The following is a 51,580-nucleotide window of genomic DNA, read 5'->3' on the forward strand; positions in this document are numbered from 1 at the left end:
TCCTCCACACCTACAACCACCACCGCTGCCACACCGCACTCGGCGGCCAGCCACCGATCAGCCGCGTGAACAACGCTGCGGGTCAATACACCTAGGGAGTGGGCCGCTGTCGCGGTGGGCCCCAGGTGTCGCCGCCCGGGGAGCCGTCCTCCCCCAGGCGCAGCTCCAGGCGGCTGATCGCCGCCCGTACGCCGTTGCCGTAGCCGTCGTCGGTCAGGGAGCCGGCGGCCCGGCGGGCCCGGCGCAGATGGCTGCGGGCGGCCTCGGCGCGGCCCAGCTTGACGTAGTCGGCGGCCAGGTTGACGTGGAGCGAGGGGAAGAAGGCGCGGACGCTCAGCGGGTCACCGGCGCCGCGGCCGTCCGCCAGCTCCTCCGCCGCCGACAACGCCCTGAGGTCCCAGGCCAGTTCGTCGCCGGGGTCGTCCTGGGTGTCGGCCAGGTAGTGGGCCAGGGTGCAGCGGTGCAGCGGGGCGCCGTCCTCGCCGATCTCCGCCCACAGCTGGAGGAAGCGGTGCCGGGCCTCCTCGCGGTCGCCGCCGTGATGCAGCATCACGACCTGCCCGATCCGCGTCAGCACGGCATCCGGCGCCGCCTGCTCCTGTCTGTCCGCCACCACGTCCTCCGGGGCCGTCGTCGGCTGTCTGGCCGGCTGTCCGGTCATCTGTCCGTCCCGACGCTAACCGGCGGGCACGACAATCCCGGGCAGGCGGCCCCGTACGACACGGGGCCGCCCGCGGGGCGGGTTAGAGGGTGTCTTCTGGATCACGCCGGCGACGCGGGGCCTGGCACGCACATCTGCCGCGTTGTCGTCACTCGCCGACTCCCCCACGCCCGGCTGCGCTGGCGCGGGGGACCCCCATCGCGTCGACTCCCTCCTCCGCCTTGCAGCTGCACGCACCAGACCCCGCTCGGGTCGGCCTCAGCCCAGGTTCGGAATGGTCCAGTCGATCGCCTCGTGGCCCTGTGCGGCGATCGCCTCGTTGATCTGTGTGAACGGGCGGGAGCCGAAGAACTTCTTCGCGGACAGGGGCGAGGGGTGCGCGCCCTTGACCACCACGTGCCGGGTCTCGTCGATCAGCGGGAGCTTCTTCTGCGCGTAGTTGCCCCACAGCACGAAGACCGCCGGGTCGGGCCGGGAGGCGACCGCGCGGATGACGGCGTCGGTGAACTTCTCCCAGCCCTTGCCCTTGTGCGAGTTGGCCTCGCCGGCCCGGACGGTGAGCACCGCGTTGAGCAGCAGCACGCCCTGCTCGGCCCACGGCATCAGATAGCCGTTGTCCGGGACGGGCAGGCCCAGCTCCTCCTTCATCTCCTTGTAGATGTTCCGGAGGGAGGGCGGGGTCTTCACCCCCGGGCGAACCGAGAAGCACAGGCCGTGGCCCTGGCCCTCGCCGTGGTACGGGTCCTGGCCGAGGACGAGGACCTTGACCTTCTCGTACGGCGTCGCCGCCAGCGCGGCGAAGACCTCGTCGCGCGGCGGGTAGACGGGACCGTTCGCCCGCTCCTCCTCGACGAACTCGATCAGCTCCTTGAAGTAGGGCTGCTGCAGCTCGTCGCCCAGAACCCCGCGCCAGGACTCGGGCAGCATGGCGATGTCGGTCACGTCAACGTCCTCACGATGTGCGGTCACTTGCCGGCTCAAGAACCTACAGGCGACCACTGACAACCGCTGCCGTGAGCCGGAATCACCAGCTGGTCTTGCGGTGCAGCTCCCACATCATCATGATCGTCGACGGGTCGAGGGCGCGCTCGCCGCCGGACATGTCGTCGGTGGCCGCCACGTACTGCCGCCCCTGCCACAGCGGGATCAGCCGGGCGTCGTCCACCAGGATCTGCTGGGCCTCCTTGAGGTCCTTGACCACCTTGGCGCGGTCGCTCTGGGCGCGCGAGCGGGGCAGCAGCTCCGAGGTGATCTGCTTGGCGTCGTACGGCGTACCGAGGGCGTTCTTCTCGCCGACGAACGGCGCGATGAAGTTGTCCGCGTCGGGGAAGTCCGGGAACCAGCCGCGGCCGAACACCGGGTACTCGCCCTTCTGGTAGCCGACCACGTAGGTCTTCCAGGGGCGGCTCTTGAGGGTGATCGAGAACAGGCCGGAGGCGTCCAGCTGCCGCTTGATCTCCTGGAACATCAGGGCCGTCTCGGAGCCATAGCGGTCGGTGGTGTACCAGAGGGTGAGCGGGACGGGCTGGGTGATGCCCGCGCTCTGGAGGGTCTTGCGGGCCTTGGACACGCTCGGGTCGCCGAAGTCGTCGAAGAAGGCCGTGGTGTGGCCGGTGAGACCCTTGGGGACCATGGAGTACAGCGGGTCCACGGTGTCCTTGTAGACCTTGTGCGCGATGGCGCCCCGGTCGACGACCTGGGCGACGGCCTTGCGGACGGCGGGCTGCTTGGCCATCGGGTCCTTGGGGTTGAACACCAGGTAGCTGATGTCCATGCCGGCGCCGTCGACCAGCTGGAGGTCGGTGTTGCCGTGCCGCTGCAGGGAGATGATGTCGTTGGCGGCCAGACCGCGGTAGGTGACGTCGATCTGCTTGTCGTGCAGGGCCTTGACCATGGTGGCCGAGTCCTGGAAGTAGCGGATGGTCACCGCGTCGTTCTGCCGCTTGGCGAAGCCGTCGTAGTGGTCGTTGCGGACCAGGACGGCCTGCTTGCCCTCCTCGTAGGACTGCAGCTCGTACGGCCCGGAGCCGAAGACCTTGGTGTCCTTGCGCAGGGAGTTCGTGGGGTAGTCGTCGGGGTCGACGATCGACATGGCCGGGGTGGCCAGCACGAACGGGAAGGTGGCGTCGGACTGGTTGAGGTGGAAGACCACCTCGCGGTCGCCGACCGTGTCCACGCTCTCCAGGCTGCCGAGGAGTCCGGCGGGGCCTGCGGGGGCGTTGATGGTGCGGATGCGGTCGATGGAGTGCTGGACCGCCTTGGCGTCCAGCGGGTCTCCGTCGGCGAATCTCATGCCCTCGCGCAGCTTGCAGCGGTAGGTCCGGCTGCTGGAGTCGGTGAAGGAGCAGCTCTCGGCGGCGTCGGGCTGGGGCGTCGTGGCGCCGTTCGGGTAGGCGAGAAGCGTCTGGAAGATGTTCCGGTACAGCTCCCAGGAGCCGTCCCAGGCACCGGCCGGGTCGAGCGTGCTGGGGGCACTGGTGGTGCCCACGACGATGGGGCCCTTGCTGTCGGGATCGCCGTCGGACAACAGACTGCAGCCGGCAACCAGGGATATGGACGCGATCGCCGCGACTCTCCGCAGGAATCGGTTCCGGTTGAACACGCGCACGCTCCTCGATCTGCCATACCAAGGGTCGGCAGACCATACCGCAGCGTCCGGGCCTCTGAACCACCCCGGTGGCGGTCGTTCTTGATCGATTGTGCTATGACGACGTTGTCATTGCGCTGTGCGTACCGTGTGACGCGTTTCGGGCGCCGTTCCGCTGGGAAACGGCGCCCGAACGAGACGACCGGACAGAGCAGGTCAGGCGCCCACGCCGGCGTTGAGGAAGATGCCGCCGTCCACGACGAGCGTCTGGCCGGTGACCCAGTCGGACTGGGCGGAGGTCAGGAACGCGGCCGCCCCACCGATGTCGGAGGGCACGCCGAGCCGGCCGAGCGGGTAGGCGGCGGCCGCCTCCGCTTCCCGGCCCTCGTACAGGGCCTGGGCGAACTTGGTCTTCACGACGGCCGGGGCGATCGCGTTGACCCGCACCTTCGGCGCGAACTCGTGCGCCAGCTGCTGGGTCAGGTTGATCATCGCGGCCTTGCTGACGCCGTAGGCGCCGATGAACGGCGAGGGCGCGAGGCCCGCGATCGAGGCGATGTTGACGATCGCGCCGCCGTTGTCCTTCTGCCAGGCGTGCCAGGTCTTCTGGGCGAAGCCGAGCGCCGAGATCACGTTGGTCTCGAACACCTTGCGGGCGACGTCCAGGTCGAGGTCGGCGATGGGTCCGAAGACCGGGTTGGTGCCGGCGTTGTTGACCAGGAAGTCGACGCGGCCGAAGGCCTCCATGGTGCGCTCGACGGCCTCGGCCTGGTGGGCGAGGTCGTGGGCCTTGCCGGCGACGGCGATGACCCGCTCGGCGCCGAGCTGCTCGACGGCCTCCTTCAGGGCGTCCTCGTTGCGACCGGTGATGCAGACGCGGTCACCGCGGGCGATCAGCGCCTCGGCGACGCCGTAGCCGATGCCGCGGCTCGCGCCGGTGACCAGCGCGACCTTGCCGGAAAGCTCCGGGAGTTCAGTCATGTCCGTGTACCCCTGTGTCCCGAGTTCCCTAGTTGAGCGGTCCGCCGGCCACGTACAGGACCTGGCCGGAGACGAAGCCGGCCGCCTCGCCGGTGAAGAAGGCGATGGCGTTGGCGATGTCCTCGGGCTCGCCGACGCGCTGCACGGGGATCTGGGTGGCGGCGGCCTTCTTGAAGTCGTCGAAGCCCATGCCGACCCGGTCGGCGGTGGCCTTGGTCATCTCGGTGGCGATGAAGCCGGGGGCGACGGCGTTGGCGGTGATGCCGAACTTGCCCAGCTCGATGGCGAGGGTCTTGGTGAAGCCCTGCAGACCGGCCTTGGCGGCCGAGTAGTTCGCCTGGCCGCGGTTGCCGAGCGCCGAGGACGAGGACAGGTTGACGACCCGGCCGAATCCCGCGTCGACCATGTGCTTCTGGACGGCCTTGGTCATCAGGAACGAGCCGCGCAGGTGGACGCTCAGGACGGTGTCCCAGTCGGAGACGCTCATCTTGAACAGCAGGTTGTCGCGCAGCACACCCGCGTTGTTGACCAGGATCGTCGGCGCGCCCAGCTCCGCCGCGACCCGGGCGACGGCGGCCTCCACCTGCGCCTCGTCGGAGACGTCCGCGCCGACCGCGATGGCCTTGCCGCCGGCCGCGGTGATCTTCTCCACGGTGTCCTTGCAGGCGGCCTCGTCGAGGTCGATCACGGCGACCGCGCGACCCTCGGCGGCCAGTCGTACGGCGGTGGCGGCGCCGATGCCGCGCGCCGCGCCGGTGACGATCGCGACCCGCTGTTCAGTGGTGGACATTCCTGCTTCTCCTCGCCCTTGAGAGAACCTGTCTGGCTCTTGAGGGAGCCTGTGTGGTGCGGTGAGCGACCGCTTAGTACCTTCAGCACGAGTGACGCTAGAAGTCCTGGCACCCGGTGTCAACGGGACACCGGGTGGTGTGATCCATTACCTCACCAGGAGATCCAGCAGACGCTCGGTTTCGGCCGCCGGGTCGGTGGTCAGTCCGGTGTGCACGGGTCCGGGCTGGACGATGGTGGAGCGGGGTGCGATCAGCCAGCGGTAGCGGCGTCCCGGGTCGTCGCCGGCCGCCTGCCCGGCCTCCTCGCCGCCCGCGCAGTGACGCTCGATCGCGGCGAGCGCGGCCCGCACCCCGGCCACGTCGGCCTCGGGGTCGAGGGCGAGCAGCCGGGCCTCGTCCAGGTGGCTGCGGGCGCCGACGTAGGCCTGGGCGCGGCAGTAGACGACCACGCCCGCGTTGATGCACTCGCCGCGCTCGACGCGGGGGACGACCCGCAGCAGGGCGTACTCGAACACGTCCCGGTCGCCGCCCTGGCCCGCCCGGGTGATGTGGCGCTCGACCACATGGCCGGCCATGTGGATGCGGGTCTCGCTCACTTGCCCTCCTCGATACCGGTGATGCGCTCGGCGACGACGGCCGCCCGGGCGAGCAGCGGCCGCATGTAGGCCCGCCGCAGGTCGTCCGGGGTGTCGAAGCCGGGCTCGCCGGCCAGCCAGGCGTCGGGGATCTCGGCGGTGACCTCGGCCAGGAGGTCCTCGGTGACCTTGGGGGCCAGCTCCGCCGCGGCGGCGGTCACGTCCGGGGCGAACCGGGCGAGGGCGTGGTCGGAGGCGTCGTAGGGGCGGGCCGCCGAGGCCTCGACGGAGGGCCAGTTGTGGTGCCAGATCATCGTGGCGCCGTGGTCGATGAGCCACAGCTCGCCGCGGTGCACGAGGAGGTTTGGGTTGCGCCAGGAGCGGTCAACGTTATTGATCAGCGCGTCGAACCAGACGATCCGCCCGGCCTCCTCGGGGCTCACCGGGAAGGCGAGCGGGTCGTAGCCGAGGGCGCCGGAGAGGAAGTCCATGCCGAGGTTGGTGCCGCCGCTGGACCGGAGCAGCTCCTGCACCTGCTGCTCGGGCTCGCCGAGCCCCAGGACGGAGTCCAGCTCCAGGGTGACGAGGCGGGGCATCCGGAATCCGAGCCGGCGGGCGAGTTCGCCGCAGACGACCTCGGCGACCAGTGTCTTGCGGCCCTGTCCGGCGCCGGTGAACTTCATGACGTACGTCCCGAAGTCGTCGGCCTCGACGAGCCCCGGCAAGGAGCCGCCCTCACGCAGCGGCGTGATGTAGCGGGTCACGGTGACTTCCTTGAGCATCGCCCCAGGTTACTGGCGCGGGCGCCGCGCTCCGCCGACAGCGTGTCGACAGCTGTGGTTTACGGCCGCCTCATGCCCGCCGGGCAAGGATCTGGTTGCCCGTCTGAACAGGTGGTGCCCGTGGACCGTACCCCTGGACGGATCACGAGAAGCTTCGCGGAAGGGAACGCCCACATGACCAGCGCATCGATCAAGCCCGAAGCGGGACCGGCCCGTCGTACCGTCATGGCGGCGGCCGGAGCGGCCGGGCTCGCCGCCGCGCTGACCGCCTGCGGTTCGGACGACTCGTCGGACACCGTCGACACCGGGTCCGGTTCGTCCGGCACGACCGGGGCCACCGGCTCCACGGGATCCACCGGGGCCTCGCAGGACAGCGGTTCCTCGGCCGCGGGGGGTTCGGCCGGCGGCACGACGCTCGCCAAGACCACGGACATCCCGGAGGGCGGCGGCAAGATCTTCAAGGACCAGGGCGTGGTGGTCACCCAGCCCGCGGCGGGCACCTACAAGGCGTTCTCCTCGAAGTGCACCCATCAGGGCTGCGCGGTGGGCAGTGTGGCCGACGGAGTGATCGTCTGCCCGTGCCACAACAGCCACTTCTCCGCCGAGGACGGCAGTGTGAAGAAGGGTCCCGCGACCCAGGCGCTGGCCGCCGCGAAGATCACCGTCTCCGGCGACGAGATCAAGCTGGCCTGAGTCGCTTCACGGCCGCCGTCGCGGCCGTTTGAAGCAGCCGAGCACCTCGTCCGTGGACGTGATCGTGGCGACCAGGGCGAGGGTGTTGCGGATCAACGCGGGGGTGTAGTCGGCGGGCACACCCGCGATGGCGTCGGCCGGGACGACGGCGGTGTAGCCACGGTTGACCGCGTCGAACACCGCGTTGGGCACGGCCACGTTGGCAGAGACGCCGGTGACGATCAGGGCGCGGCAGCCGAGGTTGCGCAGCAGCGCGTCGACCTCGGTGCCCTGGATCGGGGACAGGCCGTGCAGCCTTCGTACGACGAAGTCCTCCTCGGTGACCTCGATCGGGGGCGCGACCCGCACCGCGGTGGTGCCGGTCAGCTGCTGGACGGGGAGCCGTTCGGCGGCGCGGAAGAGGCGGGCGTTGCGGTTCGCGCCACGGCCGTCCGGGCGGCGCTCGGCGAGGGCGTGGATCACCTGCACCCCGGTCTCGTGCGCGGCGGCGACCAGCCGGGCCACGTTGCGCAGGGCGCCGGAGGAGCGGGCCTCGCTGGCGAGTTCGGGCAGCGCGCTGTCCGGGCCGACCACCCCCTGCTGGCACTCCACGGTCAGCAGGACCGTGCTCGCCGGATCGAGCAGTTCGCCGAGTTCTTCGTACGACGGCATGGCGCCTCCGTTCGCCGAGGTGCGGGGCGGTGAGAGTAACCACAACGAGGCAACAGCGGAAGTCGACCCATTCCCTTTTCTGACGTGATGTCAGAGGATCAACAGCACGCGCAAGTCCTCTGGCACGACGTGGGAGAAGAGGGGGCCGTATGACCGTCACTCAGCAGCGCCGGGGCCGGAAGATCATGATGACGCCCGGTGAGCTGGACACGTTCCTGACCAGCCAGCGCACCTGCCGGGTCGCCACGGTCTCGGCGGACGGCGCGCCGCACGTCAGCGCGCTCTGGTTCGCCTGGGACGGCACCTCGCTGTGGCTGTACTCGGTGGTGCGCAGCCGGCGCTGGACCCAGCTGTGCCGCGATCCGCGCGTGGCGGTCGTGGTCGACTCGGGCGAGGAGTACGACCAGTTGCGCGGGGTCGAGCTGTCCGGGCGGGTGGAGTTCGTCGGCGAGGCGCCGCGCATCGGCGAGCTGTGCGCCGAACTCGACACGGCGGAGACGCTGTTCGCCCGCAAGAACTTCGGCCTGGACGAGATGCCGCACGACGGCCGGCACGCCTGGGTGCGGCTGACCCCGGAGAAGATCGTGTCCTGGGACTTCCGCAAGCTCGGGGCGTAGCGCTCAGCCGGACTGCCGGGCCGACGTGCGCAGGGCCTCGACCGCCGCCCGGATCGAGGGGCGGCGGTCGGCGTCCGCGCGCCAGACGACGTACACATGCCTGCGTACGCGCTGCTTGAGCGGGACCATGACGATGCCCGGCGGCACCGGGTCGCGACCCAGCAGCGGTGCGATGCACACGCCCAACCCGGCGGCGACCAGGCCGAGTTGGGTGTGGGTCTCGCCGGCCCGGTGGCCGACGATCGGCTCGATGCCCTTCGAGCGCAGCGTGAACATCAGCCACTCGTGACAGAACTCGCCCTCGCCCCAGGTGATCCACTCGTCCTCGGCGAACTCGGCGAGGTCCACCTCGTCCCGGTCCGCGAGCCGGTGCCCGACGGGCAGGGCGACGTCGGCCGCGTCGTCCAGCAGCGGAGCCTTGACGAGGCCGTCCGGCACGGGCATCGGCTTGTTGTACCAGTCGAGGACGACCGCGAGATCGAGGTCGCCGCGCACGACACCGGCGATGCCCTGCTCCGGTTCCAGTTCGCTGGAGCGCACCCGCAGCCCCGGATGCTGGGCGCGCAGGGCGCCGAGCGCGGTCGGGAACAGGCCGCGGGCGGCGGTCGGGAACGCCGAGAGCCGCAGTTCGCCGACGACCTGGCCGCGGTGCGCCTCCAGGTCGGACTGGGCCAGCTCGACCTGCGAGAGGATGCGGTCCGCGTGCTCGGACAGCAGCCGCCCGGCATCCGTGAGCCGCACACCCCGCCCGTTCTTGGCCAGCAGCTGCTGGCCGACCTCCCGCTCCAGCTTGCCCAGCTGCTGCGAGACCGCGGACGTGGTGACGTGCAGCGCCTCGGCGGCGGCACTGACCGAGCCGTGCCGGGCGAGGGCGTCCAGGGTGCGCAGGCGCTCCAGGTTCAACATGTAAGCAATCCTAAGAGATACCGAGTGGGAAATCTCGATTGTGCTACGAGGTTGCCTCCAGCATCGTTGATGCCATGAGCACGGTCACCGCACCCCGAACCCAGTCCCCCGCCCCTGCCCGCCCCCGCCCCCGCCTCGACTGGCGGCTGCGCTTCGGCGCCCTCTCCCTGATCTGGGGCTTCAGCTTCCTGTTGATCAAGGTGGGTACGGAGGGCTACGCGCCCTTCCAGGTCACCCTGGGCCGGCTGGTCTTCGGTACGGCGGTGCTGGCGGCGACGATGGCCGTGAAGCGGGAGCGGCTGCCGCGGGGGGCGCGGGTCTGGGGGCACATGGCGGTCGCCGCGCTCTTCCTGAACGCGCTGCCGTTCTCCCTCTTCGCCTACTCGGAGCTGACGATCCCCTCCACGCTGGCGGGCATCTGCAACGCCACTTCGCCGCTGTGGGGCATGGCACTGTCCCTGGTCGCGCTCTCGGAGGACCGGCCCACGCGGGTTCGCTTCGCCGGCCTCGGCCTGGGCTTCCTGGGGGTGCTGACAGTGCTCGGTGCATGGCAGGGGTTCCACGGGCTTGATGCCACGGGTACCGCCATGGCCCTGCTGGCCTCGCTGAGCTATCCGATCGGGTGGATCTATGTGCGGCGGACGCTGGCGGGGACGGGGAACTCGCATCTGGCAATGACGGGGGCGCAGTTGCTGTTGGCGACCGTTCAACTGGCCGTGGTGACACCTCTGTTCACCAGCCTTCCGGCGCACTTCTCGTTCGTTCCGCTGCTGGCGATCGCCGCGCTGGGGGCCTTGGGGACGGGGCTGGCGGTTCTCATTCAGTACGGGTTGGTCGCGGAAGTCGGGCCCACCACAGCCCAGATGGTCACGTACTTCATCCCGGTCATCGCTACGGCTGCAGGGGTGGCGATCCTTGGGGAGTCGCTCCGCTGGACCACGCCGGTGGGGGCAGTGATCGTTCTTGCGGGGGCTGCGCTCACTCAGGTGAAGCGGAAGACCTGAGGGGGCGAGGGGCTTGCGCGGGTGCGGGTGCGGGTGTTCGGCCTTCGCTACACATACGTCCTGGCCGGTGTCGGGCCCACCGCCGCCGCCACCGCATCCGCCAGCTCACCGGTCTCCTCCGTCTTCAGCGCCGAGATCGTGATGCGGATCCCCGGTGGTGCGTTCAGGCGGAAGCGGGCGCCCGGGGAGACGGCCCAGCCCGCGTGCAGCAGACGGGCCACCACGCCCGTCTCGTCGGGGACCGGGACCCAGACGTTCATGCCGCTGCGGCCGTGCGCCGGCACGCCACGTTCGGTCAGGGCCTCGATCAGGGCATCCCTGCGACCGCCGTACGAGGCCGCCACCTCGCGCGTGTCCACCGCGCCGTCGTTCCACAGCCGCACGACGGCCCGCTGGACGAGCAGGCTCACCCACCCGGCGCCCAGCCGCTGCCGCCCGCGCACCCGGTCCACGGTGACCGCGTCCCCGGTGAAGACGGCCAGGCGCAGATCCGGACCCCAGGCCTTGGCGACGGAGCGGACGAAGACCCAGTGGCGGGTGACCCCGGCGAGCGGGGACAGGGGCACATCGACGATGCCGTGACCGTGGTCGTCCTCGATCAACAGGGTCTCGGGGTACTCCCGGAGCACCGACCGAAGCGCACGCGCGCGCGTGGCGGTCAGTGCGGCGCCGGTCGGGTTCTGCGCCCGGTCCGTGACGATCAGGGCGCGCACCCCGGACTCCAGTGCCCGCCTGACGTCCTCGGGGCGTGGCCCTTCGTCGTCGACGTCGACGGACACCGTGCGCAACCCGAGCGCCGGGACGAGGTCCAGCACCCTGCCCCAGCCGGGGTCCTCCACCGCCACCTGGTCGCCCGGTTTGAGATGCGCGGCGAGGACCCGTTCAACGGCGTCCAGGGATCCGGAGGCCACGCCGATGGGGCCGTCGGGCACTCCGTCGGCGTCCAGGGCGGCGCGGGCGAGACGCGCCAGCTCCGGCTCCACCGGGTCGTGCCCGTACAGCACGGGTTCCCGGTCGCCCTGCGCGGCGGCCGCCGCGAACGCCTGAGCCAGGTGGGGCAGCAGCGCGGGGTCCGGGTTGCCGTCGGCCATGTCCCGCACGCCCTCCGGTACGGCCACCCGGATCTGCTCGCGGCCCGTCGTCGCCGGCTTCGGCCGGACCCTGCTGCCCCGGCGGCCGGCGGTCTCGATCACCCCGCGCTCCCGCAGGGTGCGGTAGGCGGCCGCGACCGTGTTCGGGTTCACCCCGAGCCGGGTCGCCAACTCCCGCATGGGAGGCAGCGGTTGGCCCGGCTCCAGCTCACCGGTGCCGACCGCGCGCTCGACACTGGCCGCAATCTCAGCTGCGCCGTGCCCCTGAATCGGATACTCTCCTAGCACAAAACCAATTATGCACTAGTACAATGGAGAACGCCATGCAGGGGACCCAGGAGACTCCGCCGAAGCCCGTCGCGTACACCCCGACCGACCGCACCGTGCCAACGCGATCCGCGCAGAAGGCGTCGTACGACAAGGACGTGGTGCACGCGATACTCGACGAGGGCTACGTCTGCCATCTCGGCTTCGTCCGCGACGGTGCCCCGGTGGTGCTGCCGACGCTGTACGGCCGGGTCGGCGAGCGGCTCTACGTACACGGGTCCACGGGTTCGCGCCCGCTGCGCATGACCGGTGAGGCGGACCCGGGCCTCGCGGTGTGCCTGACGGTCACCCATGTCGACGGGCTGGTGCTCGCCCGCTCCGCCTTCCACCACTCGATCAACTACCGCTCCGTGGTGGTGCACGGCATCGCGCACGAGGTCACCGACCCCGAGGAGCGGCGGCTGGCCCTGGACGCGCTGGTGGACCAGGTCGTGCCGGGCCGGGCCGCCGACTCCCGGCCCGCGAACAAGAAGGAGCTGGCCGCCACCGCGGTCATCCGCCTCGACCTGGACGAGGTCTCCGCCAAGATCCGCACCGGCGGCGCGAACGACGAGCCCGAGGACCTCGACCTGCCGCACTGGGCCGGGGTGGTCCCGCTCCACAAGGGCTACGGCACGCCCCTCGACAACGCCGACCTGGCGCCCGGCATCGACGTCCCGGAGTACGTGGCCGCGCTCTGAGCGGAGGTCAAGAGGGGACCGGCGCACGGCGGTCGCCGGCCCTCGGCGAAGGCCGGGCCCGCGATCCCGCGTCGAGCAACAGGAGGGTGCCGGTCGCCGTGGCGGGGCGCGCTGACTTCGTCTGTGGGCAGCGCCGTTCCACCCGGCACCCCATGCCGGGCGCCTTCTTCCCGGAGGCCCGCCTCAGGCGGCCCGGGCCGGAAGGGCGAGTGCGTTCAGCGGTATGCCCAGCGCCCTAGACAGCCGCACCCGGGGTGGACAGCTCCCGCTCCGCACCGCCCTGGGCCACCGGCTCGCTCGAACCCTTGCCCGGCGTGGAGGACTGGGCGATGAACGCGCCGAGGAGGACGACGGCACCGCCCACGATCTGCGGCGCCGACAGGTGCTCGCCGAGCAGCACCCAGGCCAGGACGGTCGCCACCACCGCCTCCAGGCAGGCGACGACGCCCGCGACCTGCGGGGACAGCCGTCGTACGGACAGCACGCCGGTGATGTACGCGACGACCGTGGCGACCAGGACGATCCAGCCGAGCAGGGCGAAGGCCGGGACGGCGGTGCCGTTCATGTCCGCGGAGCTGGCCAGCACCGACCAGTCCATGCTCCACGGGCGGGCCACGACGGTCAGGACGCCGGCCCCCACGAGCAGGCCGTAGGCGATGACGCCGAGCGGGTCCGGCGCCTGGTCGCCGGCCTCGCTGCCCTGGTCGGACAGGACGAAGTAGCCGACCTGGCAGCAGGCGGCGCCGAGCGCGAAGAGCAAGCCGATCGCATCGAAGCTCAGCCCCGACCACACCTCCACCACGCAGGCGAGACCGCCGGCCGCGAGCACCACGCCGAGGGCGGCGGCACGCGAGACGGGCCGGCGCTGCACGAACCGCACCCAGCCGAGCACCAGCGCAGGAGCCAGGTACTCGACGAGCAGAGCCACGCCGACCGGGATGCGGGAGAGCGCGGCGAAGTAGCAGGCCTGGACACCGGCGACGGCGAGCAGTCCGAACCCGGCGAGCAGCGCGGGGCGGCGGCGCACCAGGGCGCGGTGCCGCACGGCGAGCGGCAGCATCACCAGGGCGGCGCCGGCCACCCGTAGCCACACCACGTGGAGCGGGTCGAGACCTGCCTCTATCAGAGGTTTGGCCGCCACTCCGGATCCGCCGAAGGCCAGCGCGGAAACGAGCGCGAGACCGAGCCCGACACCCTTGCCGCGGCTGCCCTGACTGCTCTCAGACGTATGCACCGGCACATGATGACAGGCGCTGACATGAGCGTCACCCCCGGTGACACCTGTCTCAGGGGATGGACCTTTCCGGGCCGACAGGGGCGCCGGTGCGACGGTTCAGCAGGCCGCCTCGCCCTCGCCGGCGTACTCCCCCGCGCGGGCCTCGATCCGGGCCCGCAGGTCGCTTGCGGGGATGCCGGCGCGCTCCAGGACCGCGACGGCGCGGGACTCCGGGTCCACCACCAGTGCGGCCAGCAGATCGGTGCCGCCCGCGCGGGTCTCGCCGCGCTGCCGGGCGCGCCGGCGGGCGGCCTCCATGGCGGCGGCCGCGACGGGCGACCAGCCCCCGGCCTCCTTCGGTTCACCGCCGTACAGGGCGGGGTCTGGTACGACCGCGATCGCGCCGGAGTCCTCCACGCCGCTCTGCCAGCGCAGCCCGTAGCCGATGCTGCGCTGCACGAGGTAGCCGAACAGCCGGGCGAGCTGCGGGGCATCCCCGATGGCGGCGCGGGCCTCGGGGTCGGACTCCAGAAGGGAGTGGAGCAGATGGGCGGTGTCGATCTGCCGGTCGCCGTCCCGCAGAGCCCTGCGGCGGGCACCGGCGACCACGGCCGTCAGCTCGGCACTGAGCCCGGCGTCGTCGTCCATGGGCAGTCCGCCCTGGCCATGGGCGGGCTGACGGGCTATACGGTGTTGCACACCCTTACCCCATCAGCCCCAGCGGGCCGAGTCATCCTCGAGGGGAACCATTTTCGCGTCCCGCACAGAGTGGACGTCACCGGTCGGAATCTCATCCTTACGGAGGAGATCAGGCCACTCTTGGCCGCAGGCCCGGCCCGGAGAACACAATTTCTGACGATTCATCAGTATTGAATGTTCGAGGCCCTGAGGCTACGTTCCGCGACACCGAAGCCCGAAACGAAGGGGTGGTCGCATGGCCGAAGTCAGCGCCGAGGCACGCATCCAGGCACCGGCCGAGAAGGTGTGGACCCAGCTGACCGACTGGTCGGCGTACGGCGAGTGGAACGCGACCCACACCAGCTTCCCCAAGGGCGGGCCCGAGACCCTGGCGGTGGGCGGGACGTTCCAGGAGAACATGAAGCTGATGGGCTTCCCGGCGGAGGTCGACTGGACCATCGAGGAGCTGGAGCCGGCCCGGGTGTTCGCCATCCGCGGCAAGGGCCCGATGGCCGTGACCGTGGCCACCCGCTACACGCTCACCCCCGACGGCGACGCCACGACGGTCCGCATCGACGGCGAGTTCACCGGCGCCGCGGTGTCGCTGATGGCGGGCAAGCTCAAGGACTCGGCGACGGCCGCCCTGAACGAGTCGCTGCGCAAGCTGGGCGGACTGGTGGCCTGAGCCCGGGCACAGACACAGCAGACGGGCACAGAGACGGGCACGGGAAGGCGCCCCGCGGAGTCTCCACGGGGCGCCTTCCGTCGCCGTAGACCTCAGTCCTCGTCGGCGAGGATGAGGTACAGCTTCTTGCGGGCGTCGTTGATGACGGCCAGCGCCTTCTCGCGCTGTTCCTTGGTGCCGGTGTTCCAGACCTGCCCGAAGGCCTGCATCAGACCGAAGCCGGCCTGCCGGATCTCACCGAGGGCCTCGAAGTCGACCCCGCGCGAGGCCTCCTCCCAGGGGGCCTCCGGACCTTCCTCGGCAGCGCTGCGGCCGCTCTCGGTCAGGGCGAACAGCTTCTTGCCGCCCTCGCTCTCGCTGGCGATCAGACCCTCGTCCTCCAGCAGCTGGAGGGTGGGATAGACCGAGCCGGGGCTGGGCTTCCACGCGCCGCCGCTGCGCTCGGCGATCTCCTGGATCATCTCGTAGCCGTGCATGGGCCGTTCCTTGAGCAGGGCCAGGATCGAGGCGCGCACGTCACCGCGCCGCGCCCTTCCCCTCGGACCGCCCCGTCCTCGCGGCCCCCAGGGTCCCGGTCCGAAGCCGGGCCCGAACCCGGGACCACCCGGACCGAAGGGCCCGAAGGCACCCCGGCGCCCTTCGGATCCACCGAACCCGCCCCAGCCGTGCCGGCCCGGGCCGTCCTGACGATGTCCACGCTCAAAACCGTGGGTACGCATCACGATCACTCCATTCCATCGCTGATCAGTCACGTATCGATCGCGTTCCTTACGCGATGCCTCAACGATATATCGGTACCGATAGCGTGGCAAGCCCCTTCTCGGGGATGGCTCCCGGGTCGTCCCGGTGGGTCTCAGGCGTCCGCCCCGGCCGCCCGCAGCGGGCAGCCCGTTCCGACGCGGGACGTGAGATCGGCTCGCAGGGCCGCGAGTTCGGACATGCGGGTGTCGATGATGCGGATCTTGTCGGCGAGGAGTGCGGACAGCGCCTCGGCGCTGTCCGGGGCGTCGCGCAGGTCCGCGCCGTGCCGGGCGATCTCCGCGAGCGTGAAGCCGAGGGTCTGTGCGGTGCGGACGTAGTGCAGCCAGGTCAGCGTCTCGGGCGGGAAGTCGCGGTAGCCGTTGGACAGGCGGCGGCCCTCGATCAGCCCGATCCGCTCGTAGAAGCGGACGGTGTCCTTGGACAGGCCCGCCTGTGCGGCCAGTTCTCCGATGCGCATGGCTCCCCCGCCGCTCCCCGGACTTGACCTTGGAGCGTACTCCGCTGTTTAGCGTGAGCCGCGTCAGAGACGGACCCGCCCGAGGAGTTCTTCGTGAGCCTTTTCCCCGTCCCCCACCGCCCCGTCCCCCACCGCCCCGCCTATCTCCGCCTCGTACGGGCCAGCGGCTGGTACGACCTGCTCGTCACCGCCGGCTTCGCGACACCGTGGACGTACACACTGGTGCACGGCCTGCTGGCTCAGGCGGGTGACGCGGCCGGGCTGGGTGCCTTCCCAGCGCTCGACCCGATGCAGGTCCTGTACGCCAACCTGATGGGCTCGGTCGTGGTCGTCTGGTCCGTCCTGCGGGTCGTACGACCGCTGCCGCTGCACGGGCTCCTGGACGGGGTCGCGCGCACGCTCTTCGCCCTGTGGCAGGCGTACGCACTGGCGCACGGCGGTCCGCGGGTGCTGTGGCCGTTCCTGGTCGTGGAGGTGGCGTTCGGCGTCGCCCAACTCGCCCCATGGGTCACGGCCGGCCGTGCCGCCGGAGCGAAATCGGTCCAGGGCTCGTGAATTGGCCTTGGTCCCGCGGTTCCCGCGCCCCTAGCGTCGGGGCCATGCGCATCCGAATCGTCGACGCCTTCACCGACCGCCCCTTCGCCGGCAACCCGGCCGGAGTCCTGATCCTGGACGACGCCTTCCCGGGCGACGACTGGCTCCAGAAGATCGCTGTGGAGGTCAACCACGCCGAGACGGCGTTCGCGCACCGGCTGCCCGAGGGCGGAGCGGCGGACTGGGCGCTGCGCTGGTTCACGCCCGTCACCGAGGTCGCGATGTGCGGGCACGCCACCCTCGCCACCGCCCATGTCCTGTACACCACCGGTGCCCACGAGGGACCGGTGCGGTTCGACACCCGCAGCGGGGTTCTCATCGCCACGCCCGGTGCGGACGGCTCGATCACCCTGGACTTCCCGGCCGCCCCGCTCACCCCGGTCGAGATCCCGGCCGGGCTCGGCAAGGCGCTGGGCGCCGAACCGGTCGGCGCCCAGGACACCGGCCCCGACGTCGGCGACCTGCTGGTGGAACTGGCCGACGAGCGTACGGTCCGCGGGCTCGCCCCCGACTTCAAGGCCCTCGCGGCTCACTCCTCGCGCGGCATCATCGCCACCGCGCTCGCCGACGACCCGTCCCTCGGCTACGACTACGTGTCCCGCTGCTTCTTCCCGAACCTCGGCATCGACGAGGACCCGGTCACCGGCAGCGCGCACACCGCCCTCGCCCCGCACTGGTCCGCCCGCCTGGGCCGAAGCGACCTCACCGGTCTGCAGGCCTCCCGTCGCACCGGCCTGGTCCGCACCGGCCTGCGCGGCGACCGCACCCTGCTCACCGGCGGCGCGGTCACGGTCATCGAGGGCGAACTGCTCGCGTCCTAGGCCGTGGGCAGCCAGCCCACCTTGCCGGCGAGCAGGGCGTAGCCGACGAAGGCGCCGATGTCGAGCAGGGAGTGTGCGACGACCAGCGGACCGACCCGGCCCCAGCGGCGGTAGAGCCAGACGAAGACCACGCCCATGACCATGTTGCCGATGAAGCCGCCGATGCCCTGGTAGAGGTGGTACGAGCCGCGCAGGACCGCGCTGGCCACCAGTGCGGTCCCCGGGGTCCAGCCCAACTGCCCCAGTCTGCGCAGCAGATAGCCGACGACGATGACCTCTTCGAGGATCGCGTTCTGCAGTGCGGACAGGATCAGCACCGGGTACTTCCACCACACGTCGGGCAGCGCCTCGGGCACCACGGTGAGGTTGAAGCCGAGGCCGCGGGCGGCCAGGTAGAAGGCGATGCCGGTGCTTCCGATCACGGCCGCGACGCCCGCGCCCCGGCCGAGGTCGGGCCAGGGGCGGGTGCGGTCGAAGCCCAGCGTGCGCATGCTCTCGCCCTCGCGCAGCAGCAGGTGGGCCACCAGGGCCACGGGGACCAGCGCGCTGGCGATGCCGAAGAGCTGCCAGGCGAGGTCGAGCCAGGGGCGGCCGGGCGCGGCCGAGGCGTTGAGGGTGGCCGCCTGCTCCTTGAGCCCGCCCGGTTTGGTGACCGACCCGACGAAGCTGATCAGCGCGGACACCCCGCTCGCGCCCAGCGAGAGCCCCAGGACGAGCAGCGTCTCGTCGCGGAGGATCCGCCGCGAGAACCGCTCCCGCGGGTACGCCTCGGCCACCGGGTCAGCCTCCACGTGCACTCCTGCCTTCGGTCCGGTCATGCGAGGTCACAGCATGCCGGATCGACCTGTGGAGTGCGTGCCCGGGCAGGGCTTCCCCGGTGGACCGAGGGCGCTCAGCCGAGCGGCACCGGCTCGGGCAACCCGACGGGCCAGGTGTGCACCGGCTCCCCCGCGTGCATCAGGTCGGCATAGCGCCGGGTCGTCGCGGCGAGGGCCGCCTCACGGCCGAGTCCCTGTTCCAGAGCCCGGTGGAAGGTGGCCGCCTGCCAGGACGCCCCGTTGACCCGGCGCCGGCACCGCTCCTCGATGACGCCCAGGTAGAAGTCCCGGTCGGCTGCTTCCAGGCCCCACGCGTCCAGTCCCGCCGCGGCCAGCGGCAGCAGCTCGTCGCGGACCAGGGTGACCGCGTCGACCTCGCCGGTGCCGCCGTAGCGTCCCCGCCGCGGCCACACGAAGCGCGCGTCGATGCCGTACCGGCACGCCGCGTCGAAGTTGGCCTCGGCCACCGCGAAGGGAATCCGGGTCCACATCGGCCGGGACTCCTCGGCGAGGGCGCGCACCAGGCCGTAGTAGAACGCCGCGTTGGCGATCACGTCGGTGACGGTCGGCCCGGCCGGCAGCACCCGGTTCTCCACGCGCAGGTGCGGCACGCCGTTCGCGATGTCGTAGACGGGCCGGTTCCAGCGGTAGATCGTGCCGTTGTGCAGGACGAGTTCGGCGAGCCGGGGTACGCCGCCGGCGTCCAGGACCTCCAGCGGCTCCTCGGCGTCGCAGATCGGCAGCAGGGGCGGGAAGAAGCGCAGGTTCTCCTCGAACAGGTCGTACACGGAGGAGATCCACCGTTCGCCGAACCAGATGCGCGGCCGCACCCCCTGGGCCTGGAGTTCCGGCGGGCGGGTGTCGGTGGCCTGCAGGAACAGCGGCACCCGGGACTCGCGCCACAGCTCGTGCCCGAACAGGAAGGGCGAGTTGGCGCCGACGGCGATCTGCGCGGCCGACGCCACCTGCGCCGCGTTCCACACGTCGGCGAAGCGGGCCGGCGTGACCTGGAGGTGCAGCTGCACGGACGTGCACGCGGCCTCGGGGGCGATGGACTTGGAGGTGCGCGTCAGGTGCTCCACCCCCTCGATGTCGAGGACGAAGTCCTCGCCGCGGGCGGCCACGATCTGGTCGTTGAGCAGGGTGTAGCGATCCGCCTCGGAGAGGTTGGCGGAGACCACGTCGTCGGGCTCGAGCGTGGGCAGAATGCCGATCATCACGATCCCGGCGTCCACCTCGCCGGCCTTCCGGTCGGCATACGCCAGGGAGGTGCGCAGTTCCTCGGCGAGCCGGTCGAATACGCGGCCGCCCAACCGGTGTGGGGCGATGTTCACCTCCAGGTTGAACCTGGCGAGTTCTGTTTGGAAATCGCGGCTCGCGATGCGCTCCAGCACCTGCCCGTTCAGCATTTTCGGCATGCCGTCGGGGCCGGCGAGATTCAACTCGATCTCCACACCCATGAGGTTCTTCGGGCGGTCGAACCGCTTCTCGACCAGCAGCCGCTCCAGTCCCGCCAGACACTTTTGGAGCTTTTCGCGGTAGCGCTGGCGATCGGACAGGTCGAACTGCCCTGCCACGACCTTCTCCCCCATCGAAGTGTCCCTCCTCGGATGGGCGGGCCGCAGATCCGGCCGCCGGGGTCCCGGGTCAGGTGGGATGATGCCCAGCCGAAGCGATCGATAACGTCCCGTGCGGGCCCGACACCCGCTACTCTGTCGAATGTTCCCCGCGGCACATTCACGGGGCATGCCGCAGTACGCATCTTCGGGTTCCCAGCCCGCCTCGTGAAAAACGCCGACGACATTCGGCCGACCGCGATCGCGGTGTATTCCGAGGTCAGCAGCGCCTTCCCGGACCGGAAATCGGGATGATTTACGCGAACCATCGGCTGAATGACCCCTTGCCGGGCCAACCGGAATCCGGTAGACGAAACATCGTCTGAACACGTGTCGTATAACCTTGCGAACAAGGCCTAAGGTTGGTGCCCGCGGTCCCGGTTCCCGTCATGATTCCTGCCGCCGAAGTGACGGGCGGCAGGCTTCAGCCGCACCCTCGTTCACCGATCCGGGCCCCCACCTCTCAGGCCACCTGTGAGCAGACAGCGCCGTCCGCCCCACCCTCCCTCGCGCCGCCGCGCCTGTCGAACGAGAGGCGACCCACCATGCCGCTGCATGTCCCCCTTGCACCCGCGCCCGCCCTGCGCTCCGTCCTCACGGCCCTCGGTTCCCCCACCGCGGTCCGTGAGGCCCGAACTCCCTCCCTGCGTGCCGCGCAGGGTCCCGCGACGCCCGAACTGCCTCTTCCCGTGCACGTGTTGGACCGGATCACCGCGCAGGGCCTGTCCGCGACCCGGCTGGCCGGGTGGCGCTTCCTGATACGTTGCGGCGACCGCTCGGTGGCCGCGGCCGACACCATGCTCACCCCGGACGGCTGGGCCTTCTCGCACTTCTTCGAGGGCCCCTACATCGTCTCCACCGAGCGAGCCCTGCAGCAGGCCGAGGCGCTGCCGCAGCCGTACCAGCCGCGTCTGCTGTCCGTGCCCGGCCTGTACATGCTCACCCTGTGGCTGCACGGCGAGGTCGCCGCCGAGGCCGCCGAGGGTCATCCGGCCGCCACCGACCTGCTGATACCGCTGGCCCCGGCGCCGCCCGGCATATCGGCGCACCGGCCCTGCCGGGTCGCCGAGCTGCTGCCGGTGCTGACCCATCGGGCGACTCCCGTCCCGCTGCTCGGCTCACCCGCCTGAACGACGCCCGCGTACCCCGCTGCCCGGAAGGGAAGCGGGGTACGACTGTTTTTGCCGGGATGTGAATACTTTTCCGGGGCTGCGGCGCCCCACGGGAATAGAATGCGCTCGTACGAGCAATTACCTGCTCCGACGAGCCGAAAAAGGCTCTCTTGCGTACGGACTAGTCCTAACCGGCCACCCCGAACCACCCAAAGGGACAGTGCAGTTGGAATGAACCGTCCACGTGGGTGACGCGTCATGAACCTGTGAGAAGCGGTGCTGCGAAATCCCTGCGGAATGACGCCCAGAGGGCAACACTGGGTTCCGACCGACTATCACCACGGGGGACGAAGATGACCAAGACCGAGCGAGAGATCCCACCCATGTGCCAGCACCAGCCACCGTGTCCGCCAGCCGAGTCCGCCGACCGGGAGTCCGCCCGCCTCGTGGCGCACCACCCGGAGCAAGGGTGGAGCCTGCTGTGCAACGGCGTCCTGCTCTTCGAGGACACCGGTGAGCTGCTGCCCGACGGCCGTGTCATCGCCCCGCACCGCCCGCTCGGTGCGGAACAGGTGATGACCGCCGCCTGAGCAGCACCCCGGGCGGTCCGCCGCACCGCCCGGTGACCCCAAGGGGCCGGCCGCACGCTCACGGTGCGCACCGGCCCCGACGTGTGTCCGGGGGTGGCTACGGTCCGTAGCCGAGCGCTACCGCAGCGCCTCCCGCAGGTGCAGGCCGGCTTGGGGTTCAGCTGCTCGTCCCAGGGCAGGGCCGCACCCTCGCCCGGGAAGAAGGCCGGTGTCCAGGAGTACTTGTCGGTGTGGTCCCAGATCGTCACGCCCACGCAGCGGCGCACGGCCAGGCAGGCCGCGGTCAGGTCCCGGTACCGGTCCGCCTGCTCGGCGAGCTTCTGCGCGGTCGCGGGCAGTTGCATTCGTACGTCGACCTCGGTGAGGGCGGTGTCGAGGCCGAGGCGGGAGAAGCGGCGGAGGTGAGTCTGAGACGCGTGCTCTTCTTGGGCATGGTGCGACTCCTGTCTCTCGAAGGGTGTGCTCGGCCGGCGTGATCAGCCGGAGTGATCAGCCCTTGGTGGCGCCGGCGGTGAGGCCGCCGACGAGCTGGCGCTCGGCGACCGAGTAGAAGGCGAGGGCGGGGACCATGGCGAGCACGAGGTAGGCGAAGACGCGGGCGTAGTCCGAGGAGTACTGGCCCTGGAACTGCTGGACGCCGATGGGCAGGGTCCACCACTTGGAGTCGGTGAACACCAGCAGCGGCAGGAAGAAGTTGTTCCAGCTGGTGACGACGGCGAGGACGGAGACGGTGCCGAGCGCGGGCCGCGCCATGGGCAGCAGCACGCGCCAGAAGAACCCGAACGAGCTGCAGCCGTCGAGGGTGGCCGCCTCCTCCAGCTCACCGGGGATGTCCCGGAAGAAGCCGCGCAGGATGATGATCGTCATCGGCAGCCCGAAGGCGGCCTGCGGAAGGATCACGCCCAGCGGGTTGTCCAGCAGGTCCAGAGAGCGCAGCAGCAGGAACAGCGGCAGGGCGGCCACCGCGAAGGGGAACATCAGCCCCATCGTGAACACGGTGAACAGCACCTCCCGCCCGCGGAAGGCGAACCGGGCGAAGGAGAAGGCTGCGAGCGCGGACACGGCCACCACGAGCACGGTCGTGCCCACCGCGATCAGCGTGCTGTTGCCGACCAGCCGCCAGAAGTCGCCCGAGCCGAGGATGCCGCTGTAGTTCCCGGTCAGCCAGTGCTCGGGCAGTCCGAACGGGTTGCTGGACAGCTCGTCGGTGGACTTGAAGCCGGAGAGGACGGCGTACACCAGGGGTACGACCATCACCGCGCCGACGGCCACGAGCATCAGGTGCAGCGGCAGGGTGCGTGCGCTCTTCCGGGTCACGAGCCGTCTCCCCTCATCGTCGTGGTGGCCCCTTCGAGGTCGCGGCGGAGCACGAACCGCTGGTAGGCGAGGGCGAAGACGAGGCAGATGCCGAACATGACCACGCTGATCGCGCTGGCGTAGCCGACCTGGTAGCGCTTGAAGCCGAACTGGAACATGGTCACGGCCATCGTCTCGGAGTGGTGGTCGGGGCCGCCCTGGGTGACCACCCACACCAGGTCGAACAGCTGGATGGACCCGATGACGGACAGGAAGACGCTGATGCGCAGGGTGGGCGCGAGCAGCGGCAGGGTGACGTTGCGAAAGCGCTGCCAGGGGCCCGCGCCGTCGATCAGTGCCGCCTCGGTCAACTCGGCCGGAACGGCCTGGAGTCCGGCCAGGTAGAGCATCATGTGGAAGCCGAAGTACTTCCAGGTCATGACCAGGAACAGGGTAGCCATGACGTAGGACGGATCGGCGAACCACTCACCGCCCAGTCCGTCCAGGCCGATGCTGCCGAGGACATGGTCGGCGAGGCCGTCGCCCGGGGCGAAGACCATGCTGAACAGCACGCCGGTGATGGCCTCGGACAGGACGTACGGCGCGAAGAACAGCATCCGGTACACGGCCCGTCCGCGCAGCCGCTGGTTGAGAGCCACGGCCATGGCGAGCGCGAACGGCAGCTGCAGGACGAGGGACAGGACGACCAGGACCAGGCAGCGCCACAGGTCGCCCAGGAAGACCGGGTCCTGGAAGAGCCGGGTGAAGTTGTCCGTGCCCGTGTAGTCGGAGGGCATGCCGAAGCCGCCCCAGCGGAAGAAGGCGGCGTACAGCGCGAACAGCATCGGCAGCAGCACCAGCGTGATGAACAGGACCAGTGCGGGGACCTGGAAGCCGACCGCGGTGAGCCAGTTCTGGGTGCGCCGCCGCGTCCGCCCCCGGGCCGAGGTGGCGGCCGGGGACGGCACGGCGACGTCGGGACCCGACCGCTTGTCCGGGAGGAAGGTGGAGGTCATCGCCGGCTACTGCTCTTCCTTCGCGGTCTTGGTGATCGACTGCGCGGCCTGCTCGGGGGACTTGGAGCCGGCGATGAGCGCGGCGACGCTGTCGTTGACCTCCTGGCCGACGGCGGGCGCGTACGCCTGGTCGAGGTAGAGCTGGAAGCCGGTGGCGCCCTTCAACTGCGCCTGTACGGCCTGGGTGTTGGGGTCGGAGATGGCGCTCTCGGCGGCCGGGACCACCGGAAGGGTGCCGGTCTTCTTGACCAGTTCGGTGTCCGTGCTGGCCGAGGCGAAGAACTTCAGGAAGTCGACGGCCGCCTGCGGGGCACCCTTGCGCAGAGCGTGCCCGCCGCCACCGCCGAACACCTCGGTGATGGCGCCCTTCCCGCCCTCGACCTCGGGGAACGGGAAGAAGCCGAGGTTCGGGCCGAGGCCCTTGCCCGCGTCGGCCTCCACGACCGGGGCCCACTGGCCCATGAGTTCCATGGCCGCCTTGCCGTTGCCGACGGTGGCGGCCTGCCCGGTGGGCGTGGAGTAGGCCGCCCCGAGGAACCCCTTCTGGAACGGCTGGAGCTGGACCAGGTCCTTGAGGTGCTGCCCGGCCTCGACGAACCCGGACCCGGTGAAATCCTTGGCGTCGTCGGCCTTCTGCAGGGCGTCGACGCCGGCGGTGCGCATCGCCAGGTAGGCCCAGTAGTACATGCCGGGCCACTTCTCCTTGCCGGCGAGGGCGAGGGGGGTGATGCCCTTGGCCTTCAGCTTGCGTACGGCGTCGAGGAAGCCGCTCCAGGTGGTCGGGGGCGCGCTGATGCCGGCCTGCTTGAAGAGCGCCTTGTTGTACCAGAAGCCGATCATGCCGATGTCGAACGGGATGCCGTACAGCTTGTCGTCGAGGAGGTACGGCTGCCGGGCCACCGGCAGGAGTCCGTCGGCCCATGGTTTGGTGCGGTCGCTGAGGTCCTCGACCAGGCCGGCGTCGACCTGCTGCTTCAGCACGCCGCCGCCCCAGGTATGGAAGATGTCCGGCAGCTTCCCGGAGGCGGTCAGTGCCGTCATCTTCGACTTGTAGGCGTCGTTCTCCAGCTGGACGATCTTCACCTTGACCTTGGGGTTCTTGGCCTCGAACTGCTTGGCGAGGCCGGCCCAGACGGTCTTGGTGGGCTCGGTGGTCGAGATGTTCCACCACTCGATGGTGGTCGTCCCCGAGGACGACCCTCCGTCCGAGTCGCCGCCGCAGCCGCTGAGTGCGGTCACACCGAGACCGGCGGCGACGGAGGCCGCCAGGAAGCCGCGGCGGGACAGTGCAGGGTCGCCCATCATGCGCTCCTTCGAAACTTTCGGAGTTGCTTCGGAGAGGGTCCCGACAAGAGAAAGCGGGGCCCACCGCATGCCGCCGGATCGTTCACCGCATCCCGGTGGGCCGAAACATTCGCTCAGATTCCCGAACGTTCCGAACCGCGACTCTAGGAAGGCGCGTTGGGAGCGTCAAGATGTCGTGCAGCAGGTCGCGGACTCGTAGTCGAACCAGTCGAAGGCCGCACTCCCCTCGGTGACGTACATGCCGAGGACACGTCCGGTGAAGCCACCGGCCACCTCGGTGGAGAGATAGCGGCCGTCCAGTTCGGCCAGTCGAACGATCCCCTCGGAAGTTTCGATCGAGAAAGCGATGCTGTCGGGTCCGCTCATCGGTGCGGGCGCCCGGGTCGCACGGATGTCCAGGGCCAGGGTGACCGGGCCCGCGGGCACCGGTTGGGCGGCGATCCGCTGCCGCACCGGCCCGATCCGTACGACCACGGCGGCTTCGCCCCCGCCCACTTCGAGGTCGTAGTGATGGGCCTCGTCCAGCCGGACGGACAGCCCCGAGCGCGACGCCGGTCCGGGGTCGAGCAGGACGGCGGCCCGGCAGTCGGGGTGCTGCTGGCGGCGGCCGACGAAGGTGTCCAGGCCGGTCGAGGCTGTCGCCGGTGGCCGTCAGAGTCAGCCGGCCCGGCCGCTCGGTCAGGGACCAGCAGCCGTCGGGCCGGCGGCGCGGGGAGATCCAGTGCGGTGCGAGGATTCGGTCGGTGAAGTCGTCCCGGACGGGCGGCGGTTGGAGGGGCGCCCAGGCGGCCGGTGCCGGATGCCGTTCCCGCAGCGGCCCCACCCGGGGCCGGCCGTCCACCCACTCCACCGGCACCAGGAAGGACTCCCGGCCCAGGACGTGGAACTCCGGGAAGCAGCGGTGCGGCCGGGTGCCGAGCAGCACCATCCACCAACTGCCGTCGGCCGCCTGGACCAGGTCGGCGTGGCCGGTGCACTGGACGGGCAGGCCGGTGCCGCGGTGGGACAGCAGCGGATTGCCGGGCGCCGGTTCCCAGGGGCCGCGCGGGGAGCGGGCGGGGGCGGGGGCGGCCGAGACGCCGTGGCCGAGCGCGGTGCCGCCCTCGGCGAGCAGCAGGTACCACCAGTCGCCGTCGGGTACAGGTGCGGCGCCTCGGGGTCCCGCAGACCGGTGCCGGACCACATCGGCAGCGGCCCTTCGAGCACCTTCCCGCTCCGCGGATCGATGCGGGCCACGGTGACCCCGGCCATCGCGCACCAGCACTGCCCGTCCTCGTCCCAGGCGAAGTCGGGGTCGATGCCGGGCAGGCCGATCCAGACCGGGTCCGACCAGGGGCCCTCGGGGCGTTCAGCGGTGACGCGGAAGGTTCCGCCGGCGCCGACGCAGGTGGTGACGACGTGGAAGAGGCCGTCGTGGTGCCGGATGGTCGGCGCATAGCCGCCGCCGGAGGCCGGCACGTCGTCGGGCAGCGCCAACTGCCTGGGCCGGTCGAGGACGTTGCCCATCTGACGCCAGTGCACCAGGTCCCGGCTGTGGAACAGCGGAAGACCGGGGAAGTACTCGAAGCTGGAGCACACCAGGTAGTAGTCGTCCTCCACGCGGCACACGCTCGGGTCGGGATGGAAGCCGGGGAGGACGGGGTTGTCGTACGTCGGCATGTACGCCTCACAGGTGATCGAAAGTTTCGAACCTGGCGGCGAATCTTATTGGGGCCCTACGGTGGGGCTCAGGCGGACGGAGCAACTGCAAGGCCCGGGCGGGCCGGCCGGCGAGGGAGGGAAGACCGGCCCGCCCGGGAGTCCGGTGCGCGGCACAGTGCCGTCGGACGAGCTGGCGTCAGATGTCGGACGCGGTGGTGTCAGACGCCCACGTCGCGGCTGCGCAGGTCGGCGAGCGACTCTCGGCGGACCAGCAGGCGGGCCCGGCCGACGTGTACGGCGACCACGGGCGGGCGGCCGACCAGGTTGTAGGCGGAGGCCAGCTCCAGCTCACCGGCCGAGCAGACGTCCAGGCCCAGGCCCTCCTCGTCCGTCCAGCGGACCATGGCCCGGCACAGGAACGCCTTGGCCGCGTGGAGGACTTCGGCCTCGGGGAAGGCCTGCCGGTAGGTACGGCAGCGCTCGCGCACCTCGCCCTCGTCGAGCACGTAGACGGGGGTACCGAACCGGTCCGCGATCTCGGCGAGCGGGACCCCGCCGACGGCCAGGTCGCCGGGGCGGGACTCGGTGGCCGAGGCGGGCCAGACGGACAGACCGGCGAAGGCGGCGGGGGCGGCTGCTTCGTGCAGGGTGGTCATCGGGTGCTCCCCTCGGTGACCCGGAAGGCCGGGAGCGGGATCGTCCGGGCGGCGGGGGCGGGGGCCGGGGCCGAGAACGTGGGGTCCACGGTGAGGGCGGGGACGCCGAGCGGTGCGGTCAGCGCGCGCAACGCGGGCTCGGCGAGGCGGATCCACGGCTGGTCGGGGCCCAGCGTGTCGCCCAGGAGGCGGGCGGACGTGAAGGCGACGGCCGTGCGGCCGCGGAGGGGGGTGCGGAACAGGCGGGCCGTGCACCCTGCGGGTCCCGGCCGGACGGGGACGAACAGGGGTCCGGCCGGGGTGCGTTCGGAAGGCTCCGGGTCGCCGCCGCAGACGAGTTCGGGCATGGGTTGCCTCCTGGGAGGAACGTGCTGGCCTTGAGCGCCCCGGACGCGGGGAGGCGGACCGGGGCTGCCCCGACGCTATGCCCGGCCGGGCCGGTGATCCGATCCCTCATGACGCGACACTGACGGCGAACGGGCCGACACTGACGGGTTGCTGACGGACGCGGCCACCGGACGTACCGGAGCCGTCAGGAACCTGCCAGAAATGGCTCCCGTCGGCTGGTCGAATCGCCTGTACGGGAGTGGGATGGAAGAGAAGCCCTGTACGCGGGCCCACCCGCGGGGGTCGCCCGCGGGCATGCGTGAGGAACGGTGGAGCCATGTCCGGTTACGACGCCTCGGCGGCCGCCCGCGTGGTGGTCGGGGTGAGTGGTTCCCTGGGCAGCGTCACGGCCCTGCGCCGGGCCGCGGCGCTGGCCCGGCGACTGGGTGCGGAGCTTTGGCCGGTGCTGGCCTGGGAGCCGCCCGGCGGCGATCCCGCCGCGCGCCGCTCCCCCGCCACCGGTCTGCTGGTCGAGCAGTGGCAGCGGCTGGCCAAACAGCGGCTGGCCTCCGTGCTCGAGGAGATCTTCGGGGAGGACGGGCCGGGGGTGCCGATGCACGCCGTGATCGTCCGTGGCACTCCGGGCAGGGCGCTGGTGGCGACCGCCGACCGCGACGACGACGTACTGGTCGTGGGCGCCGGCCGGCGCGGCCTGCAGCGCGCCTTCTCGGGCCGCGTCTCCCGGCACTGCCTCGCACACGCCGACTGCCCGGTCCTCGCGGTACCGCCGTCGCCGCTGGAGTCCGACCTGGTGTCCGTCCACCGCCGCAACGCCTGGCATCTGCGCATGGACACCCGGGGCCTGTGAGGGCGCTGCGCACGCGTCAATGGGCGCGTCAAGACACACCGCCGGGCCGTCAGGGTCCCGTCAACATCCGGCACGGCCCTGCCCCACCAGGCTCTCCGCTCCCTACCGTCGAACTCATGGAGCACCGCGACGACACCCGCTCCGAGGTGACGGTCCCGCACCCGCACAACACCGGTGCCGTGGTGTACGACCGCCAGTGGACCTCGGACCTGTACAGCTCGGCCCGCTGCGCGGCCGTGCTGCTGGGCATGCTGCTGCTCGTCGACCTGGCGGCGGGCACCCTCACCTGGTGGCGCTCGGCCCTGTGGATCTCCCTGGCCCTGCTCCTGTTCCTCGTCCTCTTCCCCGCCCGCGTCTCGGCCGGCGAGGGCTGGCTGGCCTCCCGCCGCATGCTGCGCACCCGCCGGGTCCGCACCGACCGGCTGGTCGCAGTACGCCCGCTGGACGGCGTCGCGAAGCGCCTGGTCCTGCGCGACACCCTCGGCGCCCGCGTCGAGATCGACCCCGCGGTGCTCCTGCGCAATCCCGACCTCTGGCTCCGTCTGACCGAGGCGGCCCACACCTCGGAGACCTCCGGCACCCTCCGCTCCGGCACGACGGCCCTGCACCAGCTGGCCGAACGCATCGACGGGGAGACGGCACTGATGGTGTTCAAGGCGTCGGGCCTGGAGTAGCGAAGGCGTCGAGGGGTGCCGGCCCACCGCGGGTACGCCCACTCGCTGCGGCTGCGCTTCCGCTGTCCGCGGGGCAGCATGGAGGTGTCGTACGAGATGACGCTGGGTGTCCGACCCGGAGGTCACGGCCGTTCCTCCCCCATACAGTGCAACGCGTGCCGTCGGCCTGCGGGCCTCCGCTTCTTGACGTGTCACCTCCTCCCGTCGGGTCTTTCTTAACGCAAGATTGACGCCTCCAGGCCCCGGATCCGTGGGCCCAGGCGTCACTCTCTGCTTACGCTGGTGCCGCCGTCCGCGTGATGGCCGGAATCAGCTGAGCCGCACACCAGGAGCACGCCGATGGCCACGACCGAGCACCCTCCTCCCAGTCGCCTGCGCACCTGGATGCTGGAGGGGCTGTCCGACATGGGCAAGCACGCCCGCCCCGAAGCCCAGCCGGAGCCCGCGCACAAGGGCCAGCGCTGGTACCGGGTGATGTGCCTGACCGGTGTCGACTACTTCTCGACCCTCGGCTACCAGCCGGGTATCGCGGCACTGGCGGCCGGTCTGCTCTCGCCCATCGCGACCATCGTGCTCGTCATAGTCACCCTGGCGGGTGCACTTCCTGTGTACCGCCGGGTCGCAGAGGAGAGCCCGCACGGCGAAGGCTCCATCGCCATGCTGGAGCGACTGCTGTCCTTCTGGAAGGGCAAGCTCTTCGTCCTGACCCTGCTGGGCTTCGCGGCCACCGACTTCCTGATCACCATCACCCTCTCCGCCGCGGACGCCTCCACGCACCTCATCGAGAACCCGCACCTGCAGAGCACGCTGCACGGCCAGCAGATGCTCATCACCCTGCTGTTGGTCGCGCTGCTCGGCGCCGTGTTCCTCAAGGGCTTCCTGGAGGCGATCGGCGTCGCGGTCGCCCTGGTGGTGGTCTATCTCGGACTGAACGCCGTGGTCGTGGTCGTCGGCCTGTGGCACGTCCTCACCGCCGGCCACGTGGTCACCGACTGGACCAGCGCCCTGACCACCGAGCACGGCAACATCTTCGCCATGATCGGCGTGTCCCTGCTGGTCTTCCCGAAGCTCGCCCTCGGCCTGTCGGGCTTCGAGACCGGCGTCGCCGTCATGCCGCACGTCCAAGGCGACGAGGGCGACACCGAGGAGCGGCCCGCCGGCCGGATCCGGGACACCAAGAAGCTGCTGACGGCCGCAGCGCTGATCATGAGCGTCTTCCTGATCGCCACGAGCTTCATCACGACGGTGCTCATCCCGGCGGACGAGTTCAAGTCCGGTGGTCAGGCCAACGGCCGCGCGCTGGCCTACCTCGCGCACGAGTACCTGGGCAACGCCTTCGGCACGGTCTACGACGTGTCGACGATCGCCATCCTGTGGTTCGCCGGCGCCTCCGCCATGGCCGGGCTGCTGAACCTGATGCCGCGCTACCTGCCCCGTTACGGCATGGCCCCGCACTGGGCCCGGGCGGTGCGCCCGATGGTGATCGTCTTCACGCTCGTCGCCTTCCTGGTGACCTGGATCTTCGACGCCAACGTCGACGCGCAGGGCGGCGCGTACGCCACCGGCGTGCTGGTCCTCATGTCCTCCGCGGCGATCGCGGTGACCATCGCTTCCCGCCGGGCCGCGCAGCGCGGCTGGACCATCGGCTTCGTGGTCGTCTCGGCCGTCCTCCTTTATGTGACCGCTGCGAACGTCGTCGAGCGCCCGGACGGTGTGAAGATCGGTGCCTGCTTCATCGTCGGCATCATCCTGATCTCGCTGGCCTCCCGACTGGCCCGCGCCTTCGAGCTGCGCGTGACGCACGTGTCCATGGACCCGATGGCGGAACGATTCGTCCGGGACATGGCCAGCCGCAAGATCCGGTTCATCGCCAACGAGCCCGACCGGCGCGACAAGGCCGAGTACCGCGACAAGATCGAGCAGATCCGGGCCGACAACGAGATGCCCGAGCAGGAGGACTTCGTCTTCGTGGAGGTCACGGTCACCGACCCCTCCGAGTTCGAGGCGGGCCTGACCGTGCGTGGCGAGGTCCTGCACAACCGCTACCGCATCCTGACCCTGGAGTCCTCCTCCATCCCCAACGCCCTCGCCGCGATGCTCCTCCACGTCCGGGACATGACGGGCTGCACCCCGCACATCTACTTCGAGTGGACCGAGGGCAACCCGTTCGCCAACTTCCTGCGCTTCTTCCTCTTCGGGCAGGGCGAGGTCGCCCCGGTCACCCGTGAGGTGCTGCGCGAGGCGGAACCGGACCGCGCCCGTCGCCCGCGCGTCCACACCGGCTGAGGCACACCCGCGGTCACGTCAGATCCCTCGGGTCAGGGAGACGGCAGTCGTACCGGGCCGGGAAGACGGCACGCGCCTCAGGCCGTCGCCGTCTTCCTGCCGAACAGCCGCCGCGGCGGCCGCGCCTCCAGCCGGCCCATGCTCAGCCGCCCGTGTATCTCCACGCGCAGCACGACCGGTGTCCCGGGCTGCCCGGCCGGCCGCACCTTGGCCGTGCCGTAGTCGATCACCAGGGAGTCGGTGTCCACGACGACGCCGGGCCGGGTGATCAGCCGCAGGGTGCCGCCGCGCAGGTCCAGGTCGATGCGGAGGGTGTCATGAGAGATCTCCGCCCGGGTGAAGTCGACGGTCACGTCGCCCCACTCCGAGTCGATCTCCATCCGGCGCGGCACGGACCATCCGTCGCCGCGCGTGGCCGACGAGAACTGCTGCTCGATGCGGACGACGTCCTTGACCGGCGCCGCCCCTGGGGCGTCCGGCAGATCGCCCGTCAGCTCCGCCAGCTCCCCGAGCGTGCGCGCCGACAGGGCCGCCCCCACCCGCTCGTCGTGTTCCTCGGCGGTGAGCCTGCCGTCCCCTGCGGCAGCCGTCAGGACGTCCACCACACGGTCCCGGTCCGCGTGCGAGGCCCGCAACCCGGACGGCACATCCGTGGGCACCAGCTCGGCCGACATACCCTCACCCCGATTCAGACGCCCCTACAGGGGACCCACTGCCGACTCCACGCACTAACGCTATATCGCGTTATGCCCAACGGCCAACCCCACGTCCACGGTTCCCACGTCGTGGCCCTATCGTGACCGGCATGCAGTCCTACACGATCGGCCAGGCCGCACGGCTGCTCGGCGTGAGCCCCGACACCGCCCGCCGCTGGGCCGACGCCGGCCGGGTGGCCACCCATCGCGACGAGGCCGGGCGACGGCTCATCGACGGCAAGGATCTCGCCGCGTTCTCGGTCGAGCTGGCCAGGGCGGGCGGCGGTGAGGAGGACACCTCCTACACCTCGGTCCGCAACGCCTTCCCGGGCATCGTCACCGCCATCAAGCTCGGCGACGTCGCCGCCCAGGTGGAGATCCAGGCGGGCCCGCACCGCCTGGTCTCCCTGCTGACCCGGGAGGCCGTGGAGGAACTGGGCCTGGAGGTCGGCATGGAGGCCACCGCGCGCGTGAAGTCCACGAACGTGCACATCGACCGCGTCTGAGACCGGCACAGGAGCGCCGCCCACAGGTCGAGCCGGTCGCTCAGCAGGGACAGGTCGCGTCCGGTGAAGTGCTCGATGCGCTGGATCCGGTAGTGCACGGTGTTGACGTGCAGATGCAGCGCCTTGGCCGTACGCGCCCAGGACCCGTCGCAGGCGAGGAACGTCTCCAGCGTGCTCAGCAGTACGGCGGTGGCGGTGCGGTCGGACTCCAGCAGCGGACCGAGGACCGCATGGCTGTAGGCGGCGCGCACCTCGGCCGGCACACCGGTGAGCAGGGCGTGGAGGGTCGTCAGGGCGCTCGCGTCGGCGAGGAGGGAGGCGTCCGGCGCCGTGGTCCGGGCCGAGGTGAGCGCGTACCGGGCCTGCGCCAGCGCCCCGCCCAGCCCCTCGGGACCGTCCGCTGGCGCCCCGGTGCCGCCGTGCAGGGCCACCTCGGGCGCACAGCCGGCGACCAGACCTCGCCCAGGACGCCGTCGCAGACACCGGACAGAACCGCAAAGGCACACCCGTCCGCCAGCCGCCCCACGATCGAGACTCCCACCACGGCATCCGCGGCCCCGTGCGTTGCACCCTTGGCCGGTCGCCCCCGCCCTGGCCAACGCCGTACGGGACGCGACCGGCGAGCGGTTCACGGAGCTGCCGCTGACGCGCGACCAGGTGTGGCCGGCACTGGGCCGTCGAAGCCGTAGCCCCCGTCCACCCGGATCGCCGTGATCCCGCTGATGTGCCGGGCCCCGCAGCGGTCCTGCGGCAGCACCAGCTGGGGGCCGGCCGCGTCCAGCGGGCTGCCGTCGACGGTGACGGCGAGCAGCACGGGGGCGTGGGCGAAGTCGGGGTCGATCTCGGCCCAGGACAGCAGGGCGTGGTGGCCGTCGGTGCCGGTGACGGCGATGAGGAAGCGCAGCCGGTCCTTGCGCCGGGCCCGGTCGAAGTCGGGTCCGGCGTCGGCGAGCACGTCGTACAGGCGCGGACCGGCGAACCGGTGGTGCTGGATGCCGCTGGTGGCGCACTCGAAGCTGACGTCCGCCACGTGCTGCGCCCAGCCGAGCAGGTCCGGCACGGTCAGCCGGGCCGGTCGTACGAGATCGCCGGTCAGGGCGAGTTCGGCGAGCAACACCTGCGACCACCTCCCGCAGGACCGTACCCCAGGCTGAGCACCGTACAAACGCACATGCCAGCCCCAAGTCACAACTTCGCAGCTCATGCAATGCGACAGGAGACTTACACCTGGCAGATGCGGCAGTATCATCGCCGCATGGCCGATCGACCGGCCGTGCCAGGGCGCGACGTTGTTCCACAGAACCCGAGGAGTAGATCCGTGATGACCCGTTCCGTGCGCCGGACCCGGATGCTGCAACTGGCCGGTGCGGGAGCCGCTGCCCTGATGGCACTGAGCGCCTGCTCCTCCTCGTCCGACGACTCGTCGGCCAAGTCGAAGGCGTCGGACTCGTCGTCCTCCGCCTCCCCGAAGCTCTCCGGGAAGGTCACCGTGTTCGCGGCCGCCTCCCTCAAGGAGAGCTTCACGGCCCTGGGCAAGGAGTTCGAGAAGGCCCACCCCGGCACCACCGTCAACTTCAACTTCGGCGGCAGTGACACCCTCGCCGCGAGCATCACCAGTGGCGCCCCGGCAGACGTCTTCGCCGCCGCCAGCCCCAAGACCATGGCGATCGTGACGGACAAGCAGGACGCGGTCGGCACCCCGGCCACCTTCGTCCGCAACCAGCTGGAGATCGCCACCCTGCCGGGCAACCCCGGCAAGGTGGCCTCGCTGAAGGACCTCACCAAGGCCGGTCTGAAGGTCGTCCTGTGCGACAAGACCGTGCCGTGCGGCGCCGCCGCGCAGAAGGCCCTGGACGCCGGCGAGCTGAAACTGACCCCGGTCTCCTACGAGCAGGACGTCAAGGCCGCCCTGACGAAGGTCGAGCTGAAGGAGGCCGACGCGGCCGTCGTCTACAGGACCGATGTGAAGGCCGCGGGTGACAAGGTGGAGGGCGTGGAGTTCCCCGAGTCCGCCAAGGCCGTCAACGACTACCCGATCGCCCTGCTGAAGAACGCCGACAACGCCGCCGCGGCCAAGGCGTTCATCGAGCTGGTGCAGTCCGCCGAGGGCCAGCAGGTCCTGAGCCAGGCCGGGTTCCTCAAGCCGTGACCTCGCTCGACAAGCCCGGCGCCGCGACCGGCCCCCGCACGGGTGGGCCGCGGCGCCGCCGCGTCGGCACGGGGGGCCGACGCGGGGTGCCGTTGCCGCTGCTGGTGCCGGGCGTGGTGGCTCTGGCGTTCCTGCTGCTGCCACTGATCGCGCTGCTCGTACGGGCTCCCTGGCGGAGCCTGCCGCAGCAGCTGACCAGCGCAGAGGTGTGGCAGGCGCTCCAGCTGTCCCTGGTCACCGCGACGGCGGCGACGGCCGTGAGCCTGGTGCTGGGGGTGCCGCTGGCCTGGCTGCTGGCCCGTACGGAGTTCCCGGGCCGCGGTCTCGTCCGCGCCCTGGTGACCCTCCCGCTGGTGCTTCCGCCGGTGGTCGGCGGTGTGGCCCTGCTGCTCGCCCTGGGCCGCAACGGCGTCATCGGCAAGTGGCTCGACTCCTGGTTCGGGATCACCCTCCCGTTCACCACCACCGGCGTCGTGATCGCGGAGGCGTTCGTCGCGATGCCGTTCCTGGTCATCAGCGTCGAGGGCACCCTGCGGGCCGCCGACCCGCGCTTCGAGGAGGCGGCCACCACGCTCGGCGCGTCCCGCTTCACCGCGTTCCGCCGGGTCACCCTGCCACTGATCGCCCCCGGCATCGCCGCGGGCGCGGTGCTGGCCTGGGCCCGCGCGCTCGGCGAGTTCGGCGCGACGATCACCTTCGCGGGCAACTTCCCCGGCCGCACCCAGACCATGCCCCTCGCGGTCTACCTCGCCCTGCAGAACGACCCCGAGGCGGCCATCGCCCTCAGCCTGGTGCTGCTGGCCGTGTCCGTCGCGGTCCTTGCGGGGCTGCGGGACCGCTGGCTGACGGGGACCGGGAGGTGACGGGAGGATGGGAGACGACGCTGTGCGTGTGCCGACGAAGGACGCCCTCTTCATGACCGACATCGACGCCCCCGACAAGGCCGGCCTCGAGGTGGTGGGCGAGCAGGGGCTCGACGCCCGGCTCGTCGTCGAGCGGGGCTCCTTCCGGCTCGACGTGGCGCTGACCGCCGCCCCCGGGGACGTCGTCGCGCTGCTCGGCCCGAACGGCGTCGGCAAGACCACCGCCCTGCGCGCCCTCGCCGGTCTGGTCCCGATCACCGACGGCCATCTGCGACTGGACGGCACCTCCCTGGACGGCACTCCGCCCGAGTCCCGCCCGGTCGGTGTCGTCTTCCAGGACTACCTGCTCTTCCCGCACCTGTCCGCCCTGGACAACGTGGCCTTCGGACCGCGCTGCCAGGGCGTCTCCAAGGCCGAGGCGCGGGCCCAGGCCGCCGCCTGGCTGGACCGCATGGGCCTCGCCGACCGCGCCGGCGCCAAGCCCCGCAGGCTCTCCGGCGGCCAGGCCCAGCGCGTCGCGCTGGCCCGCGCCCTGGCCACCCGGCCCCGGCTGCTGCTCCTGGACGAGCCGCTGGCGGCCCTGGACGCCCGTACCCGCCTGGAGGTCCGCGCCCAGCTCCGCCGTCACCTGGCCGAGTTCGAGGCGGTCGCCGTCCTCGTCACGCACGATCCGCTGGACGCCATGGTGCTCGCGGACCGGCTGGTGGTCGTCGAGCACGGCCGGGTCGTCCAGGAGGGCACCCCGGCCGACATCGCCCGCCATCCGCGCACCGACTACATCGCGCAGCTGGTCGGCCTCAACCTCTACCGGGGGCGGGCCGAGGGGCACACGGTACGGCTCGACGCGGGGCCCTCGATCACGACCACGGAGGTGCTGTCCGGGCCGGTCTTCGTGGCGTTCCCGCCGGTCGCCGTCACCCTCTTCCGGGACCGGCCGACCGGCGCCAGCGCCCGCAACCTGTGGCGTTGCGAGGTCGCCGGTCTGGAGACGCACGGCGACCAGATCCGCGCCGACCTCACCGGCGAACTCCCCCTCGCCGCCGACCTCACCACGGTCGCCGCGGCCGAGCTGGACCTGCATCCCGGCGCAGCTGTCTGGGCGACGGTCAAAGCGACGCAGACGCACGCATACCCTGCCTGAACGGGCGCGCGCCCTACTGTGGGTGCCCATGACACTGAGCATCCGCAACCAGCTCCCCGGCACCGTCACCGAGGTCCACCCCGGCGAGGTCATGGCCACGGTCAAGATCCGCCTGGACGGCGGGCAGGAGCTCATGGCGGCCATCACGCGGGAGGCCGTGGAGCAGCTCGGCCTCGCCCCGGACTCCCGCGTCCTCTCACTGGTGAAGTCGACGGAGATCTCACTCGCCACGGGCCGGTTCGAAGGCCTCTCGATCCGCAACCAGCTCCCCGGCGCGATCGTCCAGATCGCCCTCGGCGGAGCCGTGGCCTCCGTGAAGGTCTCGGTGCCCGGCGGCGAACTCACGGCCGTGATCACCAAGGAGGCGGTCGAAGACCTCGGCCTCTTCGTCGGTTCCGATGTGATCGCCCTGATCAAGGCGACCGAGGTGGCGCTGGCCTCGGTGTGAGGACGGCAGAGCCCCGCCCGACCACGGGCGGGGCTCTGACCAGGGGATCGCTCAGTCCTCGTAGGCGTCCAGCGGCGGGCAGGAGCAGACCAGGTTGCGGTCACCGAAGGCGTTGTCGATGCGGCGCACCGGCGGCCAGTACTTGTCGGCGGCCGAGACACCGGCCGGGAAGACGGCGTCCTCGCGGCTGTAGGCGTGCGTCCACTCGCCACCGAGCGCGGACGCGGTGTGCGGGGCGTTCGCCAGCGGGTTGTCCTGCGCGGGCCACTCGCCGGAGCCGACCTTCTCGATCTCCGCGCGGATGGCGATCATCGCGTCGCAGAACCGGTCCAGCTCGGCCAGGTCCTCGGACTCGGTCGGCTCGATCATCAGCGTGCCGGACACCGGGAAGGACATGGTCGGCGCGTGGAAGCCGTAGTCGATCAGGCGCTTGGCCACGTCGTCCACGCTCACGCCGGTCGCCTTGGTCAGCGGGCGCAGGTCGATGATGCACTCGTGCGCGACCAGGTTGCCGGGGCCGGTGTAGAGCACCGGGTAGTGCGGCTCCAGGCGCTTGGCGACGTAGTTCGCGGAGAGCACGGCCACCTGGGTTGCGCGCTTGAGGCCCTCGCCGCCCATCAGGCGGACGTACGCCCACGAGATCGGCAGGATGCCCGCGCTGCCCCAGGGCGCCGCAGAGATCGGGCCGACGCCCGTCTCCGGGCCGGCCGTCGGCTGCATCGGGTGGTTGGGCAGGTGCGGCGCCAGGTGCGAGCGGACCGCGACCGGGCCGACGCCGGGGCCGCCGCCACCGTGCGGGATGCAGAAGGTCTTGTGCAGGTTCAGGTGCGAGACGTCGCCGCCGAAGTGGCCCGGCTTGGCGAGGCCGACCAGGGCGTTGAGGTTGGCGCCGTCGACGTAGACCTGGCCGCCGGCCTCGTGCACCTGGGCGCAGATGTCGGCGACGTGCTCCTCGAACACACCGTGCGTGGACGGGTAGGTGATCATCAGGACCGCCAGCTCGTCGCGGTACTGCTCGATCTTGGCCCGCAGGTCCTCGACGTCGATCTCGCCGTCCTCGGCGGTCTTCACGACGACGACCTTCATGCCGGCCATCGCGGCGCTGGCGGCGTTGGTGCCGTGCGCGGAGGACGGGATCAGGCAGACGGTGCGCTGCTCGTCGCCGTTGGCCCGGTGGTAGCCGCGGACGGCCAGCAGACCGGCCAGCTCGCCCTGCGAACCGGCGTTCGGCTGGAGCGAGACCTTGTCGTAGCCGGTGACCTCGGCGAGACGCTCCTCCAGCTCCCGGATGAGCGTGAGGAAGCCCTCGGCCTGCTCGGCGGGCGCGAAGGGGTGCAGCTCGCCGAACTCGGGCCAGGTGACCGGCTCCATCTCGGTGGTCGCGTTGAGCTTCATGGTGCAGGAGCCCAGCGGGATCATGCCGCGGTCGAGCGCGTAGTCGCGGTCGGCCAGCTTGCGCAGGTAGCGCAGCATGGCGGTCTCGGAGCGGTGCTCGTGGAAGACCGGGTGGGTCAGGAAGTCGTCGGATCGCAGCAGCGCCTGGGGCACGGCGTCCGTGGCCGTCACGTCCAGCGCCTCGATGTCGCCCTCGACACCGAAGGCGGACCAGACGGCGGCCAGCTGGGCCCGGTTGCTGGTCTCGTCGCAGGCGAGGGAGACGTGGTCGGCATCCACGAGACGCAGGTTGACCCCGTTCTCCAGGGCGGCGGCGACCACCTCGGCGGCCTTGCCGGGCACCCGCGCGGTGAGGGTGTCGAAGTAGGCGCCGTGGACGATCTCGACACCGCCGGCCTTCAGGCCCTCGGCGAGGATCGTGGCGTAGCGGTGGGTGCGGCGGGCGATGGCACGCAGCCCCTCGGGGCCGTGGTAGACGGCGTACATACCGGCCATCACGGCGAGCAGCACCTGCGCGGTGCAGATGTTGCTCGTGGCCTTCTCGCGGCGGATGTGCTGCTCACGGGTCTGCAGCGCGAGGCGGTACGCCTTGTTCCCGTCGGCGTCGACGGAGACGCCGACCAGACGGCCGGGCAGGCTGCGCGCGAACTTCTCGTGCACCGCCATGTAGCCCGCGTGCGGCCCGCCGAAGCCCATCGGCACACCGAAGCGCTGGGTCGTGCCGACGGCGATGTCCGCACCCAGCTCGCCCGGAGAGGTCAGCAGGGTGAGGGCCAGCAGGTCGGCGGAGACGGTGACGAGGGCGCCCAGCTCGTGCGCCTGGTCGATGACCGGCTTGATGTCGCGTACGGCACCGGAGGCGCCCGGGTACTGGATCAGCACGCCGTTGATCTCGCGCGCGGCGACGTCGGCCGGGATGCCGTCGCTCAGGTCGGCGACGACGACCTCGACACCGGTCGGCTCGGCACGCGTCTCGATGACGGCGATGGTCTGCGGCAGCGCGTCCGCGTCGACCAGGAACAGGCCCTTCTTGTTCTTGCCCATGCGCCGGGACAGCGCCATCGCCTCGGCGGCGGCCGTGCCCTCGTCCAGGAGAGAGGCGCCGGAGGTCGGCAGGCCGGTCAGGTCGGCGACCATCGTCTGGAAGTTCAGCAGCGCCTCCAGGCGGCCCTGCGAGATCTCCGGCTGGTACGGCGTGTAGGCCGTGTACCAGGCCGGGTTCTCCATGACGTTGCGCAGGATGACGGGCGGCGTGAAGGTCCCGTAGTACCCGAGCCCGATCATCGAGCCGAGCACCTGGTTGCGGTCGGCGAGCGAGCGGAGCTCGGCGAGCACCTCGGCCTCGGTACGGGCACCCGGCAGATCGAGCGCCTCGGCGTTCTTGATCACATCCGGCACCGCGGCGGCGGTCAGCTCGTCGAGCGAGCCGTAACCGACGTGCGCGAGCATCTTGGCCCGCGCCTCCTGGTCGGGCCCGATGTGGCGCTGCTCGAAGGGGATGCCCGCTTCGAGCTCGGAGAGCGGAGTGCGATGGGCGGTCATTGCGGAGGCCTCCTGGTCTGACGCGACCTTCGAGGGGCACCACGGCGGTTGCCCCGACGGCCTCCCCCTCTGTCATCAAAACCTGAGAGCTTCACCGGGCACCCGAGGGTCCCGGCTTTCACCGTCGGTGAGGGCGGGAGCCGTCGACACTCGCCCTGCTTTCCAGAGTGACCTCGTCCGTGCGGTACGTGAGCCTGAGAGATTCCGGGGAGGATTTGCTCCTTCGGCGCCTCCGACGTGGTCGGAGGACTCTCCCGCACGGGGTCAGCAGCCGCTGTCAGCGTACCAGCGAGGTCAACGCCTGGGCCCTCGAGTGGCCGCCTCCTTGAATGTGCTCTTTTGTAGTGCTTACGGATGAGTTGCGACCAAGTGGAGGGAGAGGGCCCGTGCAGACCGACATCGATCCGCGCAACCTGATCGGCCGCAAGGCGTTCGACCGCAATGGCACCAAGATCGGCACCATCGACGAGGTGTACCTCGACGACGCCACGGGCGTGCCGGAGTGGGCGGCCATACGCACCGGTCTGTTCTCCCGGGACGCCTTCGTCCCCCTGGAGCCCAGCGAACTGGTGGAGGGCGCCCTCCGGGTCCCCTTCGACCGCGCGCTCATCAAGGACGCCCCCGACTTCGGCGTGGGCCGCCACCTCTCCCCCGAACAGGAACTCCAGCTCTACCACCACTACGGCCTCGACGCGGCCGCACCTCCTTCGGTACCGGACCACGACTTCGGCAAGCTGGCGGGCACGGAGGAGGTCTGATCCTCGGCCGGGACGGGCCGGTGAGCCACGTCGGTTTCCACGACCAACGGCAACGGCTCGGCCGGCTCCAGCGCGGGATCGTCGACAAAAAACGTACGCACCCGCCCCGGCTCGGACTGCGGTGTCTCGAAGCGCACAGTGACCCGCCCGAGGCCACTGCCCTGCACCCAGCCGTGCCCGTACTCGGCATGCCGCACGTCGTACCCGGCCCGCCACTGCCGCTCGGCGGGCTCCATGCGCTCCTCCACGGCGTCGGGCACGACCTCCTCCGACGTCTCCACGGCCGCGGCGGCGTCCCGCTCGCCCGCCGCGGCCTGCGCGAACAGGTCCTCCTGGGTGTAGTCGGCGAGCCCCGAGACGCCCACGCCCAGCAGCCGTACCCCGCCCGTGGTGTCCACGGACTCCAGCAGCCGCGCGGCAGCCTCGCGGATCACCGCCGGATCGTCGGTGGGCCCACGGAGCGTCTCGGAGCGGGTCAGGGTCGAGAAGTCGTACCGCCGCACCTTCAGCACGATGGTCCGCCCGGACAGCCCGGCCCCGCGCAGCCGCCCCACGCACCGGTCGGCGAGCCGCTGCACCTCGATCCCGACCCGCAGCCGGTCATGGATGTCCACGTCATAGGTGTCCTCGACCGACACCGACTTGGTCTCGCGCTCGGCCACCACGGGCCGGTCGTCGTGCGCCAGCGCCATGGCGTACAGCGCGTGCCCGTGCGCCTTGCCGACCAGCCGTACGAGTTCGTCCTCCCCCGCCTCGGCCAGCTCCTCGACGGTGGTGATCCCGGCCCGCCGCAGATGGTCCCCGGTCGCCGGCCCGACCCCGGGCAGCGTCCGCACCGACATGGGGCCCAGCAGCGCCCGCTCGGTCCCGGGCTCGATCAGCACGAGTCCGTCGGGCTTGGCCTGCTCCGAGGCGATCTTCGCGAGCATCTTGGAGGCGGCCAGCCCCACCGACCCGGTCAGCCCCGTGACCGTCCGGATGTCCGCGCGCAGCTTCGCCCCCGCCAGCCGCGCCGACGCCTCGTCCCAGGCCGCTCCCGCGGCCTCCAGATCGACGAACGCCTCGTCCAGGCTCAGCGGCTCCACCAGCGGCGACAGCGCCCGCAGCAGCGCCATCACCTGCTCGCTGACCGACTTGTACAGGGCGAAGCGCGGCACGAGGTACGCGGCGTTCGGCGCCAGCCTGCGCGCCTGGGCCATCGGCATCGCCGAGTGGACCCCGAAGACCCGGGCCTCGTACGACGCGGTCGCCACCACCCCGCGCGGTCCGAGTCCGCCCACGACGACGGCCTTCCCGCGCAGGCTCGGCTTGGATGCCTGCTCCACCGAGGCGAAGAAGGCATCCATGTCGAGATGCAGGATCGTGGGCGCGTTTCTCACATCTCCGATGCTGCACCACGCCACTGACAACGCGGGCCCCCGAGGGGCCGCCGTCAGACCGCCCGGTTGCGACGCCTGGCCAGCTCGTCCGCCGGGTTGTGCCCGACCAGGGTCTCCCCGGTGTCGATGCGCTCGCCGTGCAACTGGGAGAGCGCGCTTTCCACGTCCCGCCAGACCACGCCGACGGCGATGCCGAAGATGCCCTGACCGCCCTGGAGCAGGGCGTGGACCTCGTCGGACGAGGTGCACTCGTAGACCGTGGCGCCGTCGCTCATGAGCGTCATGCGCTCCAGATCGCGGAAACCGCGTTCCCGGAGGTGCTGGACAGCCGTACGGATGTTCTGCAGCGAGACACCGGTGTCCAGGAACCGCTTGACGATCTTCAGGACGACGACGTCCCGGAAGCTGTACAGACGCTGCGTACCCGAGCCGTACGCGGGCCGCACACTCGGCTCGACGAGGCCGGTGCGGGCCCAGTAGTCGAGCTGCCGATAGGTGATTCCGGCGGCCGCGCAGGCGGTGGGCCCGCGATAGCCGATCTCTTCGGACGCCATGGACGCCGCCCCTCCGCCGTCGGGCACCACCGTCGGTCGCTGTGAGGCGTGGTCGACCACGCTGCCGGGCTGGGGGTACCCCCGGTCCGAACGCAGCTGAGAACTCGGGGGAGGGTACGGACCGCTCTCCCCGAGTCGTCCGGGGGCACCCCCAGCCGTACCGTCGCCGCTGGCTCTCACGCCGACCTCCGTCCTTGACCTGCCTTCTCGACGGTAGGCAGTCACCAGGGGTGCGTCAACGATCGCCACACTCGGCACGCCGAGTGATAATCACCCTAGGAGTGGTTTCCCGTGCCCCACCGCGGGGAAAGGCTAGCCGAATGCTCCGGCGGGGGGCCGTAGGACGCTCTCAATGGCCGGTGGCAATTGCCACCGCACCCCTGCCTCACTGGCTGCTGGTGCCGAAGTCCTCGGGCGAGATCTGGTCGAGGAACTCGCGGAACTTCTCCACCTCGTCCTCCTGCTCGTCCGGGATCGCGATGCCGGCGTCGTCCAGCACCGTGTCACTGCCGTAGATCGGCGTTCCGGTGCGCAGTGCGAGCGCTATGGCGTCCGAAGGACGGGCGCTCACCTCGACCCCGCTGGCGAAGACCAGCTCCGCGTAGAAGACGCCCTCACGCAGATCCGTGATGCGTACTTCGGTCAGCTCCTGGCCGACGGCCTCCAGCACGTCCTTGAACAGGTCGTGGGTCAGCGGTCGCGCGGGGGCCATGCCCTGTTGGGCGAAGGCGATCGCCGTCGCCTCCCCCGGCCCGATCCAGATGGGGAGGTAACGGTCGCCCCCCACTTCGCGCAGGAGCACGATCGGTTGGTTGGAGGGCATTTCCACCCGGACACCTACGACATCGAGCTCGTTCACACAGCAACCCTAGGCCGTGCCCGGGACGTTTGGGTAGTCGGGCCGGGAACAGGTGCCCGATCCGGCCCCCCGGAACCCCCGCCGCTCAGGGCAGCCGGACGCCCAGAGCGATCTGCACCAACGCGGCGTGCAGCTTCACCGTGAGCGCCGCCAGTTCCTTCGCCCGGGCCTCGGCATGCGCCCTGGTCTGCGGGTTGCGGTGGCGCTTGAGAGGGGCCACCACCTGGTCCACGAGCCCCGCCTCGCGGTCGGCGGCGGCCTTCATCACCCGAAGGTGGCGCGGCTCGATCCCGAACCGGCCCAGCTCGGCGACCAGCGAGGCGACGGTGACGGCCTCGGAGTCGTACGCCCCGTCCTCCAGGGGTGCGATGAGCCCGTACGACTCCCACTCCTCGAGGTCGGCCTCGGCGATGTCGGCGGCCGCCAGCAGCGCGGCCCGCCCGATCCGGGCGACCATGGGCCGCTCGAGCGGCTCCAGCACGTCCTCACCGGTGCGCTGGCGCCCCACCAGGGGCAACTGGACGGCCTCGCCGCGCTCCATGGCGTCCAGGTGCTCGCGGATCACCTTGAGCGGCAGATAGTGGTCCCGCTGCATCCTCAGGACATGAGCGAGGCGCTCGACGTCAGCGGCACTGAACTTCCGGTACCCCGAAGGGGTCCGCTGCGGCTCGACGAGGCCCTCCGCCTCCAGGAAGCGGATCTTGGAGATGGTGACCTCGGGAAACTCGTCACGCAGCGCGTTCAGCACCGCGCCGATACTCATCAGCCCACTGCCCGCGGCGGCGGTACCGCTTCGGGCACCGCCGCTCGGTGTTTGAAGCATGGACCTTCCCTGGGGTCCCCCCCGGACGGAGTCCGGGGGGTCAGATGCCCTGCCGGCTCGCGTAGAAGACCAGCCGGTACTTGCCGATCTGCACCTCGTCACCGTTCGACAGAGCGACCTGGTCGATCCGCTCGCGGTTGACGTACGTGCCGTTCAGACTGCCCACGTCGGCCACGGTGAACGAGCCGTCCGGGGAGCGCCGGAACTCCACGTGCCGTCGGGAGACCGTCACGTCGTCCAGGAAGATGTCGCTCTGCGGGTGACGGCCGGCCGTGGTCAGGTCGCTGTCCAGCAGGAAGCGGCTGCCCGAGTTCGGGCCCCGGCGCACCACCAACAGCGCCGAGCCCATCGGCAGCGCGTCGACCGCGGCCTGCGCCTCGGGCGAGAGCATCGGCATGGCCGTCTGACCGGTCGCCTCGGCGTCGTAGGCCTCGAGACCGGAGATGGAGATCGTGGACGTGGTCTCGGACGCGCGCTCCGGCGCCACACCGGGCCGCAGCGGCGCACCGCAGTTGGAACAGAAGCGGGCGTTCTCCGCGTTGCGGTTACCGCACCTCGTACAGACCAGGACCGACATGGACGGATCCTCCTGCCGCGGCAGCCCCGCGGGGGCGTTGGACGCATACGGGTCGGAGGCAAACCCTCCACCCGCACTTGAGGTTGACGGTTGCCCGAAACCTATGCCGCCGGACTGGGCAGGGTCAACAGACGCCGCGCCCTGACCTCCGGAAATGTCACCGCCCGGACCAGCGACCTGGTCACGGAACAGTGGGCGCTGGCCCTCTGCGTCAGGCTGTGCGCGATGACGAGCGGTCGCGTTGTCGCTGCCCTCTCGCGCGCTCTTGCCGAACAACTTCGCAAACAACTTCACGGGCGATTCCCCTTGACCGAAACAGACCCGCCCGTGGGGCAGGACGAACCCTGATTGCCTACACCGGCCGACCCGGACACCCTCACAACGTCCGTATCCACCAGACAGTTTCCACCACGCACCACCTCTTCGGTGCGCCGACCCCCCGCAACCTCATGCCCCTGCCGGACGTCCCCCATGCACCACCGGTTCACTGGGAGGACGACCGAGCGTAGTCAGGCTGCTTCGCCTGCCGCAAGGCGTCCACGACGATCTTGCTCGACCGCTCGACGGTCGCCGTGGCCTGCTCCTTCTCCAGCGTCTGCACCACGCCTCCAGGAATGTTCAGCGCCGGCTCGAGATCCTGCGGCTTGCCGATGACCTTGAAACGATAGGGAGCATTGATCTTGTTCCCGTCGACGCTCACGGTCTTGCCGGAGTCGGTGAAGTAGCTGCTCGCGACCACCCGTACTCCATTGACCTGGATCGCCTCAGCGCCGGCCGCGCGCAACTCCTGGATCGCGTCGAGCAGCATGTCCGCCTTGACCGTCCCCTTCGTGTCCTCGATCGTCATGGTGATGCCGGGACCCTGCGCAGCCACGGTGCCCGCCAGAATGCCGAGTTGTCTCTCCTTCTCGGCGGTCTGCCGACGCGCCTCCGTGGCCTGGTCGGAACTGCTCTGCAGCTCCTGGCGCTGCTTCTCGAGTCCCTGTTTCTCGTCCTCAAGACGCTGAGTACGGTCATCCAGTTCATCAAGAATGCGAACAAGATCTTCCTGACGGGCGCCGCGCAGCGCGCTGTCGCTGTCGCTGTTCGACGCCACCTGCACCGCCAGGCCGAAACCGAGACCGAACAGCAGCAGCGCGACGATGAGTTGGGCTCGGGTGACCCGCGGCGGCCACAGCCCCTTGACCAGCCGCTGGCGCCCGGTGAGCTGCGGCTCGGCGCTCTCGGCGGGCGCCTGCTCGGGCTCGGCCGCAGGGACCGGCACCTCGTCGGGCAGTTCCTTGCGCAGCCTGTTCTCCGGCTGCTCTTCCTGGTTGCTCATCTGTCTCACGCCCGGAAGACGTGCCGTCGGATCGCCGCGGCGTTCGAGAAGATCCGGATACCGAGAACGACCACGACACCCGTGGACAGCTGGGCGCCCACGCCCAACTTGTCCCCCAGGAACACGATCAGCGCGGCCACGACCACGTTCGACAGGAACGACACCACGAAGACCTTGTCGTCGAAGATGCCGTCCAGCATGGCCCGCAGACCACCGAACACGGCGTCCAGCGCCGCCACGACGGCGATCGGCAGATAAGGCTCGACGACCGCCGGAACCTCAGGCCGGACCAACAGGCCGGCCACGACTCCCACGACGAGGCCCAGTACGGCGATCACGATGTGCCCTTCTCAGTCTTCGCAGTCTTCTCGGAGTTTGGCTGTGCTGTGCGTACGATCACACTCGGTGCTGCGGGCAACCGGACGTCACCCTGCGTGGAGATGGTGGCGCGGATGCCGAAGTTCTGCTCCAGGGCATGCAGATACAGCCCGTCCGCGCCGTTCTGGAACCCGGTGCTCAGCTGCTCCCCGTCCCCCACCGCCAGCACCGTGTACGGCGGCACCAGCGGCCTGTTGTCGACCAGTATCGCGTCACCCGCGGCCCTGATCGCGGACAGGGCCGTCAGCCGCTGTCCGTTGATCGAGACGGCTTCGGCCCCCGAGGCCCACAGCCCGTTGACCACCCGCTGCATGTCCCGGTCGCGCAGCCGCCCGGTGTCGGAGAATCCGGAGGTCTCGCGCGGATTGGTGCCGTCACCGCCGGTGCTGGCCTCCTTGGCGTCGTCGACCACGAGCTTCACCCCGGGGCCGTGCACCGCGGTGGCACCCGACAGGATGCCCACCAGGTCCGCCCCGGAACCGCCGCCGCTCTGCTTCAGCGCCGCCCGCTGGCGCGCGCCGACGTCGTCGCGCAGCTTGTCGACATCGCCTTCCAGGCTGTCCGCGGCCGCGGTCTCGCGGTCGATGCGGTCGATCAGCTCCTGGCGCTCCTTGGCCACCACGGGCGCCGCCACGCGCGCCTGGGCCGCTCCGACGGTCACGACCAGCGCCGCGAGCACCAGCCCGGCCGCCAGGCCCAGCTTCGCCCTGAGGGTCTTCGGCAGTCCGCCTTCGATGCCCTGGGACCTCTTCCGGGCTGCGGCCTCGGCGTACCCGTCGTCGAGGCTGTGGTCCATGACGTTGGTGATCAACGACATGGAAGCGTCCGGACGCCGCGGCCTCGGGGGGCTGCTCCGAACGGGGGGTTGCTGCGGCATGCCGCACATCGTCGCATGTCGCGCGCAGTACCTCCGAATGGCCCCACCGGCGTGCCGGACAGGCCCCCTTGGGGACACTTGTCCGGCACGCGCGTGTGGTGTGGCTTTTGCCGTCCGGAGCTGCCCGTTTACCGCCCGGCGCTGTCCACCACGGCTGACCACTCGTCCAGCAGGGCCTGTGCCGAGGCGTCGTCGGGGCCCTCGGCCCACAGATGGGTGACGGCCTCGGCGGGGTCGGGCAGCACCATCACCCAGCGTCCGTCGGTCTCCACGACCCGCACACCGTCCGTCGTGTCGACAAAGCGATCACCGGCCGCCTCGACGACACGCCGCATCACCAGACCCTTGACGGCCCACGGGGTCGCCAGGTCCCGCTTGAGGACGTGCGCCCGCGGAATCCGCGCGTCGATCTGGCTCAGCGTGAGCTGCGTGCGCGCCACCAGCCCGATCAGCCGTACGAAGGCAGCCGTGCCGTCGTAGACGCTGCTGAACTCGGGGACGATGAACCCGCCCTTGCCGTCACCACCGAAGATCGTGCCCTCTTCGCCTCCCACGCGCGTGAGGTCGTCGGGAGAGGTGGTCGTCCACTCGACCTGCGTGCCGTGGTAGGCGGCCACCTGCTCGGCGATCCGGGTCGTGGTCACCGGCAGCGCCACACGTCCGCTGCGCCGCTCCGCGGCCACCAGGTCCAGCATCACGAGCAGCGCCCGGTCGTCCTCGATGATCCGGCCCTTCTCGTCCACGAGCGACAGCCGCTCGCCGACGGGGTCGAACCGGACACCGAACGCGGCCCCGGAGGACGCCACGATCTCACCGAGGCGCACCAGCCCGCTCCGGCGCATATCGGCGGTCTCCGTGGGCCGGGACTCGTCGAGACCCGGGTTGATGGTCAGCGAGTCCACACCGAGCTTGCCGAGCAGGCTGGGCAGGACCAGGCCGGCGCTGCCGTTGGAGGCGTCCACGACCACCTTCAGGCCCGATTCCGCGATCCCTGTGGTGTCCACGTTGCGCAGTAGCGAACCGGTGTAGGAGTCGAAGACGCTCGCCGGGAAGTACAGGTCACCGATCTCACCGGGGAACGCCCGGCGGTATTCCTGTCGCGCGAACACCCGGTCGAGCTTGCGTTGCCCGCCCTGCGACAGATCCGCGCCCTGCCCGTCGAAGAACATGATGTCGACGGAGTCCGGCACACCCGGCGAGGTCCGGATCATGATGCCGCCGGCACTGCCCCGCGCGGTCTGCTGCCGGGCCACGGGAAGCGGCACGTTCTCCAGGTCCCGTACGTCGATGGCGCTGGCCTGGAGCGCGGAGATCACCGCCCGCTTGAGGGCACGGGCGCCTCGGGAGTGGTCACGGGCCGTGGTGACCGTGGAACCCTTCTTCAACGTGGTCGCATAAGCACCCGCCAGCCGTACGGCCAGCTCCGGTGTGATCTCCACGTTCAGGATTCCGGACACCCCGCGGGCACCGAAGAGGTGCGCCTGTCCCCTCGACTCCCAGATCACCGAGGTGTTGACGAAGGCGCCCGCCTCGATGGTCTTGAACGGGTAGACCCGCACATTGCCCTGAACGATCGATTCTTCACCGATCAGGCACTCGTCACCGATGACCGCGCCGTCCTCGATCCGGGCCGCCCGCATGATGTCGGTGTTCTTGCCGATGACACAGCCACGCAGATTGCTGTGCTGACCGACATACACGTTGTCGTGCACCACGGCCCGGTGCAGGAAGGCACCGCTCTTGACGACGACATTGGAGCCGATGACGGTGTGTTCGCGGATTTCGGCGCCGGCCTCCACCTTGGCGTAGTCACCGATGTAGAGCGGCCCGCGGAGCACGGCATCGGGATGCACCTCGGCACCCTCCGCCACCCAGACGCCAGGCGATATCTCGAATCCGTCGATGTCGACGTTGACCTTGCCCTCGAGGACGTCGGCCTGGGCCTTGACGTAGCTCTCGTGGGTACCGACGTCCTCCCAGTAGCCTTCGGCGACATAGCCGTAGATCGGCTTGCCTTCCTTCATCAGCTGCGGGAAGACATCGCCGGACCAGTCGACGGGCACATCGGGTTCGACGTAGTCGAACACCTCCGGCTCCATCACGTAGATGCCCGTGTTCACCGTGTCGGAGAAGACCTGCCCCCAGGTCGGCTTCTCGAGGAAACGCTCGACCTTGCCTTCCTCGTCGACGATGGTGATACCGAACTCCAGCGGATTGGGCACCCGGGTCAGACAGACCGTGACCAGTGCGCCCTTCTCCTTGTGAAAATTGATCAGATCGGTGAGGTCGAAGTCCGTCAGAGCATCGCCGGAGATGACGAGGAAAGCATCGTCCTTCAACGCCTCTTCGGCGTTCTTGACGCTTCCGGCGGTACCGAGCGGCTTCTCCTCATTGGCATATGTGAGCTCCATTCCGAGCTCCTCGCCGTCACCGAAGTAGTTCTTGACGAGCGAGGCCAGGAACTGAACGGTGACAACGGTCTCGTTGAGCCCATGCCTTTTGAGCAGCCGTAGCACGTGCTCCATGATCGGACGGTTCACCACAGGCAGGAGCGGCTTGGGCATGCTGGAGGTCATAGGGCGAAGGCGAGTGCCTTCACCACCGGCCATCACGACGGCCTTCATGTCGGAAGCGTCCTCCTAGAGAGACGACGGTCTAGCCGACTTCACCCGTCCACATTGTCCCGCAGTTTTCCGCAGCGGGCCATCGGGCCACTATGTCCGGACAATCAACGAGCTCAATCGGCCGTGGCGTCCGCGCGGACCAGGCGGCGGACTTGTACCACGTAGAGCACTCCTGCCCACCAATAGAGCGTTGTACCCCATCCTGCGAACGCCCATCCGAAAACAGCAGCGAGTGACGCGATCCATCCGTTTCCGTCGCTGAGGAGCAGGAGCGGGAAGGCATACATCAGGTTGAACGTGGCGGCCTTCCCGAGGAAGTTCACCTGCGGCGGCGGATAGCCGTGCCGCCGGAGGATGCCCACCATCACCAGCAGAACCAGCTCTCTCGCGAGCAGGAGGCCGGTCAACCAGAGCGGCAGGATCTCCCGCCAGGTGAGCCCCACCAGAGTGGAAAGTACGTACAGCCGGTCGGCAGCCGGATCGAGGAGCCGGCCGAGGCTGCTGATCTGATTCCAGCGCCGGGCGAGCTTGCCGTCGAGATAGTCACTGATCCCACTGAAGGCCAGCACCAGGAGGGCCCAGCCATCGCTGTTGGGACCCCCGAACTCCGGCCTGAGGATCAGCCAGAGGAAGAGGGGTACGCCGACGAGCCGCGCCATGCTGAGGATGTTGGGGATGGTGAGGACCCGGTCAGTCTGGACACGGGTCTCCTGGACCTCCACCCGGGAGCCTCCTGTGCGAAAACGAGCCAACGATGCCCCCTGACCCTACCTCAACGCAAAAAAGCTCCGGCCCCTGGGCTGTGTGCCCAAGAGCCGGAGCTGTAAAAGGAGTTCGGCGGCGTCCTACTCTCCCACAGGGTCCCCCCTGCAGTACCATCGGCGCTGTGAGGCTTAGCTTCCGGGTTCGGAATGTAACCGGGCGTTT

The 51,580-nt window shown here is 70.6% G+C and carries 51 protein-coding genes, 1 rRNA gene, 4 pseudogenes and 1 riboswitch; of the genes and pseudogenes, 18 read left to right on the forward strand and 38 right to left on the reverse strand.

Features of this window, described 5'->3' with window-relative positions:
• Nucleotides 1-91: 91 nt before the first annotated feature.
• From ACFY3C_RS43400 to ACFY3C_RS43430, 7 genes are all read right to left on the reverse strand, one after another.
• Complete coding sequence (locus ACFY3C_RS43400; protein ID WP_389186440.1) at nucleotides 92-613, reverse strand: hypothetical protein; 522 nt, start codon at nucleotides 611-613, stop codon at nucleotides 92-94.
• A gap of 306 nt (nucleotides 614-919) precedes the next feature.
• Nucleotides 920-1,603 carry a uracil-DNA glycosylase gene (ung, locus tag ACFY3C_RS43405; RefSeq protein WP_390774843.1) on the reverse strand — a complete coding sequence of 228 codons (684 nt, stop codon included), beginning with the start codon at nucleotides 1,601-1,603 and terminating at the stop codon, nucleotides 920-922.
• Between the two features lie 82 nt (nucleotides 1,604-1,685).
• On the reverse strand, nucleotides 1,686-3,263 hold the full coding sequence (locus ACFY3C_RS43410; protein ID WP_390774844.1) for an ABC transporter substrate-binding protein: 1,578 nt from the start codon (nucleotides 3,261-3,263) through the stop codon (nucleotides 1,686-1,688).
• 201 nt (nucleotides 3,264-3,464) lie between these two features.
• A complete protein-coding gene (locus ACFY3C_RS43415; protein ID WP_381656680.1) occupies nucleotides 3,465-4,229 on the reverse strand; it encodes an SDR family oxidoreductase in 765 nt (254 codons plus the stop codon).
• A 28-nt stretch (nucleotides 4,230-4,257) separates the two neighbouring features.
• Complete coding sequence (gene fabG / locus ACFY3C_RS43420) at nucleotides 4,258-5,019, reverse strand: 3-oxoacyl-ACP reductase FabG (RefSeq protein ID WP_390774845.1); 762 nt, start codon at nucleotides 5,017-5,019, stop codon at nucleotides 4,258-4,260.
• A gap of 147 nt (nucleotides 5,020-5,166) precedes the next feature.
• Entirely contained in the window at nucleotides 5,167-5,616 is a 450-nt protein-coding gene (locus tag ACFY3C_RS43425) for a DUF3037 domain-containing protein (RefSeq protein ID WP_390774846.1), read from the reverse strand.
• Nucleotides 5,613-6,377: a HipA family kinase gene (locus tag ACFY3C_RS43430; RefSeq protein WP_390774847.1), complete on the reverse strand. Its 765-nt coding sequence runs from the start codon at nucleotides 6,375-6,377 to the stop codon at nucleotides 5,613-5,615. Before ACFY3C_RS43430 ends, ACFY3C_RS43425 begins: the two co-directional genes overlap by 4 nt.
• A gap of 174 nt (nucleotides 6,378-6,551) precedes the next feature.
• On the opposite strand from ACFY3C_RS43430, the gene ACFY3C_RS43435 reads away from it, so the two are divergent.
• Complete coding sequence (locus tag ACFY3C_RS43435; RefSeq protein WP_390774848.1) at nucleotides 6,552-7,070, forward strand: Rieske (2Fe-2S) protein; 519 nt, start codon at nucleotides 6,552-6,554, stop codon at nucleotides 7,068-7,070.
• Nucleotides 7,071-7,076: 6 nt separating this feature from the next.
• Here ACFY3C_RS43435 and ACFY3C_RS43440 read toward each other — a convergent pair whose 3' ends face one another.
• Nucleotides 7,077-7,721: a cysteine hydrolase gene (locus ACFY3C_RS43440; protein WP_390774849.1), complete on the reverse strand. Its 645-nt coding sequence runs from the start codon at nucleotides 7,719-7,721 to the stop codon at nucleotides 7,077-7,079.
• Nucleotides 7,722-7,870: 149 nt separating this feature from the next.
• Between ACFY3C_RS43440 and ACFY3C_RS43445 the strand changes: the two genes are divergently transcribed.
• Nucleotides 7,871-8,338 (forward strand): pyridoxamine 5'-phosphate oxidase family protein, encoded by a 468-nt coding sequence (locus tag ACFY3C_RS43445; protein ID WP_390774850.1) that lies wholly within the window; start codon nucleotides 7,871-7,873, stop codon nucleotides 8,336-8,338.
• 3 nt (nucleotides 8,339-8,341) lie between these two features.
• Here ACFY3C_RS43445 and ACFY3C_RS43450 read toward each other — a convergent pair whose 3' ends face one another.
• On the reverse strand, nucleotides 8,342-9,244 hold the full coding sequence (locus ACFY3C_RS43450; protein WP_390774851.1) for a LysR family transcriptional regulator: 903 nt from the start codon (nucleotides 9,242-9,244) through the stop codon (nucleotides 8,342-8,344).
• A 74-nt stretch (nucleotides 9,245-9,318) separates the two neighbouring features.
• Between ACFY3C_RS43450 and ACFY3C_RS43455 the strand changes: the two genes are divergently transcribed.
• Nucleotides 9,319-10,248, forward strand: coding sequence for a DMT family transporter (locus tag ACFY3C_RS43455; RefSeq protein WP_390774852.1), 930 nt, complete (start codon nucleotides 9,319-9,321; stop codon nucleotides 10,246-10,248).
• 47 nt (nucleotides 10,249-10,295) lie between these two features.
• Here the strand turns inward: ACFY3C_RS43455 and ACFY3C_RS43460 are convergent, their stop codons facing one another.
• Nucleotides 10,296-11,627: an aminotransferase class I/II-fold pyridoxal phosphate-dependent enzyme gene (locus ACFY3C_RS43460; protein WP_390774853.1), complete on the reverse strand. Its 1,332-nt coding sequence runs from the start codon at nucleotides 11,625-11,627 to the stop codon at nucleotides 10,296-10,298.
• Between the two features lie 35 nt (nucleotides 11,628-11,662).
• On the opposite strand from ACFY3C_RS43460, the gene ACFY3C_RS43465 reads away from it, so the two are divergent.
• Entirely contained in the window at nucleotides 11,663-12,346 is a 684-nt protein-coding gene (locus ACFY3C_RS43465) for a pyridoxamine 5'-phosphate oxidase family protein (RefSeq protein WP_390774854.1), read from the forward strand.
• 235 nt (nucleotides 12,347-12,581) lie between these two features.
• Here the strand turns inward: ACFY3C_RS43465 and ACFY3C_RS43470 are convergent, their stop codons facing one another.
• Together ACFY3C_RS43470 and ACFY3C_RS43475 are read right to left on the reverse strand one after the other, a co-directional pair.
• Nucleotides 12,582-13,586 carry a DMT family transporter gene (locus ACFY3C_RS43470; protein WP_390774855.1) on the reverse strand — a complete coding sequence of 335 codons (1,005 nt, stop codon included), beginning with the start codon at nucleotides 13,584-13,586 and terminating at the stop codon, nucleotides 12,582-12,584.
• 93 nt (nucleotides 13,587-13,679) lie between these two features.
• Nucleotides 13,680-14,261, reverse strand: coding sequence for a Clp protease N-terminal domain-containing protein (locus ACFY3C_RS43475; RefSeq protein WP_390774856.1), 582 nt, complete (start codon nucleotides 14,259-14,261; stop codon nucleotides 13,680-13,682).
• 235 nt (nucleotides 14,262-14,496) lie between these two features.
• Here ACFY3C_RS43475 and ACFY3C_RS43480 point away from each other — a divergent pair, with 235 nt between their 5' ends.
• Nucleotides 14,497-14,925 carry an SRPBCC family protein gene (locus ACFY3C_RS43480; RefSeq protein ID WP_101417065.1) on the forward strand — a complete coding sequence of 143 codons (429 nt, stop codon included), beginning with the start codon at nucleotides 14,497-14,499 and terminating at the stop codon, nucleotides 14,923-14,925.
• 92 nt (nucleotides 14,926-15,017) lie between these two features.
• Here the strand turns inward: ACFY3C_RS43480 and ACFY3C_RS43485 are convergent, their stop codons facing one another.
• Nucleotides 15,018-15,644: a PadR family transcriptional regulator gene (locus ACFY3C_RS43485; RefSeq protein WP_390774878.1), complete on the reverse strand. Its 627-nt coding sequence runs from the start codon at nucleotides 15,642-15,644 to the stop codon at nucleotides 15,018-15,020.
• Between the two features lie 134 nt (nucleotides 15,645-15,778).
• Entirely contained in the window at nucleotides 15,779-16,144 is a 366-nt protein-coding gene (locus ACFY3C_RS43490; RefSeq protein WP_390774857.1) for a MerR family transcriptional regulator, read from the reverse strand.
• A gap of 93 nt (nucleotides 16,145-16,237) precedes the next feature.
• On the opposite strand from ACFY3C_RS43490, the gene ACFY3C_RS43495 reads away from it, so the two are divergent.
• Both ACFY3C_RS43495 and ACFY3C_RS43500 read left to right on the forward strand, forming a co-directional pair.
• Nucleotides 16,238-16,699 (forward strand): hypothetical protein, encoded by a 462-nt coding sequence (locus ACFY3C_RS43495; RefSeq protein ID WP_390774858.1) that lies wholly within the window; start codon nucleotides 16,238-16,240, stop codon nucleotides 16,697-16,699.
• 44 nt (nucleotides 16,700-16,743) lie between these two features.
• Nucleotides 16,744-17,559 (forward strand): PhzF family phenazine biosynthesis protein, encoded by an 816-nt coding sequence (locus tag ACFY3C_RS43500; protein WP_390774859.1) that lies wholly within the window; start codon nucleotides 16,744-16,746, stop codon nucleotides 17,557-17,559.
• On the opposite strand, the gene ACFY3C_RS43505 is transcribed toward ACFY3C_RS43500, so the two are convergent.
• Both ACFY3C_RS43505 and ACFY3C_RS43510 read right to left on the reverse strand, forming a co-directional pair.
• Complete coding sequence (locus ACFY3C_RS43505; protein ID WP_390774879.1) at nucleotides 17,556-18,356, reverse strand: CPBP family intramembrane glutamic endopeptidase; 801 nt, start codon at nucleotides 18,354-18,356, stop codon at nucleotides 17,556-17,558. The genes ACFY3C_RS43500 and ACFY3C_RS43505 overlap by 4 nt on opposite strands.
• Nucleotides 18,357-18,451: 95 nt before the next feature.
• Nucleotides 18,452-19,969: a glutamate--cysteine ligase gene (locus ACFY3C_RS43510; protein WP_386579677.1), complete on the reverse strand. Its 1,518-nt coding sequence runs from the start codon at nucleotides 19,967-19,969 to the stop codon at nucleotides 18,452-18,454.
• 569 nt (nucleotides 19,970-20,538) lie between these two features.
• Between ACFY3C_RS43510 and ACFY3C_RS43515 the strand changes: the two genes are divergently transcribed.
• Both ACFY3C_RS43515 and ACFY3C_RS43520 read left to right on the forward strand, forming a co-directional pair.
• Complete coding sequence (locus tag ACFY3C_RS43515; protein ID WP_389186358.1) at nucleotides 20,539-21,123, forward strand: hypothetical protein; 585 nt, start codon at nucleotides 20,539-20,541, stop codon at nucleotides 21,121-21,123.
• A gap of 365 nt (nucleotides 21,124-21,488) precedes the next feature.
• On the forward strand, nucleotides 21,489-21,695 hold the full coding sequence (locus ACFY3C_RS43520) for a DUF5999 family protein (protein ID WP_041665012.1): 207 nt from the start codon (nucleotides 21,489-21,491) through the stop codon (nucleotides 21,693-21,695).
• A 143-nt stretch (nucleotides 21,696-21,838) separates the two neighbouring features.
• Here ACFY3C_RS43520 and ACFY3C_RS43525 read toward each other — a convergent pair.
• The 7 genes and pseudogenes from ACFY3C_RS43525 to ACFY3C_RS43555 all read right to left on the reverse strand — a co-directional run.
• Nucleotides 21,839-22,108 (reverse strand): annotated as a pseudogene (locus tag ACFY3C_RS43525) (endo-1,4-beta-xylanase); the annotation flags it as partial.
• Nucleotides 22,109-22,184: 76 nt separating this feature from the next.
• Nucleotides 22,185-22,973, reverse strand: a complete 789-nt coding sequence (locus tag ACFY3C_RS43530) for a carbohydrate ABC transporter permease (protein ID WP_386579853.1) — start codon at nucleotides 22,971-22,973, stop codon at nucleotides 22,185-22,187.
• A 35-nt stretch (nucleotides 22,974-23,008) separates the two neighbouring features.
• Nucleotides 23,009-24,007, reverse strand: coding sequence for a carbohydrate ABC transporter permease (locus ACFY3C_RS43535; RefSeq protein WP_390774860.1), 999 nt, complete (start codon nucleotides 24,005-24,007; stop codon nucleotides 23,009-23,011).
• 6 nt (nucleotides 24,008-24,013) lie between these two features.
• The gene (locus ACFY3C_RS43540) at nucleotides 24,014-25,309 is read right to left on the reverse strand and encodes an extracellular solute-binding protein (protein ID WP_390774880.1); all 1,296 of its coding nucleotides are present in this window, start codon (nucleotides 25,307-25,309) and stop codon (nucleotides 24,014-24,016) included.
• A gap of 168 nt (nucleotides 25,310-25,477) precedes the next feature.
• A pseudogene (locus tag ACFY3C_RS43545) lies at nucleotides 25,478-26,971 on the reverse strand (glycoside hydrolase family 43 protein).
• 257 nt (nucleotides 26,972-27,228) lie between these two features.
• Nucleotides 27,229-27,609, reverse strand: a pseudogene (locus ACFY3C_RS43550) (diaminopimelate decarboxylase); the annotation flags it as partial.
• Entirely contained in the window at nucleotides 27,606-27,956 is a 351-nt protein-coding gene (locus ACFY3C_RS43555) for an SAV_915 family protein (protein WP_390774861.1), read from the reverse strand. The pseudogene ACFY3C_RS43550 and the gene ACFY3C_RS43555, both read right to left, overlap by 4 nt.
• Before the next feature lie 317 nt (nucleotides 27,957-28,273).
• Between ACFY3C_RS43555 and ACFY3C_RS43560 the strand changes: the two genes are divergently transcribed.
• The 3 genes from ACFY3C_RS43560 (at nucleotide 28,274) to ACFY3C_RS43570 (ending at nucleotide 31,764) form a co-directional block, all read left to right on the forward strand.
• A complete protein-coding gene (locus ACFY3C_RS43560; RefSeq protein ID WP_390774862.1) occupies nucleotides 28,274-28,804 on the forward strand; it encodes a universal stress protein in 531 nt (176 codons plus the stop codon).
• 116 nt (nucleotides 28,805-28,920) lie between these two features.
• Nucleotides 28,921-29,478 carry a hypothetical protein gene (locus tag ACFY3C_RS43565; RefSeq protein ID WP_390774863.1) on the forward strand — a complete coding sequence of 186 codons (558 nt, stop codon included), beginning with the start codon at nucleotides 28,921-28,923 and terminating at the stop codon, nucleotides 29,476-29,478.
• 339 nt (nucleotides 29,479-29,817) lie between these two features.
• Entirely contained in the window at nucleotides 29,818-31,764 is a 1,947-nt protein-coding gene (locus ACFY3C_RS43570) for an amino acid transporter (RefSeq protein WP_390774864.1), read from the forward strand.
• A gap of 77 nt (nucleotides 31,765-31,841) precedes the next feature.
• Here the strand turns inward: ACFY3C_RS43570 and ACFY3C_RS43575 are convergent, their stop codons facing one another.
• Nucleotides 31,842-32,438, reverse strand: coding sequence for a DUF1707 domain-containing protein (locus ACFY3C_RS43575; RefSeq protein ID WP_390774865.1), 597 nt, complete (start codon nucleotides 32,436-32,438; stop codon nucleotides 31,842-31,844).
• Nucleotides 32,439-32,569: 131 nt separating this feature from the next.
• On the opposite strand from ACFY3C_RS43575, the gene ACFY3C_RS43580 reads away from it, so the two are divergent.
• Nucleotides 32,570-32,965, forward strand: a complete 396-nt coding sequence (locus tag ACFY3C_RS43580) for a molybdopterin-binding protein (protein WP_386579665.1) — start codon at nucleotides 32,570-32,572, stop codon at nucleotides 32,963-32,965.
• A 68-nt stretch (nucleotides 32,966-33,033) separates the two neighbouring features.
• On the opposite strand, the pseudogene ACFY3C_RS43585 reads toward ACFY3C_RS43580, so the two are convergent.
• Nucleotides 33,034-33,597 (reverse strand): annotated as a pseudogene (locus tag ACFY3C_RS43585) (PucR family transcriptional regulator); the annotation flags it as partial.
• A complete protein-coding gene (locus ACFY3C_RS43590) occupies nucleotides 33,594-34,082 on the reverse strand; it encodes a molybdopterin-dependent oxidoreductase (protein ID WP_390774866.1) in 489 nt (162 codons plus the stop codon). The gene ACFY3C_RS43590 and the pseudogene ACFY3C_RS43585, both read right to left, overlap by 4 nt.
• Before the next feature lie 204 nt (nucleotides 34,083-34,286).
• Between ACFY3C_RS43590 and modA the strand changes: the two genes are divergently transcribed.
• Genes modA through ACFY3C_RS43610 form a run of 4 tightly spaced genes read left to right on the forward strand, consistent with a single transcriptional unit; the run spans nucleotide 34,287 to nucleotide 37,566 of the window.
• Nucleotides 34,287-35,114 carry a molybdate ABC transporter substrate-binding protein gene (modA, locus tag ACFY3C_RS43595; protein WP_390774867.1) on the forward strand — a complete coding sequence of 276 codons (828 nt, stop codon included), beginning with the start codon at nucleotides 34,287-34,289 and terminating at the stop codon, nucleotides 35,112-35,114.
• A complete protein-coding gene (modB, locus tag ACFY3C_RS43600; RefSeq protein WP_386579659.1) occupies nucleotides 35,111-35,977 on the forward strand; it encodes a molybdate ABC transporter permease subunit in 867 nt (288 codons plus the stop codon). Before modA ends, modB begins: the two co-directional genes overlap by 4 nt.
• A gap of 52 nt (nucleotides 35,978-36,029) precedes the next feature.
• Nucleotides 36,030-37,118 (forward strand): ABC transporter ATP-binding protein, encoded by a 1,089-nt coding sequence (locus tag ACFY3C_RS43605; protein WP_390774881.1) that lies wholly within the window; start codon nucleotides 36,030-36,032, stop codon nucleotides 37,116-37,118.
• 28 nt (nucleotides 37,119-37,146) lie between these two features.
• Nucleotides 37,147-37,566: a molybdopterin-binding protein gene (locus ACFY3C_RS43610; protein WP_390774868.1), complete on the forward strand. Its 420-nt coding sequence runs from the start codon at nucleotides 37,147-37,149 to the stop codon at nucleotides 37,564-37,566.
• A 51-nt stretch (nucleotides 37,567-37,617) separates the two neighbouring features.
• Here the strand turns inward: ACFY3C_RS43610 and gcvP are convergent, their stop codons facing one another.
• Nucleotides 37,618-40,503 carry an aminomethyl-transferring glycine dehydrogenase gene (gcvP, locus tag ACFY3C_RS43615; protein ID WP_390774869.1) on the reverse strand — a complete coding sequence of 962 codons (2,886 nt, stop codon included), beginning with the start codon at nucleotides 40,501-40,503 and terminating at the stop codon, nucleotides 37,618-37,620.
• A 172-nt stretch (nucleotides 40,504-40,675) separates the two neighbouring features.
• Nucleotides 40,676-40,770, reverse strand: a riboswitch (glycine riboswitch).
• 119 nt (nucleotides 40,771-40,889) lie between these two features.
• Between gcvP and ACFY3C_RS43620 the strand changes: the two genes are divergently transcribed.
• On the forward strand, nucleotides 40,890-41,261 hold the full coding sequence (locus ACFY3C_RS43620; RefSeq protein WP_386579652.1) for a PRC-barrel domain-containing protein: 372 nt from the start codon (nucleotides 40,890-40,892) through the stop codon (nucleotides 41,259-41,261).
• Here ACFY3C_RS43620 and ACFY3C_RS43625 read toward each other — a convergent pair.
• The 11 genes from ACFY3C_RS43625 to rrf form a co-directional block, all read right to left on the reverse strand.
• Entirely contained in the window at nucleotides 41,183-42,640 is a 1,458-nt protein-coding gene (locus ACFY3C_RS43625) for a DNA polymerase IV (protein ID WP_390774870.1), read from the reverse strand. The genes ACFY3C_RS43620 and ACFY3C_RS43625 overlap by 79 nt on opposite strands.
• A 53-nt stretch (nucleotides 42,641-42,693) precedes the next feature.
• Entirely contained in the window at nucleotides 42,694-43,374 is a 681-nt protein-coding gene (locus ACFY3C_RS43630) for a MerR family transcriptional regulator (protein ID WP_390774871.1), read from the reverse strand.
• A 205-nt stretch (nucleotides 43,375-43,579) separates the two neighbouring features.
• On the reverse strand, nucleotides 43,580-44,053 hold the full coding sequence (locus ACFY3C_RS43635; RefSeq protein ID WP_026253112.1) for a bifunctional nuclease family protein: 474 nt from the start codon (nucleotides 44,051-44,053) through the stop codon (nucleotides 43,580-43,582).
• An 85-nt stretch (nucleotides 44,054-44,138) separates the two neighbouring features.
• The gene (locus ACFY3C_RS43640; RefSeq protein WP_390774872.1) at nucleotides 44,139-44,876 is read right to left on the reverse strand and encodes a MerR family transcriptional regulator; all 738 of its coding nucleotides are present in this window, start codon (nucleotides 44,874-44,876) and stop codon (nucleotides 44,139-44,141) included.
• Nucleotides 44,877-44,916: 40 nt separating this feature from the next.
• Entirely contained in the window at nucleotides 44,917-45,747 is an 831-nt protein-coding gene (locus ACFY3C_RS43645; RefSeq protein WP_390774873.1) for an FHA domain-containing protein, read from the reverse strand.
• A 190-nt stretch (nucleotides 45,748-45,937) separates the two neighbouring features.
• A complete protein-coding gene (locus ACFY3C_RS43650) occupies nucleotides 45,938-46,774 on the reverse strand; it encodes a DUF881 domain-containing protein (protein ID WP_390774874.1) in 837 nt (278 codons plus the stop codon).
• A gap of 5 nt (nucleotides 46,775-46,779) precedes the next feature.
• Nucleotides 46,780-47,112 (reverse strand): small basic family protein, encoded by a 333-nt coding sequence (locus ACFY3C_RS43655; protein WP_003988855.1) that lies wholly within the window; start codon nucleotides 47,110-47,112, stop codon nucleotides 46,780-46,782.
• On the reverse strand, nucleotides 47,109-48,038 hold the full coding sequence (locus ACFY3C_RS43660; RefSeq protein ID WP_390774875.1) for a DUF881 domain-containing protein: 930 nt from the start codon (nucleotides 48,036-48,038) through the stop codon (nucleotides 47,109-47,111). The genes ACFY3C_RS43655 and ACFY3C_RS43660 overlap by 4 nt, the downstream gene beginning before the upstream one ends.
• A gap of 119 nt (nucleotides 48,039-48,157) precedes the next feature.
• Nucleotides 48,158-50,653: a sugar phosphate nucleotidyltransferase gene (locus ACFY3C_RS43665; protein WP_390774876.1), complete on the reverse strand. Its 2,496-nt coding sequence runs from the start codon at nucleotides 50,651-50,653 to the stop codon at nucleotides 48,158-48,160.
• A 113-nt stretch (nucleotides 50,654-50,766) separates the two neighbouring features.
• A complete protein-coding gene (locus ACFY3C_RS43670) occupies nucleotides 50,767-51,375 on the reverse strand; it encodes a CDP-alcohol phosphatidyltransferase family protein (protein ID WP_390774877.1) in 609 nt (202 codons plus the stop codon).
• A gap of 110 nt (nucleotides 51,376-51,485) precedes the next feature.
• Nucleotides 51,486-51,580 (reverse strand): 5S ribosomal RNA (gene rrf, locus ACFY3C_RS43675); the annotation flags it as partial.

The sequence above is a fragment of the Streptomyces sp. NPDC001410 genome (assembly GCF_042895235.1).
GTDB lineage: Bacteria > Actinomycetota > Actinomycetes > Streptomycetales > Streptomycetaceae > Streptomyces.

What these genes read in the sequence shown, in the direction of transcription:
- ACFY3C_RS43450 (WP_390774851.1), bottom strand. Translation starts at nt 9,244, where the DNA reads ATGTTGAACCTGGAGCGCCTGCGCACCCTGGACGCCCTCGCCCGGCAC.
- ACFY3C_RS43430 (WP_390774847.1), bottom strand. Translation starts at nt 6,377, where the DNA reads ATGCTCAAGGAAGTCACCGTGACCCGCTACATCACGCCGCTGCGTGAG.
- ACFY3C_RS43500 (WP_390774859.1), top strand. Translation starts at nt 16,744, where the DNA reads ATGCGCATCCGAATCGTCGACGCCTTCACCGACCGCCCCTTCGCCGGC.
- ACFY3C_RS43555 (WP_390774861.1), bottom strand. Translation starts at nt 27,956, where the DNA reads ATGCCCGAACTCGTCTGCGGCGGCGACCCGGAGCCTTCCGAACGCACC.
- ACFY3C_RS43440 (WP_390774849.1), bottom strand. Translation starts at nt 7,721, where the DNA reads ATGCCGTCGTACGAAGAACTCGGCGAACTGCTCGATCCGGCGAGCACG.
- ACFY3C_RS43465 (WP_390774854.1), top strand. Translation starts at nt 11,663, where the DNA reads ATGCAGGGGACCCAGGAGACTCCGCCGAAGCCCGTCGCGTACACCCCG.
- ACFY3C_RS43510 (WP_386579677.1), bottom strand. Translation starts at nt 19,969, where the DNA reads ATGGGGGAGAAGGTCGTGGCAGGGCAGTTCGACCTGTCCGATCGCCAG.
- ACFY3C_RS43535 (WP_390774860.1), bottom strand. Translation starts at nt 24,007, where the DNA reads ATGACCTCCACCTTCCTCCCGGACAAGCGGTCGGGTCCCGACGTCGCC.
- ACFY3C_RS43445 (WP_390774850.1), top strand. Translation starts at nt 7,871, where the DNA reads ATGACCGTCACTCAGCAGCGCCGGGGCCGGAAGATCATGATGACGCCC.
- ACFY3C_RS43480 (WP_101417065.1), top strand. Translation starts at nt 14,497, where the DNA reads ATGGCCGAAGTCAGCGCCGAGGCACGCATCCAGGCACCGGCCGAGAAG.
- ACFY3C_RS43455 (WP_390774852.1), top strand. Translation starts at nt 9,319, where the DNA reads ATGAGCACGGTCACCGCACCCCGAACCCAGTCCCCCGCCCCTGCCCGC.
- modA (WP_390774867.1), top strand. Translation starts at nt 34,287, where the DNA reads ATGACCCGTTCCGTGCGCCGGACCCGGATGCTGCAACTGGCCGGTGCG.
- ACFY3C_RS43435 (WP_390774848.1), top strand. Translation starts at nt 6,552, where the DNA reads ATGACCAGCGCATCGATCAAGCCCGAAGCGGGACCGGCCCGTCGTACC.
- ACFY3C_RS43660 (WP_390774875.1), bottom strand. Translation starts at nt 48,038, where the DNA reads ATGTGCGGCATGCCGCAGCAACCCCCCGTTCGGAGCAGCCCCCCGAGG.
- ACFY3C_RS43490 (WP_390774857.1), bottom strand. Translation starts at nt 16,144, where the DNA reads ATGCGCATCGGAGAACTGGCCGCACAGGCGGGCCTGTCCAAGGACACC.
- ACFY3C_RS43580 (WP_386579665.1), top strand. Translation starts at nt 32,570, where the DNA reads ATGCAGTCCTACACGATCGGCCAGGCCGCACGGCTGCTCGGCGTGAGC.
- ACFY3C_RS43520 (WP_041665012.1), top strand. Translation starts at nt 21,489, where the DNA reads ATGTGCCAGCACCAGCCACCGTGTCCGCCAGCCGAGTCCGCCGACCGG.
- ACFY3C_RS43515 (WP_389186358.1), top strand. Translation starts at nt 20,539, where the DNA reads ATGCCGCTGCATGTCCCCCTTGCACCCGCGCCCGCCCTGCGCTCCGTC.
- fabG (WP_390774845.1), bottom strand. Translation starts at nt 5,019, where the DNA reads ATGTCCACCACTGAACAGCGGGTCGCGATCGTCACCGGCGCGGCGCGC.
- ACFY3C_RS43530 (WP_386579853.1), bottom strand. Translation starts at nt 22,973, where the DNA reads ATGCTCGTGGCCGTCGGCGCGGTGATGGTCGTACCCCTGGTGTACGCC.
- ACFY3C_RS43485 (WP_390774878.1), bottom strand. Translation starts at nt 15,644, where the DNA reads ATGCGTACCCACGGTTTTGAGCGTGGACATCGTCAGGACGGCCCGGGC.
- ACFY3C_RS43610 (WP_390774868.1), top strand. Translation starts at nt 37,147, where the DNA reads ATGACACTGAGCATCCGCAACCAGCTCCCCGGCACCGTCACCGAGGTC.
- ACFY3C_RS43575 (WP_390774865.1), bottom strand. Translation starts at nt 32,438, where the DNA reads ATGTCGGCCGAGCTGGTGCCCACGGATGTGCCGTCCGGGTTGCGGGCC.
- ACFY3C_RS43565 (WP_390774863.1), top strand. Translation starts at nt 28,921, where the DNA reads ATGGAGCACCGCGACGACACCCGCTCCGAGGTGACGGTCCCGCACCCG.
- ACFY3C_RS43665 (WP_390774876.1), bottom strand. Translation starts at nt 50,653, where the DNA reads ATGAAGGCCGTCGTGATGGCCGGTGGTGAAGGCACTCGCCTTCGCCCT.
- ACFY3C_RS43640 (WP_390774872.1), bottom strand. Translation starts at nt 44,876, where the DNA reads ATGCTTCAAACACCGAGCGGCGGTGCCCGAAGCGGTACCGCCGCCGCG.
- ACFY3C_RS43650 (WP_390774874.1), bottom strand. Translation starts at nt 46,774, where the DNA reads ATGAGCAACCAGGAAGAGCAGCCGGAGAACAGGCTGCGCAAGGAACTG.
- ACFY3C_RS43415 (WP_381656680.1), bottom strand. Translation starts at nt 4,229, where the DNA reads ATGACTGAACTCCCGGAGCTTTCCGGCAAGGTCGCGCTGGTCACCGGC.
- ACFY3C_RS43560 (WP_390774862.1), top strand. Translation starts at nt 28,274, where the DNA reads ATGTCCGGTTACGACGCCTCGGCGGCCGCCCGCGTGGTGGTCGGGGTG.
- ACFY3C_RS43540 (WP_390774880.1), bottom strand. Translation starts at nt 25,309, where the DNA reads ATGGGCGACCCTGCACTGTCCCGCCGCGGCTTCCTGGCGGCCTCCGTC.
- gcvP (WP_390774869.1), bottom strand. Translation starts at nt 40,503, where the DNA reads ATGACCGCCCATCGCACTCCGCTCTCCGAGCTCGAAGCGGGCATCCCC.
- ACFY3C_RS43570 (WP_390774864.1), top strand. Translation starts at nt 29,818, where the DNA reads ATGGCCACGACCGAGCACCCTCCTCCCAGTCGCCTGCGCACCTGGATG.
- ACFY3C_RS43605 (WP_390774881.1), top strand. Translation starts at nt 36,030, where the DNA reads ATGACCGACATCGACGCCCCCGACAAGGCCGGCCTCGAGGTGGTGGGC.